General features: G+C 71.4%; 39 protein-coding genes and 2 pseudogenes (1 of these 41 running past the window's edge). 36 read left to right on the top strand and 5 right to left on the bottom strand.

Annotation, left to right across the window (positions count from 1 at the left end):
• From I4Q55_RS38675 to I4Q55_RS38585, 19 genes are all read left to right on the top strand, one after another.
• A protein-coding gene (locus I4Q55_RS38675) for a ferredoxin (protein ID WP_206795421.1) crosses the window boundary here: on the top strand, positions 1–100 show its 3' portion. It extends 95 nt beyond the left edge of the window; the window shows 100 of its 195 coding nt (coding positions 96–195); its start codon lies off the left edge, out of view; its stop codon occupies positions 98–100.
• Between the two features lies 1 nt (position 101).
• Positions 102–1,373, top strand: coding sequence for a cytochrome P450 (locus I4Q55_RS38670; protein ID WP_206795420.1), 1,272 nt, complete (start codon positions 102–104; stop codon positions 1,371–1,373).
• 210 nt (positions 1,374–1,583) lie between these two features.
• The gene (locus tag I4Q55_RS38665) at positions 1,584–2,429 is read left to right on the top strand and encodes a response regulator transcription factor (RefSeq protein WP_206795419.1); all 846 of its coding nucleotides are present in this window, start codon (positions 1,584–1,586) and stop codon (positions 2,427–2,429) included.
• A 152-nt stretch (positions 2,430–2,581) separates the two neighbouring features.
• The gene (locus I4Q55_RS38660) at positions 2,582–3,793 is read left to right on the top strand and encodes a hypothetical protein (protein WP_206795418.1); all 1,212 of its coding nucleotides are present in this window, start codon (positions 2,582–2,584) and stop codon (positions 3,791–3,793) included.
• Positions 3,794–4,002: 209 nt separating this feature from the next.
• A complete protein-coding gene (locus I4Q55_RS38655) occupies positions 4,003–4,707 on the top strand; it encodes a helix-turn-helix domain-containing protein (protein WP_206795417.1) in 705 nt (234 codons plus the stop codon).
• A gap of 4 nt (positions 4,708–4,711) precedes the next feature.
• The gene (locus I4Q55_RS38650) at positions 4,712–5,266 is read left to right on the top strand and encodes an adenylyltransferase/cytidyltransferase family protein (protein WP_206795416.1); all 555 of its coding nucleotides are present in this window, start codon (positions 4,712–4,714) and stop codon (positions 5,264–5,266) included.
• A complete protein-coding gene (locus tag I4Q55_RS38645) occupies positions 5,259–6,569 on the top strand; it encodes a CMP-5'-phosphonoformate--3-phosphoglycerate phosphonoformyl transferase (protein WP_206795415.1) in 1,311 nt (436 codons plus the stop codon). Before I4Q55_RS38650 ends, I4Q55_RS38645 begins: the two co-directional genes overlap by 8 nt.
• Positions 6,570–6,597: 28 nt before the next feature.
• Complete coding sequence (gene bcpA / locus I4Q55_RS38640; protein WP_206795413.1) at positions 6,598–7,479, top strand: carboxyvinyl-carboxyphosphonate phosphorylmutase; 882 nt, start codon at positions 6,598–6,600, stop codon at positions 7,477–7,479.
• 6 nt (positions 7,480–7,485) lie between these two features.
• Positions 7,486–8,859: an aldehyde dehydrogenase family protein gene (locus I4Q55_RS38635; protein ID WP_206795411.1), complete on the top strand. Its 1,374-nt coding sequence runs from the start codon at positions 7,486–7,488 to the stop codon at positions 8,857–8,859.
• A gap of 7 nt (positions 8,860–8,866) precedes the next feature.
• Positions 8,867–10,126, top strand: a complete 1,260-nt coding sequence (locus I4Q55_RS38630) for an aminotransferase class I/II-fold pyridoxal phosphate-dependent enzyme (protein ID WP_206795408.1) — start codon at positions 8,867–8,869, stop codon at positions 10,124–10,126.
• Positions 10,127–10,156: 30 nt separating this feature from the next.
• Positions 10,157–11,554 (top strand): hypothetical protein, encoded by a 1,398-nt coding sequence (locus I4Q55_RS38625; RefSeq protein WP_206795406.1) that lies wholly within the window; start codon positions 10,157–10,159, stop codon positions 11,552–11,554.
• Positions 11,551–12,411 (top strand): isocitrate lyase/phosphoenolpyruvate mutase family protein, encoded by an 861-nt coding sequence (locus tag I4Q55_RS38620; RefSeq protein WP_206795403.1) that lies wholly within the window; start codon positions 11,551–11,553, stop codon positions 12,409–12,411. The genes I4Q55_RS38625 and I4Q55_RS38620 overlap by 4 nt, the downstream gene beginning before the upstream one ends.
• Entirely contained in the window at positions 12,389–13,552 is a 1,164-nt protein-coding gene (locus tag I4Q55_RS38615) for a phosphonoacetaldehyde reductase (RefSeq protein ID WP_206795401.1), read from the top strand. The genes I4Q55_RS38620 and I4Q55_RS38615 overlap by 23 nt, the downstream gene beginning before the upstream one ends.
• Positions 13,553–13,576: 24 nt before the next feature.
• Positions 13,577–14,614: a C-terminal binding protein gene (locus I4Q55_RS38610; protein ID WP_206795399.1), complete on the top strand. Its 1,038-nt coding sequence runs from the start codon at positions 13,577–13,579 to the stop codon at positions 14,612–14,614.
• On the top strand, positions 14,611–15,486 hold the full coding sequence (locus tag I4Q55_RS38605; protein ID WP_206795397.1) for an SAM-dependent methyltransferase: 876 nt from the start codon (positions 14,611–14,613) through the stop codon (positions 15,484–15,486). The genes I4Q55_RS38610 and I4Q55_RS38605 overlap by 4 nt, the downstream gene beginning before the upstream one ends.
• Positions 15,479–16,780 (top strand): NAD(P)/FAD-dependent oxidoreductase, encoded by a 1,302-nt coding sequence (locus I4Q55_RS38600; protein ID WP_206795395.1) that lies wholly within the window; start codon positions 15,479–15,481, stop codon positions 16,778–16,780. Before I4Q55_RS38605 ends, I4Q55_RS38600 begins: the two co-directional genes overlap by 8 nt.
• 70 nt (positions 16,781–16,850) lie before the next feature.
• Positions 16,851–18,047, top strand: a complete 1,197-nt coding sequence (locus I4Q55_RS38595; RefSeq protein ID WP_206795393.1) for a YbfB/YjiJ family MFS transporter — start codon at positions 16,851–16,853, stop codon at positions 18,045–18,047.
• Positions 18,044–19,168 carry a thiamine pyrophosphate-dependent enzyme gene (locus I4Q55_RS50785; RefSeq protein WP_206795391.1) on the top strand — a complete coding sequence of 375 codons (1,125 nt, stop codon included), beginning with the start codon at positions 18,044–18,046 and terminating at the stop codon, positions 19,166–19,168. The genes I4Q55_RS38595 and I4Q55_RS50785 overlap by 4 nt, the downstream gene beginning before the upstream one ends.
• Positions 19,155–20,366 carry an MFS transporter gene (locus tag I4Q55_RS38585; RefSeq protein ID WP_206795389.1) on the top strand — a complete coding sequence of 404 codons (1,212 nt, stop codon included), beginning with the start codon at positions 19,155–19,157 and terminating at the stop codon, positions 20,364–20,366. Before I4Q55_RS50785 ends, I4Q55_RS38585 begins: the two co-directional genes overlap by 14 nt.
• Positions 20,367–20,439: 73 nt before the next feature.
• Here I4Q55_RS38585 and I4Q55_RS51110 read toward each other — a convergent pair.
• A pseudogene (locus I4Q55_RS51110) lies at positions 20,440–21,369 on the bottom strand (NAD(P)-dependent oxidoreductase); the annotation flags it as partial.
• Positions 21,370–21,662: 293 nt separating this feature from the next.
• On the opposite strand from I4Q55_RS51110, the gene I4Q55_RS50395 reads away from it, so the two are divergent.
• The 13 genes from I4Q55_RS50395 (at position 21,663) to I4Q55_RS38520 (ending at position 42,673) form a co-directional block, all read left to right on the top strand.
• The gene (locus I4Q55_RS50395; protein ID WP_277992058.1) at positions 21,663–21,794 is read left to right on the top strand and encodes a hypothetical protein; all 132 of its coding nucleotides are present in this window, start codon (positions 21,663–21,665) and stop codon (positions 21,792–21,794) included.
• A 95-nt stretch (positions 21,795–21,889) separates the two neighbouring features.
• Positions 21,890–24,040 (top strand): YcaO-like family protein, encoded by a 2,151-nt coding sequence (locus I4Q55_RS50780; protein WP_206795387.1) that lies wholly within the window; start codon positions 21,890–21,892, stop codon positions 24,038–24,040.
• Positions 24,041–24,074: 34 nt separating this feature from the next.
• Positions 24,075–25,103 carry an LLM class flavin-dependent oxidoreductase gene (locus I4Q55_RS38570; protein ID WP_206795384.1) on the top strand — a complete coding sequence of 343 codons (1,029 nt, stop codon included), beginning with the start codon at positions 24,075–24,077 and terminating at the stop codon, positions 25,101–25,103.
• A 25-nt stretch (positions 25,104–25,128) separates the two neighbouring features.
• A complete protein-coding gene (gene pepN, locus I4Q55_RS38565; protein WP_206795382.1) occupies positions 25,129–27,702 on the top strand; it encodes an aminopeptidase N in 2,574 nt (857 codons plus the stop codon).
• Positions 27,699–29,054, top strand: a complete 1,356-nt coding sequence (locus tag I4Q55_RS38560) for an MATE family efflux transporter (protein WP_307793429.1) — start codon at positions 27,699–27,701, stop codon at positions 29,052–29,054. The genes pepN and I4Q55_RS38560 overlap by 4 nt, the downstream gene beginning before the upstream one ends.
• A complete protein-coding gene (locus I4Q55_RS38555) occupies positions 29,051–30,088 on the top strand; it encodes a peptidase (RefSeq protein WP_206795377.1) in 1,038 nt (345 codons plus the stop codon). Before I4Q55_RS38560 ends, I4Q55_RS38555 begins: the two co-directional genes overlap by 4 nt.
• Positions 30,089–30,394: 306 nt before the next feature.
• Entirely contained in the window at positions 30,395–32,644 is a 2,250-nt protein-coding gene (locus tag I4Q55_RS38550) for a hypothetical protein (protein WP_206795375.1), read from the top strand.
• 11 nt (positions 32,645–32,655) lie between these two features.
• Positions 32,656–33,231: a flagellar hook-length control protein FliK gene (locus I4Q55_RS38545; RefSeq protein ID WP_242547514.1), complete on the top strand. Its 576-nt coding sequence runs from the start codon at positions 32,656–32,658 to the stop codon at positions 33,229–33,231.
• A gap of 7 nt (positions 33,232–33,238) precedes the next feature.
• Positions 33,239–34,180 carry an ABC transporter substrate-binding protein gene (locus I4Q55_RS38540; protein WP_242547513.1) on the top strand — a complete coding sequence of 314 codons (942 nt, stop codon included), beginning with the start codon at positions 33,239–33,241 and terminating at the stop codon, positions 34,178–34,180.
• Complete coding sequence (locus tag I4Q55_RS38535) at positions 34,181–35,290, top strand: energy-coupling factor transporter transmembrane component T (RefSeq protein WP_206795371.1); 1,110 nt, start codon at positions 34,181–34,183, stop codon at positions 35,288–35,290.
• The gene (locus I4Q55_RS38530; RefSeq protein WP_206795369.1) at positions 35,287–36,900 is read left to right on the top strand and encodes an ABC transporter ATP-binding protein; all 1,614 of its coding nucleotides are present in this window, start codon (positions 35,287–35,289) and stop codon (positions 36,898–36,900) included. The genes I4Q55_RS38535 and I4Q55_RS38530 overlap by 4 nt, the downstream gene beginning before the upstream one ends.
• 53 nt (positions 36,901–36,953) lie before the next feature.
• Positions 36,954–37,745 carry an ECF transporter S component gene (locus I4Q55_RS38525; protein ID WP_374194518.1) on the top strand — a complete coding sequence of 264 codons (792 nt, stop codon included), beginning with the start codon at positions 36,954–36,956 and terminating at the stop codon, positions 37,743–37,745.
• A gap of 107 nt (positions 37,746–37,852) precedes the next feature.
• On the top strand, positions 37,853–42,673 hold the full coding sequence (locus I4Q55_RS38520; RefSeq protein ID WP_206795366.1) for a non-ribosomal peptide synthetase: 4,821 nt from the start codon (positions 37,853–37,855) through the stop codon (positions 42,671–42,673).
• A gap of 68 nt (positions 42,674–42,741) precedes the next feature.
• Here the strand turns inward: I4Q55_RS38520 and I4Q55_RS38515 are convergent, their stop codons facing one another.
• The 4 genes and pseudogenes from I4Q55_RS38515 to I4Q55_RS38500 form a co-directional block, all read right to left on the bottom strand.
• On the bottom strand, positions 42,742–43,506 hold the full coding sequence (locus tag I4Q55_RS38515) for a thioesterase II family protein (protein ID WP_206795364.1): 765 nt from the start codon (positions 43,504–43,506) through the stop codon (positions 42,742–42,744).
• Positions 43,507–43,527: 21 nt separating this feature from the next.
• On the bottom strand, positions 43,528–43,836 hold the full coding sequence (locus I4Q55_RS50390; protein WP_277992057.1) for a thioesterase II family protein: 309 nt from the start codon (positions 43,834–43,836) through the stop codon (positions 43,528–43,530).
• 157 nt (positions 43,837–43,993) lie between these two features.
• Positions 43,994–44,323 (bottom strand): annotated as a pseudogene (locus I4Q55_RS51105) (thioesterase II family protein); the annotation flags it as partial.
• Between the two features lie 5 nt (positions 44,324–44,328).
• On the bottom strand, positions 44,329–45,582 hold the full coding sequence (locus tag I4Q55_RS38500; protein ID WP_206795359.1) for an aspartate aminotransferase family protein: 1,254 nt from the start codon (positions 45,580–45,582) through the stop codon (positions 44,329–44,331).
• A gap of 741 nt (positions 45,583–46,323) precedes the next feature.
• Between I4Q55_RS38500 and I4Q55_RS38495 the strand changes: the two genes are divergently transcribed.
• The 4 genes from I4Q55_RS38495 to I4Q55_RS38480 form a co-directional block, all read left to right on the top strand.
• The gene (locus tag I4Q55_RS38495) at positions 46,324–48,084 is read left to right on the top strand and encodes a non-ribosomal peptide synthetase (RefSeq protein ID WP_206795357.1); all 1,761 of its coding nucleotides are present in this window, start codon (positions 46,324–46,326) and stop codon (positions 48,082–48,084) included.
• 111 nt (positions 48,085–48,195) lie between these two features.
• On the top strand, positions 48,196–49,506 hold the full coding sequence (locus tag I4Q55_RS38490) for a PLP-dependent aspartate aminotransferase family protein (protein ID WP_206795355.1): 1,311 nt from the start codon (positions 48,196–48,198) through the stop codon (positions 49,504–49,506).
• Between the two features lie 14 nt (positions 49,507–49,520).
• On the top strand, positions 49,521–51,728 hold the full coding sequence (locus I4Q55_RS38485) for a lysine N(6)-hydroxylase/L-ornithine N(5)-oxygenase family protein (protein ID WP_242547512.1): 2,208 nt from the start codon (positions 49,521–49,523) through the stop codon (positions 51,726–51,728).
• Positions 51,729–51,868: 140 nt separating this feature from the next.
• On the top strand, positions 51,869–57,671 hold a 5,803-nt coding region (locus I4Q55_RS38480), incomplete at its 3' end, for a non-ribosomal peptide synthetase (protein WP_206795353.1).

The raw sequence follows: 57,671 nt of genomic DNA, 5'->3' as shown, positions 1-57,671 counted from the left end.
CGTGGTGCTCGGTGAGGCAGACGTCTCGGCCGTGGAGCCCGCGCGACTGGCTCGCCTGAACTGTCCCGAGCGGGCGATCAGCCTGCACGAGGACCGCTGACGTGACGAGCCACGAGCGATTCGCCGAAATCCGGTCGGGGCACCGCGAGCGATTGGTCGGCGCTCGCAACGAGGTCGTCGCGGGCCCGGTGGCCGACTGGGCGGCGGACTTTTCGCACCTGGAGCCGGAGTGGGCCGCGGACCCTTATTCGATCCAGGCGGACCTGCGGCGACGCTGCCCGATCGCGCACACCCACCGCTTCGGCGGAGCGTGGCTGCCGACCCGCTATGAGGACGTCGCGGCGATCGCCTACGACACCGACCGGTTCTCCTCCCGGGCCATCCTGGTCGGCAACGTCCGGCCGCCGCCGGAGCTGGCACCGGTCGGGGTCTCGCCGCCCATCTCGTCCGATCCGCCGTTCCACCACGGCGCGCGCAAGCTGCTGCTTCCGGCGTTCACGGCGAAGGCCGTGAGCTGCCTCGAGGAACGGACGCGCGCCCGCTGCCATGCCCTGATCGACGCCCTGGAAGACCGGGAGCAGGTCGATGCCGTCGTCGAGTACGCCCAGCGGATTCCGACGCACGTGATGGCGGGCATGCTCGGATTTCCGGAGGAGGACGAGCGACTCTTGCTGGAATTCGCAACCAGCTCGCTCGAACGCGCCAATGTCTCGGCCGACGAGCGGAGCGCGCGGACGCAACGGCGCTTGGACTACCTGCTCGCGCAGATCCACGACCACGTCGACAACCCGCGCGACGACCTCACCACGCGGCTGATCGAGGCGGATCTCGACGGGCGCAAGCTGGATCCGTTGCACATTTCGGGAACGCTTTCGTCCTTGATGATCGCGGGCATCGACACGACGTGGAGCGCGATCGGCGTGTCGCTGTGGCATCTGGCGCGCACACCGGCCGATCGGGTGCGGCTGGTGTCCGCTCCGGGCCTGCTGGTGACGGCGCTGGAGGAGTTCCTGCGGGCATACGCGCCGGTCATGACCGGGCGGCTGGTGAAGCGCGATATGCGGTGGCGGGGGGTGGACATGAAGGCCGAAGACTGGGTGCTGATGGCGTTCCCGGCGGCCAATCGCGACCCCCGGCAGTTCGACCGCGCCGATGAGATCGTGCTCGACCGGGCAGTCAACCGGCACATCGCGTTCGGTCTCGGCATCCACCGCTGCATCGGCTCCCACTTGGCGCGGATGGAATTGCGCGTGGCACTCGAGGTGTGGCTCGGCCGCATCCCCGAGTTCACTTTGCCTGATCTCCCGGCGGTCGCCTGGACCGCAGGTCAGGTGCGTGGGCCGAAGACGCTGCCAGTCCGGATCGGGCCGTGACCGCGAATACCGCGAGGCGGCGGAAAAGTGCGCCTGGCGCCCAATTCTGTCCGGGGACAGAAATGTCACCGGCGACATCTTGGCACGGCGAGTATGCAGTTGATCACGGTGTGCATTTGGCTGGGGAATGGTGACAGGAAGTGAACTCGGGCGGTTCGCCCGGTTAGCCCTGTGCGGCGGCTTAGCCGACTTGTAATCTGAGCGGTCCCGGTGGAATTGACGCTGGCCTTGGGGGAATGGGCGGTCCGTGACCGGTTGGCGCGCCTCGATACCTCGACGCCCAAGGGGGGCGATCTTCAGGGGGAGATGGTGATGACGCAGGACGTCCGTGGGCCGGCGAAGGGGGTCGGCAAGAGCCTCGTCATGACCAGAGTGCTCCTGTACGCCGAGCAGGATCTCGTCCGCGCGGGGCTCGCTGCCCTCCTCGGCGGTGAACGGGACATCACCGTGGTCAGCCAGGTCCGGGACGCCCCGGCGGTGATGTCCGAAGTCGACAGGTTGCGCCCGGACGTGATCATCATGGACGTCGAGCCGTTCGACGAGCACTGCGTGCGCCTCCTCCGTGCGCTCGCCGACGATTCGCCCGGCCCGGTGATCCCGATCATCGCGCTCACCGGATCGGGTGATATCGATGTCTCGACCATGTTTTCCGTGCTTTCGCTCGGGGCTCGCGGACTGGTCCGCGCGGACGACGGCAAGAACCGGATCGTCGACGCGGTGCGGGCGGTCGCCGGCGGGCTGGCCTTCATGACGCCGGCGGTCACCGCGCCGCTGTTCGACGAGCTGTCGCGGCGCTCGCCGCCGCCGGCCGGATACGGCGAGGAACTCTCGGGGCTGACGGATCGGGAACTGTCGGTGCTGCGGCTGCTCGCCGCGGGACGCACCACCGCCGAAATGGCGCGGGACCTCCACGTCACCAAGGCGACGGTGAAGTCGCACATCTCGCACCTCCTCCTGAAGCTCGATCTCGAAGAACGGGTGCAGGCCGTGGTCGTCGCCTACCAGAGCGGCCTGGTCGATCCGGCGAGGCTGGTGCGTCCGCGCCGGCGGTCCTAGCGACGAAGAGCGGTCCCGGGTCCGGACCGCGCTGTCCCGGAAAGCGGCAGTCCGTGCGGTGCCGCGGGGAGGAGTTTCGCCGGTAACTTCACGTCACCAGCAGACTCCGGCCACCGGATCGGCTGGAGCCGAAGCGGACGGGGGTTGCCGAGATGGCGGAGTACGTGGACAGCGTGGTGTTGCGCGGGATCTTCGACTCGCGCAGGAACCTGACCGTGGAAGCCGAAATCCGGTTCGACGACGGGGCAACCGGTGTCGCGTCGGCGCCCGTCGCGATCGCGCCCGGGCGCCGGGAACGCGCTCGGGTGGACGTGACGGCGCTCGGCGCGCTCGACGACCTGCCGGTGTACGCGGGCGTGCGGGACCGGCTCACCGGTGCGCCGGCGAGTTCCCAGAAGAGGTTCGACGAGATCCTCGATGGGATTGCCGGAGCCGGCGTCAACGTTCAAGTGGCGCTGTCGATGGCCTTCGCGCGCGCACGCTGCGCGTCGGAAGGCGTGCCGTTGAGCACGTACATCTCCGGCATCGGCGCGACGCGCCCGAAAGTGCCCAGCCCGTTGGTGAACGTCTTCAGCGGGGGGATCCACAGCGGTGACCCGCAGATGCCGTTCCAGGAGATCATGGTCGCCCCGGCGGCGGCTTCCCTGCCCGACAACCTGCGGCTGGCGCTGGCCGTGTACGAGGACATCGAGTCCCTCGTGCGGGCGCGGTACGCCGACTGCGGTTACTCGTCCGCGGGGGGATTGCGCATGCGCGGACTGGTCTTCGGGCAGGCGCTGGAACACCTCAGTTCGGTGATCGAACGACGGTTCCCCGGCGAAGACGTGGGGATCGGGGTGGATGTCGCTGCCGAGCACCTGCGGCGAGGGGGTGTGAGCAGCGCGCGTTACGCGGTCGGTGACCGGCTCCTGCGAGGGGAAGAACTGAGCGAGTTGCTGGCGGGGCTGAGTGCGCGTCATCCGATTCGCTACCTCGAGGATCCGTTCGATCCGGCCGACGTGGTGTCGTGGAAGGAATTCTCCCGGCAACTGCCCGAAGGGCAATACCTGTGCGGCGACGACCTCTTCGCCACCGACGAGCGCCGCATGTCGGGTGAGCTGGCGACCTGCGCGGTGATCAAACTGACCCAATGCGGCACGCTCACCCGCGGTATCCGTGCGGCCAGGGCCGCGCGCCGGATGGGCATGGCCCTGTGCGTGTCGCATCGCAGCGGGGAAACCGAGGATTGCGGGGTCTGCGACCTCGCCGTGGGACTGGCCGCCGAGTTCATCAAGGTGGGCGGTCCCAGTGCGGACCGGATGGCGAAGTACAACCAGCTGGTCCGGCTGGAAATCCAGCTCCGCGAGGGTCTCCCGGTGGCCTGACCGCCTCCACTCCGGACGTGCCCGGTACTCGCCGATGATCGTGGTCCGGTGCGGGCACTCCACGAACGAAGTGAACGACATTGGTCGCCTGGGTGAAGACAAGGTGTACTGGAAGCAACGATAGTGGGGAGATCGATTACTCAGCCGGGGGAATGGGGCACCACATGCTGGCCACGGAGCGGGAACGTCCTGAGCTGACAAGCGGTTTCGTGGGAAGCGATTTCACCGCGGGGACGCCGACGGTGCTGATCGTGGGCCCCGACATCGGCCGGTGCGCGGCCGTCGGCGCGCTGCTGGGTGACTTCGCGGAAGTGCGGATCACCGGCACCGGAGACGTCGCGGCCCGGCACATCGTCGAACGCCGGCCGGACGTGCTGCTCGTCGATGGCAGGGCCGCGAGCGCGGACAGCGATCTGCATCTTGCGGTGACCGGTGATCACGCCCGGCGCGGTCGTCCCGTCGTGCTCGACGCGGGCGCCCCCGAACAGCTGTCGCACCACTTCCGGGGAATCCCCTGGTGTGAAACGGCTTTCCGGCGCGACGTGGTCGGGCTCGCCGAGACGGTCGCGAACCTGATTCCCGCGCAGCCGTCGTCCGGTCTTCGCAACGGCCACGTCCGGCGCGTGATCGACTTCGTCGCACGCCGGTACCGCGATCGGCTGACCGTCGGCACCATCGCGGCGGAGACGGGGCTGTCGAGCACCTACCTGTCGCACCTTTTCAAGCTGCGCACGGGGATGACCGTCCGGGACTACGTCACGCGTGTGCACGTCGAGGTCGCGAAGTGCCTGCTGCGCGACCGGGACGACACGCTGGAGATCGTCGCCGGCAAAGCCGGGTTCGCCGACGCGTCCCACCTGAGCCGGGTGCTGCGACGGCGGACCGGGCACACGCCCGCCCGCTACCGGAATTGAGGGGATGGCCGTGTATCCGATCGCCGTGGTGCACGGCCGGTTCCAGCCGCTGCACGTCGGGCACCTCGAATACCTGCTCGCGGGCAAGGCGGCTTGTGCCGAACTGATCGTCGGCATCACCAACCCCGACAGCGACGCCGTGGTCGAGGAGCCGACGCAGCCCGGCCGGCACCGGCCGGAAGCGAATCCCTTCACCTTCTACGAGCGCCAGCTGATGGTCGACGCGGCGCTCGTGGGGGCGGGGGTGCCCAGGAGCCGGTTCCGCATCGTGCCCTTCCCGCACAGCACACCGCGGCTGCTCCGGTTCTACGTGCCGCCGGACGCGGTACACCTGATCACGATCTACGACGCCTGGGGTGAAGAAAAGCTCCGGCGGCTCACCGCCGAGGGGTTGCGGTGTGAAGTTCTCTGGAGGCGGAGGAAGAAAGTGACGTCGGGAACGGAGATCCGCCGCCGGATGGCGGGCGGGGAAGACTGGCAGGACCTCGTGCCGGCCGGTGTCGCTGCTGTCCTAAAAGGACTATCGACCACGCGGAACCTGCGGAGCACCCATGTCTGAACCGGCCGGCGGGAAGACCTACGTCGTGGCGCTGTGCGGAGGAGCGGACCGCCCCATGGCGGAGTTCGGCGGCCGCACGGCGTTCGAGGCCGCCGCGACGCCGGAGCTGGACGGCTTGGCTGCTGCGGGCACCACCGGGCTGGTCACCGTCATCGACGCCGGGATCACCCCGGAATCGGACTCCGGCGCGATGGCACTGCTGGGATTCGACCCCCGGCGGTACTACACCGGACGGGGCCCGCTGGAGGGATACGGCTCGGACTTCTGGGACTCGGAGGGCTCCAGCGTGGCCTTCCGGGTGAACTTCGCGAGCCAGGATCCGGAAACCGGGCGCCTGGACCGGCGAACCTCGCGTGACCTGACCGACGAAGAACTGCAGACGCTCGCCGGTGAGCTGAGAGCGGGCGTGCACCTGCCGGGCGACTTCCGGTTCGGCCTCAAAGCGTACGGCAGGCACCGGGGCATCGTCGCGGTGACGAGCCGGTCCGCCGGCCTGTCCGGGCTGGTGTGCAACACAGATCCCGGGTTCGTCCGGAAAGGACCGTTCGGCGTTCCGGACGCCAGGGCGGCCGGCGCACCGCTGCGCTGCCGGGCGCTGGTCGCGGATCCGGCTGCCGAGCTGACCGCGGAACTGGTGAACGACCTGGTCGGCCAGACGGCCCGGATCCTGCGGGCGAGCGCGGTGAACCGCCGCCGGAGCGCTGCCGGTCGCCGTCCGGCCAACTTGCTGCTGTTCCGGGACGGCGGCGACACGTTGCCCGTGCTGCCGGGGCTGCCCGACGGGATGCGGCTCGGCTTCTTCGGCCAGATCCCCGCCGAGCGCGCGCTCGCCCGCCTGCTCGGAGCCCGGTTCACGCACACGGCCCCTGGACCGGACGAGGACCTCTCCCGCTACTACCCGAAGCTGGCCGCGGACCTCGCCGCGGCGGCGGAGAACGTCGTCTTCGTCCACGTCAAGGGTCCCGACGAACCGGGGCACGACGGCCGGCCCGGCGACAAGGTCGCGGCGATCGAGGCCATCGACCGGCACCTGATCGGTCCACTGGCCGGTTTCCTCGCCCCGGACGACACGGTGGTGGTGACGTGTGACCACGCGACCCCCTGTGACCTCGGCATCCACAGTGACGACCGGGTGCCGGTGCTGGCCTGCGGCCGCGGTGTCCCGCGGGACTCGACGGACCGGTTCGACGAGGTCGCCGCGGCCGGCGGGGGACTGCCCGTCGAACGGGCGGACCAGCTGCTGCCCTGGCTGGCGCGCTGCCGCCGCTCGGTCGCTTCCCGTGAAGGTGCCCACCAAGTCTGAACGCCCGGCCACGAAGAAAAGGAGCATCATGTCACGTGCGCGACGGTTCAGGGAAATGCTGAACGCACCGGAGATCTTGGTCGTGCCGAGCGCGTACGACGCGCTGTCCGCCCGGGTGATCGACCAGGCCGGCTTCGACGCGATCCACATGACCGGATCCGGCAGTTCGGCCAGCATCCTGGGCTTCCCGGACCTCGGCTTCACCCAGATCCCGGAAATGGCACAGCACGCGAAGAACATCGTGCTGTGCACCGGCCTGCCGGTGATCTGCGACGCGGACGCCGGCTACGGGAACGCGATGAACACCTGGCGTACCATGCGCGAGTTCGAGCGCGCCGGCATCGTCGGCTTCCACCTGGAGGACCAGGTCAATCCGAAGCGGTGCGGGCACCTGGAAGGCAAGCGCCTGATCTCGGTCGAAGAAATGACCGGCAAGATCGAGGCCTGCGTCGCGGCGCGAGAGGATCCCGACTTCACCCTCATCGCCCGGACCGACGCCCGCGAGGCGCTCGGCATGGACGAGGCGATCCGCCGGGCGAAGGTCTACCTCTCCGCCGGCGCCGACTGCGTCTTCCTGGAGGCCCCGCTCAGCGTCGACGAGCTGAAGCGGGTCCGGGACGAGATCGACGCGCCGCTGCTGGCGAACATGGTCGAGGGCGGCAAGACGCCGTGGCTGACCTCCCAGGAGCTCGAGGCAATCGGCTACAACGTGGTGATCTATCCCCTGTCCGGCTGGATGGCCGCCGCCTCGGTGCTGCGCCAGGTCATGGCCGAACTCAAGACGAAGGGAACGACCCAGGACTACTGGAAGCGGATGGGGCTGTCGATGACGTTCGAGGAGCTGTTCGAGGTCTTCGACTACAGCCGCTTCGCGCAGCTCGAAGAGCGTTTCGTTCGCGGGGACCGGTAACCGGCGATGGGGACCGTCATCCGGAATCCCTACACCGGGGAACGGCTGGCCACCATCGCGGAATACCGCGCGGACCAGGTTGCCGACGAGATCGCCGCCCTGACCGCAGAGCCGCCGAGCCCCCGTGACCGGGCGGCGGTCCTCTCCGTGGCCGCGGGGATGGTGCGCCGCCGCCGTACCGAGTTCTCGGACCTGATCACGGCCGAGTCCGGCGTCTGCCGGAAGGAGACGCTCCGGGAGGTCGACCGGGCCGCCGGCAACCTGGAGGTGGCGGCCGCGGAGGCGGAACGGCTGACCGGGGAGGCGATACCCCTGTCGGGCGCCGTCGGCAAGCTGGCTGTCACCATCGCGGAACCGGCCGGGGTGGTCGGCGCGATCACGCCCTTCAACCGGCCGCTCAATCAGGTGGTCGTGAAGCTCGCCCCGGCATTGGCGGCCGGTAACCGGGTGATCCTCAAACCGTCCGAGAAGACCCCGCTGACCGCACTGCTGTTCGTCCGGCTCCTCGAGGAGGCCGGGCTGCCGGACGGCACGGTCGCGGTGGTCACCGGCGAACCCGAGACGGTCGGCGGCGCCATCGCGGCGAGCCCGCTGGTGGACATGGTGACGTTCACCGGAGGGCCGCGAGCGGGACGGGCGGTGGCCCTCGCCGCCGCGGGCAAGCCGGTGCTCCTCGAGCTGGGCGGCAACGACCCTCTCGTGGTCTTCGCCGACGCGGATCCCGCGACCGCCGCGGCCCTCGCGGTGGACGGGGCGTTCGCCACGGCGGGGCAGTCGTGCCGCGGGGTCAAGCGGGTGCTCGCGCAGGCCGGCATCGCGGACGAGCTGGTCGCCAGGATAGTCGAGCGCGCGAAAACCAAGCGGTTCGGTGACCCCGGTGACCCGGAGACCGACGTCGGGCCGGTGATCAGCGAAGAGGCGGCGGCCCGGGTGACGCGCCGGGTCGAAGACGCGGTGGGGAAGGGCGCGAAACTGCTGCACGGCGGGGGGAGGCAGGGGACGCTGGTGGAGCCGACGGTGCTCGACGACGTCCCGGCGGACGCGGAGCTCGTGGTCGAGGAGACTTTCGGGCCCGTCGCGCCGGTCATCCGCTTCGACGATCCGGACGAGGCGATCGCGCTCGCGAATTCGACCGGCTACGGACTCCAGGCCGGGGTCCTCACCCACGACGTCGACCTGTTCCTGCGGGTGGCACGACAGCTGCGGGTCGGCACGGTCAACCTCGCCGACGGACCGCACTTCGACTCCCCGCACATCCCGTTCGGCGGGGTGAAGGGCAGCGGGATCGGACGCGAAGGCATCCGGTTCGCCATGAGGGCGATGACCGTCACCAAGACACTCACGATGCCGTACCGGTTCGGCGCGGCGGGGAAGGGATGACAAGGGGATGGACCTCTTCGAGAAGGCCGTGAGCCGCAACGAGGGACTCAGCGCGCTTTCCGGGCGCACGCACGGGATCGCCACCTTCCCGAAGCTGCGGGGCGACATCGGCAGCCGGATGGACTTCGGTGGGGTGACCCGGTTGGTCTGGAGCCTCAACAACTACCTGGGGCTGGCCAACCACCCGGAAGTCCGGCGTGCGGACGCGGAAGCGGCGCTGAAGTACGGTCTCGCCGCGCCGATGGGGTCGCGCATGATGTCCGGTGAAACCGATGACCTGGAGGCACTCGAAACCGAGCTGGCCGGCTTCGTCCGCAAGCCCGCGGCGTTCTTCCTGAACTTCGGCTACCAGGGCATGGTGTCGCTGGTGGACATCCTGGTGGGGCGCCACGACTGGGTGGTCTACGACGCCCACTGCCATTCCTGCATCATCGACGGGATCCGGCTGAGTGGTGCCCACGCGCGTTCGTTCCCGCACAACGACATCGGCCGCTTGGAAAAGGTGCTCGAGCAGGTCGAGCGGCGCCGGTCGCAGGCCGAGGGCGTGCTGGTGATCACCGAGGGCGTGTTCGGCATGTCGGGTGATCAGGGCCGGTTGCGGGACATCGTGGCACTGAAGGAGCGGTTCGGCTTCCGGTTCCTGGTCGACGACGCGCACGGGTTCGGGATCATGGGACCCGACGGGCGCGGCACCCCGGAGGCTCAGGGCGTCGAAGACGAGGTCGACCTCCACTTCGCCACGTTCGCGAAGGCGGGCGCCAGCATCGGCGCGTTCGTGGCCGGTCCCGCCGACCTGATCTGGTACCTGCGCTACACCATGCGGTCGCAGGTGTTCTCGAAAGGGCTCCCCGCGCCGATCGTGGCGGGGAACCGCACGCGGCTGCGGGTCATCGAGTCCGGTGGGGCGCTGCGTGCCCGGTGCTGGTCGATCGCCGGGGCGCTGCAGAACGGGTTGCGGGCCGAAGGGCTGGACATCGGCGAGACCGCCAGCCCGGTGACACCGGTGTTCCTGCGGATGACACCGGAACAGGCACTGGCCTATCTCGAGCTGCTGCGCGAAGAGTTCGGGATCTTCTGCTCGGCGGTGACCTACCCGGTGGTGCCGCCGGGGGTGGTGCAGCTCCGGCTCATCCCCACCGCCGAGCACACGCCCGACGACGTCGAGCGCACGATCGAGGCCCTCCCGGCCGCCTACGCGAAAATCACCGCAGAATCGTCCAGTGTGTGCGCCGGAAGCGCCATGGACGCGCTCACCAAGTCGCCCTAGTCTCGGAAAGATGCGCAAAGGACATTCGTCGTGAACGAATCGACTTATCTCACCCGGTCGAGTGTGCTTTTCCGCTCGGTGCTCAATGATCTGAAACGGGATCCGGCATCGGCGGCGCGGGAACTCGGCATCCCACTGCCTGCGGTTGAGGAAGTCCTGCGCGGACGCCGGGCACTCTCGCCGGAAGAGCTGGCGCGCGCGGTCCGGACCTGGCCGGTCAACGAGCGGGACTTCTTCCCCGTGCACGACGACGCTCCGGCCGGTGTCCGCGTGATGCGCGCGGCCGAGTCGGCGGCGACCAGCCGTGTCCTGCGTCGCGGCGGACGGGATTACTACGAATACCGTGACACCGCGATGAGCCGGGTCTCGATGTTCCGCCCGGAATGGATCCGGATGATCCAGCCCGTCGGCGACAACGACCCGGAAAACCCGGACGTCGAATGGAACAACGGTCATTTCCTCAACCAGTTCACCTACTTCGTGGGATCGGTCAATTACTACTACGAATGGGAAGGCGTCCGGCACTGCGTTCCGATGGAGACCGGCGACTCGGTCTCCGGGCTGCCCTACGCACCCCACAGTTTCGCGGCCCGCAACGGAGAGCCCGCGCTCATCCTCGCGCTGACGTACGGGGGCAGGCTGCTCGGTGACGCCCAGCACGAACTGTCGGCGCTGGGGCCGGACCTGGCCGCGGAGTACGCGCTGGACAGCGCGGACTTCCCGCACGCCGCCGCCGCTCTGCTGCGGACTCACCTGGACAACGCTTGCGTTCCACCCGCCGAGCTGGCGCGCCGCAGCGGGCTCACGGCCGAGCGCCTGGACGAACTGCTGTCCGGCGATGCCGAGGCGTCAGAGGCCGAACTCGCCGTGCTGGCCGGCGCGCTGCGGGTCAACGTCCGCGACCTCCTGCCGGTCGTGCCGGACGAGACCGACGGTGTCCGGATCGTCCGCGCGGCCGACGCCCGCGCCTGGTCGTATCCGGACGACCGGCGGCCGGACTACCGGGTGACCGAGCTCGCCGGGACGCTGGTGTGCCCGAACTCCCGCGGACTGCGGATCGAAGTGCTCGGTGACGGCGAGACGGCGTTGCGTGCCGGGCTGCACACGTACCTGTACAACCTGGGGCCCGAACCGGTGCGGTTCAGCTGGGACCACGGCGGCCGGACGGACCGCACCGAGCTCGCGGCCGGCGATTCCGCGTACCTCAAACCGTTCGTGCCGCACCGGTTCGGCGTCGTGACACCGGGACGGCCGGGGACCGTCCTGGTGCTGAGGATCGGCGGCAAGGTCTGCGGTGACGCCCTGCTGGAGGCCTCCGCGGTCGGTGCGGAAGCGGTGCGGCGGCTGGTGACCGACGACGAGCAATGGTACGACCCCCGCGGCCGGAACCCGGCGCGGGCAGCGACATCCGCTGGAGGAGCAGGATGATCCCGAACAAAGCGAGAAAGCTGCGTGACGAGCTCAAGGCGGGAAGGACGGTCGTGGCCGCGGGCGCGCATGACGGCCTGAGTGCCCGGCTGGTCGAAGCAGCGGGGTTCGACGCGGTCTGGGCATCGAGTTTCGAGATCTCGACCAGCCACGCCGTTCCGGACGCCAGCATCGTCACGATGTCGGAGTACCTCGAAGCCGCCCGTGCGATGAACTACTCGGTGCGGATCCCGATCATCGCGGACTGCGACAACGGCTTCGGCAACAGCACCAACGTGTCGTACATGGTCCGCCGGTACGAGCTCGAGGGCATCGCGGCCGTCTGCATCGAGGACAAGCGGTTCCCGAAACTGAACAGCTTCATCGGCGAAGGTCAAGCGCTGGAGAGCGTCGAGGAGTTCTGCGAGAAGATCAAGGCAGGCAAGGGCAGCCAGCAGACCGAGGAGTTCCTGCTCATCGCGCGGACAGAGGCACTGATCTCCGGGCGCGGCGTCGACGAGGCGCTGCGGCGTGCCGAAGCGTACGCCGACGCGGGCGCGGACGCCGTCCTGGTGCACTCCAAGGCCCGGACGGCCGACGAGGTCTTGGCCATGCTCGGGAAATGGGACGGCCGGGCACCGATCGTCGTGGTGCCCACGACGTACTACGAATCCACTGTGGAGGAACTGGCCGCGGCGGGCGTGCAGATGGTGATCTACGCCAACCACGCCATCAGGGCCGCCGTGCGGGCGATGTCCACCACGCTGGCGGAGGTACGCGAGCGGGGAACGACCGCTTCGGTCGAGTCCCGCATCGCCCCGCTGGGAGAGCTGTTCGAACTGCAGGGCATGGGCGATGTCGGCCGGATTTCGATCTAGTGTGCTCGCCTCGGCCGAGGTGTGGTTCGGCGCCGGGGAACTGGACCGGCTCGGGAACTTCCTCACCCGGCACTCGGTGCGGTCCTGCCTGCTGCTGACCGGTGCCGGTTCGTACCGGCGGTCAGGTGCGGCGGACCGGCTGCGGAAGGCGCTCACCGGGATCCGGGTGTGGCACTGGCGGCCCGTGCCGCCCAACCCGCCCGCCGGATTCGTCGCGGCCGCCGCGTCGGCGCTGCGGGGGTCCGGGACCGACGCGGTTCTCGCCGTGGGCGGCGGCAGTGTGCTCGATGCCGGCAAGCTGGTCGCGGCCCTCGCTGGGCAGCCCGGCCCGCCGGAGGAGTACCTGGATGGGACACGGCCGCTCGCGGACGTGCACCGTCCGTTGCTCGTCCTGGTTCCGACCACGGGCGGCAGCGGCAGCGAGGCGACGTCGATCGCCGTGACGACGGTCGACGGACGGAGGTCTTCACTCCGGCATCGCCTTCTCGGCGCCGATCTCGCCGTCGTCGATCCGGAGCTGACCTGGAGCGCGCCGGCCGCCTTGACCGCGAGTTGCGGGATGGACGTGCTGTGCCACGCCGTCGAGTCGTATTGGAGCGTCGCGTCCACACCGCAGTCGCGAGCCCACGCGGCCGCCGCGATTCCCCTGGTCGTCGACCACCTCGTGCCGGCCTGCACCAGGCCGTCGGCGAGAGAGGCGCTGTGCCGTGCGGCGCTGTCGGCCGGGCGCGCCATCGAGATCACGCAGACGACCGCAGCGCACGCACTCTCGTATGCCCTGACCACGGACTTCGGGGTGGCTCACGGGCACGCCTGCGGAGTGTTCCTCGGTGCGGTCTTCGAACACAACGCGGCCGTGACACCGGGTGACACGAACGATGCGCGGGGGGCGGCCTTCGTCCGGGCCCGGATCGGGGAACTGCAGGAGCTCCTGGGCGTGCGGACGCCGCGCGAAGCGCGTGTCCGGCTGGACGGCCTCGTCGCCGCGACCGGCCTGCGCACCCGCCTCGCCGACCTCGGCGTCAGGGCCGCAGACCTGCCACGGCTGGTGGATGCGGCAACGCATTCGCCGAGGCTCGCCGGAAATCCCCGTCGCCTCGGCCGCGCGGCACTGCTCGACCTGGTGACGCGCCTCCGGTAACCCGACGAAACCGAGGAGGACGCGATGGCTGCTCCCGTCGTGCTCTACACCGATCCGCCCTGGGCGCTGGTGGACGGGCGCGCCGAACCGGATACGGCGGCGATCGAACACGCCGTGTACGGGTCGGCCGTCCGGCTGGAACTGGGGGACACCTCGGGTGGCCGCTACGTGACGTCCGGTGCCGCGCTCGCCGAGGCGGTCCACGGGGTCGCGGCGCTCGCGGTCTACCGCTGCCGGGTCACGGCCGAGCTGCTCGACGCGGCGGGGCCGGCGCTCCGCGTGGTCGCGCGGCAGGGCGTCGGCACCGACAACCTCGACCTCGAAGCCTTGCGGGACCGGGGCGTCCACTCCTTCCACGTCCCGGACTACTGCGTGGATGAAGTGGCGACTCACGCGATGGCGCTGTTGCTCGCGCTCGAACGCGGAATCGTTGCTCAGCACAACGGCCTCGCGGGCGGCCGGTTCGACATCTACGCGGGTAACGTGCCGCGGCGGCTGCGCCGGCGGCGGGCGGGCGTGATCGGCTTCGGCCGGATCGGGAAGGCGGTCGCCCAGCGCCTGCGTCCGTTCTACGGCGAGGTCCTCGCCCACGATCCTTACCTGCATCCCGACCTCGTCGAGGGTTACGGCGTCCGCGCCGCCGGGTTCGCGGAGCTGCTCGCCGAATCGGACGTCGTGACGCTCCACTGCCCCCTGACGGACGAGACACGGCACCTGATCGACCGCGAGGCCCTGGCGGGAATGCGCCCGGACGCCCTGCTCGTCAACGCCGCCCGCGGCGCACTGATCGAGCCGGAAGCGCTGCACGGCGCCTTGTCGTCGGGGCGGCTCGGCGGGGCCGGGCTCGATGTGTTCGCCCCGGAGAACCCGCACGACGACCCCTGGTTCGCCAAGGTCGTCGCGCTCCCGAACGTCGTCGTCACCTCCCACCGCGCGTTCCTCTCCGCCGAGTCGGAGGCGAGTTCGCGGCGCCGGGTCGCCGAAGGCGTCCGGTACGTCCTCGAGACCGGCCGTCCCGCCCCGTTCGGCCGGCTCACCGGAGAGGAAGGACTGAAGGCATGATCCCAGGAAAGCCGAGCCGGACCGCTGAAGTGGCCGCGGCCGTGCGGGCCGCGGAGGCCGCACGACCCGCGTCCCAGAGCCTGCTCGACGACGGGTACGCCCGGTGCTTCGTCACCAGCCCGCACTGGCGTGCCCTGTCGAGGTTCCCGTTCGTGGCGACCCGGGCCCTCGACTGGTACGACAAACGGTTCCCGGGCGTGATCAGCTGGGTGATCCTGCGGCAGGTCTTCGTCGAGGAGGTCATTGAGCGCGAGGCAGGCCGGGGCCTCGAGCAGATCGTCTTCGTGGGGGCCGGCTACGACACCACCGCGCTGCGGCTGGACCTGCGTGACCGGGTGCGGGTGTTCGAGGTCGACCACCCGGCTACCCAGCGGATGAAGAAGTCCGTTCTGGAGCGCCACGGCATGGACGCCTCGGGCATCACCTTCGTGCCGTGCGATCTGAGCCGGGACGACATGGCGGCGGGGCTGCGGGAGACGGGCTACGACGCGGCGCGCAGGTCCTTGTTCGTCTGGCTGGCGGTCGCGATGTTCCTCGACGAAGGCGCGGCCGCCGCGACCATCGGCAGGATGTCGGACCTGCTGTCCGAAGGCGGGTTGCTCGTGCACGACTACATCGCCCGCAACACCGGCGACTACCCCGGCGGGGCGGCCGCGACTTCGTGGACGGCCGCGCGCGGCGAACCGTACCACTCGAGGTGGGACGCTCCGGAAGTCGAAGACCTCCTGGGCTCGCGAGGGCTGAAAGTCGTCGAGCACCTGACGATGCCCGAGCTGGGGCGCCGCTACGGCAGCGCCAAACCGGCGGCGAAGCGGGCCGAGGAATGGATTTCCGTGGTGCTCGCGGAGAAGGCGGGCGGCGGAAGTGCCTGAGGACATGCCGGTCGGCGTCGTCGGCGCCGGCCCGTCCGGCATCGCGGCCGCCGCCGCACTGCGCGGCGCCGGGTACCGGGTCGAGGTACTCGAGCGGCATTCGGCCGTCGGCGGCATCTGGGACATCGCGAACCCCGGCACGCCGATGTACGAAACCGCGCACTACATCTCCTCGCGCACGGTGTCCGGATTCCCCGGCTTCCCGATGCCGGCGGACTACCCGGACTACCCCCGCCACGACCGGATCCTGTCCTACATCCGGTCCTATGCGGACTACACGGGTGTCACTCCGCTGGTGCGGACCGGGCACGAGGTGGTCAAGGGCGAGCTGCGCGCGAACGGACGGTGGCACGTGTCGGTGCGGACCGCCGCGGGTGAGGCGGAACGCCGCTACCGGGCGCTTGTCCTGGCGACCGGTCACCAATGGGAGCCGCGCATGCCGTCCTGGCCCGGCACCTTCGACGGCGAGCTCATGCACGCCAAGGAGTACACCGGTCCCGGACAGCTGCGGGGGAAACGCGTCCTCGTGATCGGTGGCGGGAACTCGGGGGTCGACATCGTGAGCGACGCGGCGCGGGACGCGCGCAGCGCGACGATCAGCCTGCGCCGCGGCTATTGGTTCATCCCGAAGCACATGTTCGGGAAACCGGTCGACGTGATCGCCGAGAGCGGTCCGCGGTTGCCGAAGCGACTGGAACAGCTCGTGTTCCAGGCCCTGTTGCGAACCGTGGTCGGTGACCTCCGCCGGTTCGGGCTGCCGCGCCCGGATCACCGGGTCCTCGACAGTCACCCGATCGTGAACAGCACGCTGCTCCAGCTGCTCGCCCACGGCGACGTGACGGTCGCGCCCGACGTCCGCGCGTTCGCGGGAGACCGCGTCGAGTTCACGGACGGGCGGTGCCTGCCGTTCGACACGGTGATCGCGGCGACCGGGTACCGGGTGTCCTTCCCGTTCCTCGATCCGGCGTTGTTCCGGTGGCACGGCGAACGCCCGGACCTCTGGCTCAATGTCGTGCACCCCGGGCTGTCCGGGTTGTTCGTGATCGGGATGCTGGAGGCGAACGCGGCGGCCGCGCCGCTGCTGGCGGGTCAGGCGGCACTGGCCGCCGCGGTGCTCCGTGCGCAGGACCGGCAGGATCCGCGGCTCGACAGCCTGGTCCGGGAACGGCCCCCGCTCAGCGGGGGATTGCGGTACGTCGGGTCCGCACGCCACGCGCTGGCCGTCGACGCAGGTGTCTACCGGCGGCACCTCGGCCGTGCCGTCCGCACGCTCGGCGGCGACGGTGCCGGGTGACGGTGCGGCGGGGCACCCGATCGGTTCGCGCCGCTTCCTGCCCGCAGGCCCCGCTGCTAAGGTCGATCCGATGTCCCGCCCGCTGGCCGTGGCGTTCGGCCTGTCCGCAGGCCCGGTCGTGGCGCTGGGCTTCGCACGGTTCGCCTATGGCCTCGTCCTTCCGGCGATGAGGGACGACCTGCAGTGGTCGTTCGGGACCGCGGGGCAGCTGAACACGGCGAACGCGGTGGGCTACCTGGCCGGTGCGCTGATCGCGGCGCCGCTCGCCCGCCGGACCGGCGAGAGCGGCGCGTTCCTCGGCGGCATCGCGGTGACGGCGGTGGCCTTGCTCGCCTCGGCCGCGACCTCGGAACTTCCGGCGCTGCTTCTGCTGCGTGCCCTGTCCGGGGGCACGGGAGCGGTGTGCTTCGTCGTCGGCGGCGCACTCACATCACGGGCCGGGCTGGGCCGCTCCGACCGATTCGCCACGCTGCTGCTGGGGATCTACTTCGCCGGGAGCGGACTGGGCATGGTGATCTCCGGTGCCGTTGTCCCCGTGGTGCTGGCGGCATGGGGCTGGCGCGCGGCCTGGCTGGTGCTGGGCGGCCTCGCCTCGGCCGTGCTCGTCGTGGCGGTGGTGGCCGTCCGCGCGGCCCGTGACGGCGCCCCCGCGCCCGCCGGTGAAGGCGAGAAGGGGCCACGGCGCTGGCCCGTCCGGCCGGTTGCGGCCTTGCTCCTCGCCTATGGCCTGTTCGGGGTCGGGTACATCGCCTACATGACGTTCGTCGTCGCCTACCTCGTGCAAGCCGGTGCCGGGGTGGGCGAGGTGACGGCGTTCTGGGTCGTCCTGGGCTTGGCAGCGGTGGCAGGCGGCTTCTTCTGGGGCGCCGTGCTGGGCGGGCTGCGTGGGGGCTCCGGGGCGGCATTGGTGCTGGCGGTCCTCGCGATCGGCGCGGGACTGCCGCTGGTGTGGCACGGTGCGGAGGCCGCGTTCGTTTCGGCGGTGTTGTTCGGCCTGGCGTTCCTGAACGTCATGACGGCGGTGTCTTCGGCTGCCCGGCGCCTGCTCCCGCCGTGGCAGTGGACGTCGGCCATCGCCGGTCTGACCGTCGGGTTCGCGCTGGGGCAGGGGATCGGGCCGGTGGTGGCGGGGTTCGTGTCGGACGGGCCCGGCGGGATCGGCGCGGGGCTCGGTGTCGGTTTCGGGCTGCTGGTTTTCGCCGGTCTTGCGGCGCTCGCCCAGCCGCGTGAACCGGCGTCCATCGAAAAGGGGAGAGGGGAACGGTGAGCGAGAACAAGCTTTCCGCGGCGGAATTCGCAGCGGCCATGCGAGACTACGGCGTCCGCAGGGTGACGGGTGTGCCGTGCGGCCAGCTGGCCGGACCCTGGGCGCTGTTCGACGGGCTCGGCCGGCTGACCCCGGCGGTCAACGAGGGCGCGGCGCTGGCCCTCGCGGCGGGGTGGGAGCTCGGCGGTACGCCCGCCGCGGTGCTCTGCCAGAACTCCGGTCTGGGCAATCTGGTCAATCCGCTGGCGTCGCTGCTCCTGCCCTGCCGGATACCGGTGTTCGTGGCGATGACGTTGCGGGGCTGGCCGGACCCGGCCTCGGACGAACCGCAACACGCCGCGATGGGCGGCGGATCGCTGCCGATCCTGGACGCGCTGGGTGTGCCGCACGCCGTGGTGCGCCGTGAACCCGATGGCTTGGCGGAGCTGTTCGAGCAGGCGCGGCGAGCTCGGCGTGCCGGACTCCCGTTCTTCGCGCTGGTTCCCCGAGGCACGTTCGCCGCGGCCGGGCGGGTGCCGTCCGCCGAGCGCCCGGACGACGCGCTGACGAGACCGCTCGTGGTGGCTGCTTTGATGGCCGAGCTCGGCGACGAGCTGCTGGTCACCACGACGGGGTACCTGTCCCGCCAGGCCAACCACGAGCGGGACCGGGCCCGGACGTTCTACATGCAGGGCTCGATGGGACACGCCGCGGCGATCGGGCTCGGGCTCGCGATCGCGCACCCGCACCTTCGCACGGTCGTGCTCGACGGCGACGGTGCGCTGCTGATGCACCTCGGGACGGGGGCGACGGTGCCGGCCGCCGGCGCGCGGAATCTGGTGCACGTCGTGGTGGACAACGGATGCTACGAATCGACCGGGTGCCAGGGCAGCATCTCGTCCACTGTGGACTGGACTGCGCTCGGGGCGGGGCTCGGCTACGATTCGGTGATCACCTGCGGTACCAGGGAGGACCTGACGAAGACGATGCGCTGGGCCTTGCGGGCACCGGGACCGGTGCTCTGCGTGCTGGACGTGGTCCCGACGCCGGAGGAGGTGCACCCGCGGGCGAGCGCTTCGGCCGGGCTCGCCGAGCTGACGGACCGGTTCCGGACGGCCGTGGCGGCCGGTGCCCGCCGTTAGGGGCGCGACGACGACACCGGCCTGGTGGCGGCTCGCCGGCGGCCTGGGTGTCTCCGCGATCATCTCCTACGGGACGTCGCAGTACCTGTTCGGCGTGCTGATCGCGCCCTGGCAGCGGGACCTGGGTGCCGGACCGGGGACCTTGGCCGCGGTCTACTCGGCCGGGATGCTGATGAGCGGCTTGTTCGGCCTCCTCGCGGGCCGGTTGCTCGACCGGTTCGGCCCGCGGGGGCCGATGGTGGCGGGCTCGGCCGCATCGGGGGCGGCCCTGCTCGCCATGAGCACCGTCCACGATGCCTGGTGGCTCTTTCCGTTGTGGTCGGGACTGCACGCGCTGGGCATGGGGCTGACCTACTACCCGGTGACCTTCGCCGTTCTCGGCCGGTGGTTCCCCGAACACCGTGCATCCGCGCTGGGCGTGCTGTCGTTCGTCGGCGGGACGTCGTCGCTGGTGTTCGTCCCGCTGGCCGGCTGGCTGGCGGACGCGACGGGCTGGCGAGCGACGCTGGTGGTGATGGGACTCGTCCAGCTGCTGGTCGCGCTGCCGTTGCACGCCCTGCTCCTCCGGCACGGGCGGCCGTGGCAGCGCGAGGACGGGCCTGCGCCGGCCGGATCGCGGCGCGAGGTGTCGCGCGTCGTGCGCAGCGGCTGGTTCTGGGGCCTCACCCTCGGCGGTGCACTGATCATGCTCGCTGCGCACGTCGTTTTCGTCTACCTCGTGCCGTACCTGGCCTCGCGCGGCCTCACCCCGGTCGCCGCGGCGGCCATCGGCGGACTGATCGGCGTGTCGAGCCCGCCGAGCCGGCTGGCGCTGGCCGTGCTCACCCGGATCGTGCGGGCCGCCCGGCTCCTCGTCGCGGTCGTGGTGTTCGCCGCGCTCGGGGTCGCGCTCGTGGTGCTGGCCGCGGGACCGGTGGCATTCGGCGCGGGCGTGATCATGTTCGGAGCGGGGTACGGCGCGCAGGGTCCCCTGCGCGCGCTGGTGCTGTCCCACGAGGCCGATCCGGACGCCTACGGGACGCTGAACGGCCTGCAGAACCTGCCCGCCGCCGCGTTCGGTGCCGGCGGCCCGCTCCTCGCCGGCGGGATGCTGGCGGGTGGCTGGGGCTACGACGCCGTGTTCGCCGGCGTGATCGCGGTGCTTGTGCTGGGGGCCGTGAGTTCCGCTTCGGCTTGGCGCCGGAAGTCAGCCCGGTGAGCCGTCGTGGCCGGTTGACCGCGTGGTCGGGTGCTCCGCCGTCGAGCACCTGCTTGACCTGCCGGGCGGCCTCGAGTGACATGTCTCTGCGCACGGCGTCGACCGCCGATCCGAGATGGGGCGTGAAGAGTGTCCGCGGATGCGCGAGCAGCGCCTGGGGAATGCGTGTGGGCCGGCCCGGCGTGGCCCAGTCCTCGAATGCGAAGACGTCGGCGGCATACCCCGCCAGCCTGCCTGATTCCAGGGCGGCGGCCACGGCCTGCTCGTCGACCACCGAGCCCCGCCCGATGTTGACGAGGTGACTCCCCCTGCGCATCGAATCGAGCGCCGGAGTGTCGATCAGCTGCCGGGTTTCCGCCGTCAGGGGCAGGCACAGGACGACGAGGTCGCTGCCGGACAGCAGGGTCTTCCAGCCGGCACTCCGGACGCCCAGCGCGTCTTCCTCGGCCCGGGAGAGCGGGTGGCGGTCGTGGCAGAGGATGTGCTCGGGCCCGAACGCCGCGAACAGTCGTGCCACGGCCCGGCCGAGCCGTCCCATGCCGGCGATCCCGATCCGGGATCCGCGCAGCCCGGTGCCGTAGAACTCGGGGCGCCAGCCGGCGAACGCTCCCGAACGGACGAGCCGGTCACCGCGGCCGACGTTGCGCATCAGGCCGATCGACAGACCTACGGCGAGTTCCGCGGCCGGCGCCGTCAGCATGTCGGGCAGGATCGCCAGCCACACCCCCCGCCGCGTGCACGCGGCGACGTCGAAGTTGTCGAACCCCTTGAGCGTGGCGCTGACGATCTCGAGCTCCGGGCAGGCCGCGAGCAGCGCGTCGTCCACCCGGTCCGCCATGGACGCGATGAGCGCGTGCGCCCGACCGGCGTATCGGGTGACGTCGGAGCGGGACCAGACGCGGCCGGGTTCGGAGGGCAGCACCACCGTGCTGAACTCGCGGAGGTATTCCGTGACTTCCGGGTGTACCCAATGGGTCACGGCCACTACGGGGCGGTCGGTCATGGCGGCGGTTTCAGGCGCTGCCGGCCGGTTCCGGTTCCGCGCTCGGCATGATTTCCCCTCGGTCGACCGGATCGGGTCTTCGTGACCATCATTCCAGGAATCGGCCGCGGCCGCTGGGAATTTCGGCAAGCGGATCCCGCCGCGATCACGGTGCGCCGCAGCGGAATCCGGGGGAACCCGGTTCGCTGAACCCTGTTCGATGGTGGAGCGCCCGCACGCTTGACGGTGTCGAGCGGGGATGCATATGGTGGATTGCGGAGCCGCGCAATCAACCCATTTAGGGGGTAGGGAAAATGGCGGATCACGGCTACGAGTACGAAGAAATCGACGAGACCGCGCCGCGCAGGCGCCTCGCCGCGCACACGCCGGCGGTGGAAGACTCCTTCAGCTGGATCACCGCGGATGGTGACGAGGAGAGCGAGTAAGCACTGAGGACGAACCGGCGGCCGGCGGTGTCGGAAAACCACCGTCGGCTGCCGGTTCTTCATCGGGGACGGCCACTGGGGGGATCGTGCCATTCGTGTTCGGACGCGACCTGTCGGCGCGTGGTTTTTTTCTCTACCCGGTGTCGGACGGCGATTGGCGATGCGTCACCCCGGACGGCATCCTGATCCGCTTGCGGGTCGAAGACCAAGTGGCCCGGCAAGCGCAGGCCGCTCTGGCCGGTGCGGCCGGTGAGCCGACCGGTACCGCCCGTGAACTGCTTGCCGGGCTTGCCCGGCGTGCCGGGCAACGGACCACCGCGTCCGGAATCGCCACCCGCACGGTGTTCGTGGAAACGGCCGGGCCGGGCAATCCCGTGGCGACGGCCTTGACGACGATCCTGGATTCGCATGTGAAGATCGTCCACGGAACGCCGGAAAGCCCTCTCCCGTCCGAAGCCGGCTTGGTCGTTTCCTGCGCCGGCTGGTTGCCCGACGCCCATTGGCGGGAACTCGACGACCGGTGCGCCGCGGAAGGTGTCGCCTGGCACCGATGTCACGTGGAAGGCGGCCGGATCCGGCTGGGCCCGATGACCGTTCCGGGCGGACTGCGCTACGCCGATGTTCGTGCCCGGCGGCTGGCCGCGAGCGCGGCGGCCGACGAGCTTCGCCTGCTGTGGGCGACCCTCGACGCGGAGCCGTCCCTGCCGGAGCCACGGTGGCCCGGCCCGGGCTCCGTCACGATCGCCGCCGGGCTGCTCGCCGCTGATGTGCTCGCCTACCTCGAGGGCAGGCCGGTCCCCGGTGCCGCGCAAGAACAAGAGGTCGACGGAGTCGAGATCAGCCGGCATCCGGTGCTGCCCCTGCCGGCCTCGCCCGCATCGGTGCCCGCCGGCGGAGTGGAGCGGTTGCTCGATTGCCGGTTCGGCATCGTCACGAGGGTCCGGCGAGTGCCGCCGATGGCGGGGCTGCCCCGGGCGTTCACCGGGTACACCGCGGAAATCGCGGACACGCGGGAATTCGCGTCCTGGCAGGCGGACCGCGAGACCAGTGGCGCGGCGTTGGGTGACGCGGAGCGAGCACGGCGGGCGGCCATCGGGGAAGCGGTCGAACGGTACTGCGGCAACGCGGTGCCGCCGGACCTCGTCACCGGTTCGGCGGCCGCGCTGGCCGCCCGGGGCCGGGAAGTCCTGGACCCGGCCGAGTTCGCCCTCTATTCGCCGGCGCAGTACGCGAGCGCGGGATTCCCGTTCGTCCCCTTCACCCGGCACCTCGAGACCTCCTGGACGACGGGACGAGACCTGCTGACCGGCAGTGACGTCCTGGTCCCGGCCGCATTGACCTACTTGAACGGACCCGGCAACCGGCCGGGAGAACACCCGGCCATCGCGAACCACGCGTTCGCCGGCATCGCCGCGGGAGCGTCCGCCGAGGCCGCCGAGCAGGCGGCTCTCGAAGAGGTGATCGAGCGCGACGCCGTGACGATCTGGTGGTACAGCGGCGCGCCGGCCTCGGCGTTGCGCATGGCGCCGGGAGATCTCCCGGATTCCGTGCCGGGAGATCTCGAATCGGCCGGTCTCACCGCGGGTTTCCTGCGGATTCCGTGTGCGTTCGAGGTGCCCGTCGTCGGGGTCTTCCTCGAAGACCGGGCTCGTGGTCTCGTGGCGTTCGGCTCCGCGTGCCGGGCGACGCCGCAAGCGGCCGCGGAGAAGGCGCTTTGCGAGGCCTTGGTCACCTACGCGGTGGGCCGGGCGCTCGCCGACCCCGATGGCGATTTCTGGCCGGAGGTCCGCGCGGGCCGGGCTTCACCGTCGCCGTACCGGCCATGGCGAGCCGACCGGGGGTACCGCGCTTCGTTCCGCCGGGACTGGCGCGACCTCACGACACTCGACCCGAACGTCCAGCTCTACCTGGATCCCGTCATGCAGGGCGAGCCGATCCGGCGGCTGCGGGAACCCGCCGGATCCACCGAGCTCGCCGCGGTGGCGGGGCCGCCGCGCGCGGCGTACCTGCGCGCGCTCGGCACCCAGGGTCTGCGGGCGGTTTCGGTCGACGTCACGACACCCGACGTCGCATCCGCCGGCCTGCACGTCGCGCGAGTCGTGGTGCCGGGCACCTACCAGCTCGCGCCGGCGGCCTTCCCCGTGCTCGGGGGGACCCGGCTGTACACCGTGCCCGTCGCACGGGGATGGGTGCCCGGCCCGGCCACCGAACGGGACGTCGTGCTTCATCCCCTCCCGTTCGCCTGAACCACCGATGAGCAAAGAAAGAGGAGTCCCGAGCATGCGACTGGGTTTGGCGCTGGGATACACCGGCGAGCCGATGAACGAGGTGCTGCCCGCGGTGCGCGCCGCCGAGGACTCGGGTTACGAGTCGGTCTGGAGCCTCGAAGAGTTCGGCACCGACGGCGTCACGGTGCTGGGCTACCTGGCCGCCAAGACCGAGCGGATCAAGCTCGGCACCGGCATCCTGCAGATCGCCCCGCGCACTCCGACGCTCACGGCACAGACCGCCACCGCGCTCGACGCCCTGTCGGACGGCCGCACGCTGCTGGGCCTCGGTCTGTCGCAGCCGTGGCTGGTCGAACGGTGGCACGGCCGGCCGTTCGGCAGCCCGGTCGAGGTGCTCCGCGAGTACGTGACGATCGTCCGCGAGGCCATTGCCCGGGAAGCCCCGCTCGAATTCGACGGCCGCCACTACCAGATCCCCTATCGCGGCCCGGACGCGCGAAGCGAACCCAAGGGCATCAAGCTGCTCTACCCGCCGCCGCGGCCGCACATCCCGATCTACCTCGGGACGACCGGACCGCGGACGGTCTCCCTCACCGGGGAGATTGCCGACGGCTGGCTGGCCGGCGGCCTGTACACGCCGGAACACGAAGACGTCGTGCTCCGGCCACTCGACGAAGGTATCCGCCGCGCCGGGCGGCCGGCCTCGGACGTGGAGATCGCGAGGATCGTCGACGTCCTGCTCGACGACGACCTCGACGCTGCCCGGGGCGAAGTGCGGCAGGTCCTGGCGTCCTACCTCGGCCCGAAGGGAGCCGGCGTCACGAACGTGCACTTCGACCAGGCCTGCGAAATGGGGTTCGAGTCGGAGGCGCAGAAGATCCGTGAACTGTTCGTCGCCGGAAAGCGGCGGGAGGCGGCGGCCGCCGTCCCGGACGCCCTGGTCGACGCCTACGCCCTGATCGGCCCGCTGCCGCGGATCGTCGACCGGCTCGCCGCCTGGAAGGAGTCGCGGGTCGGCACGCTCGTCCTGCTGACCCGCGACGTCGAGGTGATCGAAGCCGCTGCGCAAGCCCTGCGGTGAGCCGGGCCGAGCAGGTGTCCCCATCGTGAGCGGAAGCGGCTCCCCGCTCGCGGGAGGTGGTGGGCCCGGCACCGTCCGGTCCCACCACCGCGCGCCCGCGTTGACGCGTGCGGAAGCCGCTGCGCGATCGGCGATCGTCCACGACCCGGTGTACGAGGTCGAGCTCGACCTGCGCGCGCCGACGGAGTTCGCCACCCGGACGACGGTGCGGTTCGGTGCCGTGGCAGGCACCGCCACGTTCATCGACTTCGCGGCGGACGAAGTCGAGCACGCCAGCTTCAACGGCCGCCCGATCGCCGCTTCGGAGCACCGGATCCGCTTGCCGGACTTGCAGCCCGGCAACGAACTCGTCGTGCACGCGCGGAGCGGATACTCCCGCACCGGTCTCGGATTGCACCGATTCCAGGACCCGGCCGACGGCGAGACCTGCGTTTACACGCAATGCCAGCCGTTCGAAGCGCACCGCATCTACCCGTGCTTCGACCAGCCCGATCTGAAGGCCCGCATCGGTTTCCGTGTGCTCGCTCCGGAAGACTGGCTCGTGGTGAGCAACGGCTCGGCCGAGAGTACCGGGCCGAGCTGGCGGTTCACGTCGGTGCCCCGGATCCCCACGTACGTCGGCGCGGTCGCGGCGGGTCCCTTCCATCATGTGCGCGACACTCACCACGGCTTGCCGCTCAACCTCTACTGCCGACGCTCCCTGGCACCGCACCTGGACGCCGCCGAGATCTTCCGCCTGACGAAGGAAGGCCTCGACTTCTGCACCGGATTCTTCGGCCATCCCTACCCGTTTGCCTCCTACGACCAGGTGTTCGTCCCCGAGTTCCCGATGGGCGGCATGGAGAACGCGGCCTGCGTGCTGCTCGACGAGCGGTTCGTGTTCCCTTCGCCGCCCGGCGAAGCACGGCACCTCACGCGGGCCACCGTGGTGTTCCACGAGATGGTCCACATGTGGTTCGGGAACCTCGTGACCATGCGGTGGTGGGATGACCTGTGGTTGAACGAATCCTTCGCCACCTACCTGGCGTCGCGGGGCGTCGCCGAGGCCACCCGGTTCGGTGAGCGGGCGTGGGTCGAGTTCTCCCTCCGCCGGAAGGCCCGGGCGTACGAGGACGACCAGGGGCAGGCGGCGCGTCCCGTGCTGGCCGAGGTGGCCACGACGGACGGTCTGCTGAGCCGGTTCGACAGCGTCGTCTACGGCAAGGGGGCGGCGCTGCTCAGGCAGCTCGAGCACTGGGTCGGCCAGGCCGGGTTCCAGGCCGCGGTAAGGGAGTTCATTCGCGTCAACGCCTTCGGAGTCGCCGATCGCACCGATTTCTTCGCCGCATTGGACCACGCTTCCGGGCGGGTGGTGGACGACTGGGTCCGGCACTGGCTCCGGACCACCGGCGTGCCGACGCTGCGAGCCGAGACGGTGGTGGGCGACGACGGACGCTACCGCTTCTTCGGGATCCGCCAGCTGCCCGCCGAGCCCGGATCGGCACCGCGTGGGCACCGAGTGGCGATCGGGCTTTACCGCGACGAGGCCGGGGCCCTCACGCGTACTGAACTGTCCGAAGTGGACGTCGATGACGAGTGCACGGCGGTCCCGGCGCTCGTCGGGGCGCCCGCGGCGGATCTGGTGCTGCTCAACGACGACGACCTGGCTTACGCGCGAACGTCGTTCGACGCCATCTCCCTGGAGACGCTCATCGGGCGGCTGAGCGATATCCCGGACACCCTGCCCCGCGTGCTGTGCTGGAATGCGTTGTGGGACATGACGCGCAGCGCGTCGCTGCCCACCCGCGACTGGGTCGAGGTGGTGATCCGGCACGCGGTGGCCGAGCGCGAGCCGGCCGTGCTCCGGGGAATTCTGCGGCAGACCACCTACGCGGTCCACCACTTCTGCGCGGCCGGCCGGGTGCCCGGTGTGCACCGGTCCCTGGCCGAGGCCGCGCGCGCCGCCCTGGCGGGCGCCGGACCCGGCAGTACCCACCAGAAGATCTGGTGCCGGTACGTGATCACGCACGATCCGGACCCGGCGTTCGCCCGGGGACTCCTGTCGGGCGAGGTGACGGTCGACGGCCTGACCGTCGACCGCGGGCTGCGGTGGCACGTCGTCATCCGGCTGGCGGCATCGGGCGTCATCGGCGAAGACGTCATCGCCGCCGAACGCGACGGGGATCCCGCTGATCGGCGGGCGTGGCTGGCCTGGGCCGGCCGTCCGGAGCCGGCGGCCAAAGCGGAGGCCTTCGCCGCCGCGCTCGACGGCGTCCGCGACGGGCGGTCGCTGTCACTGGCCACGCGGGACGCGATTCTCACGGGGTTCTGGCGACCGGGACAGGAAGAAGTACTGGCGGCCTACGCCGAAGGCGCGTGGGTCGACGCGATCCGGCGCCTGTGGGCGGAACCCCGGACCGAAGAGGAACGGCTGACCCTGACCGAAGCGCTGTACCCGGCCTGCCGGGCGAGCCCGGAGGTGCTTGCCTCCGCCGATCGGGCGCTGAGAGGTACTCTCCCGGCCGCAGCTCGTGGCATTGTGAAGGCGGGCAGGGAGGAAACACTGGTCGCTCTCCGCGCTCAAGACGCGGATGGCGACGCACGAATGGGGGAACGGTGATCAAGGCGCTGCTCCGGCTTGCTTGGCCGTTGACGCTCAGTGGCTTGGTGACCGTCGTCATCTCGGGCAACGACACCGTGTTCCTCGGCCGGATCGGCGCCGGCGCCGTGGCTGCCGGCGCCACGGCCGTCGGCGTCTACGCGGTGGCAACGGCCCTGCTGAACGGCTTCGCCTTGCCCGCGCAGGTGCTCACCGCGCGGCACCGGGGCGCGGGTGCCCCCGTCGAGGCGGCCCGCAGCGCGGAACACACCGCGTCCCTCGCCTTCTGGGGCAGCGTCCCCCTGGTGATCGTGCTCATGCTGCTCGCCGAACCCCTGATCCACCTGATCGCGGGCTCGGCGGTCGACGTGACGACCGCGGCGGCCTACCTGCGGATCCTGGCCGGAGGCCTGCCGCTGTTCGCCGTCGGCGTCGTGCTGGGCGGCTTCGCGACCGGAGTCGGCAGGTCGCGGGTGGTGCTGGTCGGCACCCTCTGTTCCGCGGCGATCGACATCGGCGGGACGTCGCTGCTCTTCACTTTCGGCGGGGGCACTCTCGGCGTCGCCGTGGGAACACTCGCGGGCTCGGTTGCGCCGGCCGTTGTCGCGTTGGCGTGGTTGCGGTCGTTGAAGCGCGAGGGTATTGCCGTACCCGCCGTGCGGGAGATGCTGCGGCGGCCGGACTTCCGGCACGAGGCCTGGGCCCTCGGCTGGCCGGGTGCGTTGCTCGGGGCGACCGGAGTGGGTTCGTCGGTCGTGGTCACCGTGCTGCTGGCACCGAGCGGGACGGTGGTGCTGGCGACCGTCCGCGCGCTCGATGTCGTCGAGCGGCCGGTGTGGACGCTGATCTACAGCCTCGCCACTGCGGGGACCACGCTGCTCGCCGTCCGCGTCGGCGCCGGCGACCGGGAGGGACACGACCGCGTGGTACGGACACTTGCCGCCGCCGCGGCGGTGATCGCCGTGTGCTGCGTGGTCTCCCTGCCACCGGTGACCCCGGCGATGCTGCGCGTGGTCGTAGAGGACCCGCAGGTGGCCGCGGCGGCCGGGCCGATTGTCTGGATCTATTGGGCCCAGGTGCTGTGGATGGCGGCGACGGCGACGACCAACGCGGTGCTGCGGGCCCACGGTGACACCCGGACCCCCTTGCGGGCCAGCTTGATCGGCGAGTACGCGGTGTTCCTGCCGGTCGGCTGGCTGCTCTGCCGGTGGCTCGGGCTCGGGCTGTCCGGCGTCTACGTCGCGCACCATGTCTTCTGGGCGGCGTTCCTCGTGGTCGGCCTGATCGCGGCCCGGCGGCGGGTCGCCGGTGGCCTGCCGCACCGTTCTCTGGACGAACACGAGTCCAGTCCTTCTGGGAAAGGCACGGAATGAAACTGAGACAGATCGTACTGACGGTACTGTGCGTGTCGGTCACCGCCCTTTTCGCGCCGGCGGCTTCGGCCACCTCCGGCACGACCGGACGCGCGGAAGCCGCGGCGGGCTGGCTGGCGCGTCAGCTGGTCGACGGCAACCATTTCGAGGTCGAATTCGATGGCCAGAAGTTTCCCGACGCGGGGCTGACCATCGACGGCATCTTCGCCTTCGCCGCAGCCAAGGTCGCGGACACCGCGGGCGGCAACGCCATCGCCTGGCTGGCACGACCGGATGTCCTGTCCGGTTACGCCGGCGACGGCACAGCCGAGTCCTACGCCGGCGCCACGGCCAAAGCTTCGCTCGCCGCACAGGTCCGCGGGCTCGACCCGGCCGCCTTCGGGGGCGTCGACCTGCTTGCGCGATTGCGTGCCCTGCTCACGCCGTCCGGCCGCTTCTCCGATCACTCCGCCTTCGGCGATTTCAGCAACTCCTTCAGCCAGGCCCTGGCGATCATCACGCTGGCTCGTACGCCGGGCGGGGCGCCGGCCGCGGCGGTCGACTTCGAAGCGGGAACCCAGTGCCCTGACGGCAGCTTCCCGCCGAGTTTCGATGCCGGACCGTGTGTCGGAGACACCGATGCCACCGCCGTCGTGATCCAGGCGATGCTCGCCGCCGGGCGTCCGGCCGTGGCGCAGCGGGCGCTGACCTGGCTTGTCGGCAAGCAGCAGGCGAACGGGGGGCTGTCGACGGCTCACGGTGACCCGGGGAGCGCGCCGAACGCCAACACCACCGGCGTGGCCGGGCAGGCGTTCCGCGCCGGTGGGCGGATCCACGCCGCCCAGAAGGCAAAGGCATTCGTGGTCAGCCTGCAGGTCGGCTGCGAAGGCGCACCCGCGGACCGCGGCGCCATCGCCTTCGACGCGAGCGGGGTCAATCCGAACAACGTCGTGCGAGCGACCGCACAAGGCGTGCTCGGGCTCGGCGCCCCGAGCTTGGCCAAACTGACGGCTGCGGGATCGAAGCCGTCGGCGCCGGAGTTGGTCTGTCCGTAGTGAAGTGCCCCGCAGGGCTGGGGATCCCGGTCCTGCGGGGTGTACAGTCCTTTTACTGTGCGGGTTTCGGGTCGGCAGGTTTTCGGGTCGGCAACGGGGGACAGGTCGGGCATGGGGGTTCGGTTGGTTTCCGGCACGGCCACGATCGTGGCCGCGGCGGCCCTTTGCCTTGCCGTGGCCCCCGCGGCATCCGCGGTACCGGACTGGCCTGCCGCCAAATCCGTTTCACAGTGGCTCGCCGGCCGGCTCGGGCGCGACGGCGTCCTGCCGAACCCCGATGGGGGCAGTTTGCCCGACCACGCGCTGATGATCGATGTGCTGTTCGCCCTGCAGGCAAGCGGTGACGGCGAGCTCGCGGAACCGATCGCCGATTACCTCGGCAAGCACGCCAAGGAGTACTTCACCTGGGAGGGTCTGCTGCCCGGCCAGGGGTATGACGCGGTCATCGTCGGTGGTGCCGCGGCGAAAGTGCTCGTCGCCGCGGAAGCGGCCGGCCGGGACCCGCGGAAGTTCGGTGGCTACGACATGGTCGCCGAGACCGAAGCGGCGATCATGCGCTCGGGTCCGGACCGGGGCCGGGTGAGTGACTATGCGAAGAACCCCGAGCTCGCGGGTGCCGTGAGCAACGACTCCAACGTCTTCGGCCAGGCGCTCGGCGTCCTCGGGCTGGCCGGGGTGGCGCGGAACGACCGGCTCGCGATCGACCGCCTGGTGAGCCAGCAGTGCACCGAGGGCTACTTCCGGGTGAACTTCGGCTACATCCCGACCTCGGAGACCGGGGACCACGTCACACCCAACGGGTACAAGCTGTCCTCGTGCAACGAGGGCAAACCTTTCGCCCAATCGGCGCCCGATGGGGACACCACCGGTATCGGCCTGTCGGCGCTGCTCGCCGCTCGCTCCGCCGGCGCGGCCGGGCTCGACGGCGCCATCGGCCGCGCGGTGGCCTGGCTGGCGGCGAACCAGGACCCCGGTGGCGGCTGGGGCGGCGGAGTCGGGACCGAGGCCCCCAACACCAACAGCTCCGGGCTCATCGTGCAGGCACTTGCCGACGCCGGGGGAGCGGACGCGCAGGTGCGCAAGGGAACCGCCTACCTCAAGGCGGCTCAGGTGACCACGGCCGACTCCGGCAACCGTCTGGCCGGCCAGACCGGCGCGATCGCGTACACCCCGCAGTCCTATGTGGACGCTCGGAGGACCGGGATCACCGCGGCGGATCCGTGGATCCGGGCCAGTGCGCAGGCGGCGCTCGGGTTGTCGCAGATCGGCTTCCGCGACCTCGTCCACGGCAAGCACCTGCTCCCGCCGCCACCGGATGAGCCACCCGCCGCGGGTGCCGGCGCACCGGCCGGGACGTCTGGGGCGGGCAGGTATCCCGGAACGAAGACACCGCCGCGGGAATCGCCGGTCACCGCAGCCGTGGCGGCGGACGCCGGGTCGCCGCCTTCCCCCGGCACCCCCGCCGGACGGCTCGGTGCGTACCTGGCGCGAAGCCTGGTCGGCGGCGACCACGTCGAGATCACGCAGGACAGCCGGACGTACGTCGACTACGACGCCACGGCCGATCTCGTGCTCGCCCTGCGCACCCTCGGACAACAGCCGGAAGCCGTCGGTCGGGCGACGCGTTTCCTCCTGGAGCCCGGCTCGATCGAGGCCTACGCCCACGGTGCGCCCTACGAGACCGGACCCGCGAACTATGCCGAGCCGCTGGCGAAACTGGCCGTCGTCGCAGCGTTCGCGGGTGCGGACGGCAGCCGGCTGCGGGCGGATCTGGCGCAGTTGCGCAAGGACGACGGCCGGTTTGCCGATACCGGTGCGTTCGCCGACAACGACGGTTCCGTCCGGCGGCACGCGTGGGCGACGATCGCCACGATCATGACCGACCGGCGCGCCGCCGAGCCGGTGGTGAACCGGCTGCTGGCGAGCCAGTGTGCCGACGGCACGTTCCCGGAGGAGCTGACCGCCGGGAAGTGCGAGACCGGCGACCTCGCGGCGACCGCACTGGCGGTGACGGCGCTCGGCAGCGCGCCGGCGAACCACCGGGGCGACGGCATGTCCGGCGCTCGGGCCCGTTCGCTCGACCGGGCGGTCGCGGCGCTCGACGGGGCGCTGGGGCCCGGCGGGGTGATCAGGACCGGCGGCAAGGAGAACGGCCCGGTCGACGTCGCGCTCAGCGCGACCGTGGCGGGCGGACGGCAGGCCGCGGGCCGGGACGCGAGTGCCGCCGCGCAGACGCTGGGAGGCCTTCTGCTCGCCGACGGCGGTGTCTCGAAACCGGGCGGGGAGAGCAGTGATTTCCCGGCGAGCCTGGCCGCCGCGCCGGGCGTCGCCGGCCGGTCCTGGCTCGGCGCGGCCGATGCGCCCGTGGTCCCGGCTCCGCGGGCGAGCACGGCCGGCGAACTGCCGGTCCGCGCCGCGGTCCCGGAGGTCGCCGGGTGGCCGGGGTGGCTCGTGCCCGGGCTGGCCGGGCTCGGCTGCCTGCTGGCCGCCGTGTTCGGCTTCGGGATCCGGCATTTCGTCAGGAGGAACACCGACAAGAAGGGGGCACCCGCATGAGGAAACGGTTCATGACCATTGCAGCCGGAGTGGCGCTGCTGGGCGGAACGGCCATCGCGGCCGCCGGGCCGGCCGGAGCCGTGGACCCGACGAAGGGCTACGCCGGGATCTGCACCGGATCGGACGCGCTGACCGGCGTCACGATCGTCGTCGACTTCCAGGAACTCGACGGCAACGGCGGGGTCGCCGCACCGACGATCACCCGGTGTTCGCCGAACGCCAGCCCGGGCACCGCGCGGACCGGCATCAAGGCCCTCCAGGACGCCGGCATCTCCATCGTCGGCACGATCCGGTGGGGGTTCCAGGCCGTGTGCCGGATCGAGGGCCGCCCGACGGCGACCGAGGACATCCCGCGCAACTCCAACCCGACCTACCACGAAGCGTGCGTGAACACCCCGCCCGGGGAAGCGTACTGGGGTTATTGGTACGCCGACGGATCCGGCACCACCTGGACCTACAGCAACTCCGGCGCCACGGCCCGCAACGTGATCCCCGGTGGGTTCGAGGGCTGGTCGTTCTCCCTGAACCACACCCCGACGACCAACCCGCCGCCCGAGGTGACTCCGCGCAACCCGGCGATCGGCTGACCGCCGGATGAGGAGGACCAGCACCCGGCTGGCCATTGCCGTGGCGGCCGCCACGGCAATGGCCGGCTTCACCCCGATGCTGCCCACCGCCGCGGCGATCGACCGGACCAAGGGACGTCCCGGGTTCTGCCCGGACGACACCGGAGTGACCGTCGTCGTGGACTTCCAGCAACTGGGCGGCACGACGATCGTGCGCTGCGATCCGCGGACCGCGCCCGGCACCGGGCTGGACGCGCTCAAGGGCGCGGGTTTCCAGATCGCCGGCCTGCAGCGCTGGGGCGAGGCGTTCGTCTGCCGGATCGAAAACCGGCCGTCGGCGACCGAGGAACTGCCGCTCCAGGGGCGTGCGGGATACCGGGAGTCCTGTTTGGACACTCCACCGCCCGCCGGCTACTGGTCGTACTGGCACGCGGGCAACAACTGCCAGTGGGAGTACAGCCAATGGGGAGCGAAGAACCGTGAGTTCGTCCCCGGTGGTTTCGAGGGCTGGTCGTTCTCCCTGAACGCGCCCGCCGGCGCCAACCCGAAACCGCGCGTGGCCGCGGTCCGGCCGGGCACGTCCGGCCGGCCGTGCCAATCTCCGGACGAACCTCCGCCGGCGGCGAACGACCCGAACGTGCGGCAGGAGCCCGGGGCGGCGGGGGCGCAGCCGGGGCCCGTGGCCGAACCCGGACGATCCGGTTCCGTGCCGACGACCGGTCCCGCCCCCGCCGGCGGCACCGCCCTGCCGCCACCCAAGCCGAGACCCGGTGCGAAGCCGACCGCGGACGACCCGGCGGGCAACGCCGCGTTCACCGGCGCGGAGAACGCCCAGGACGTCGCCGAAACGGCCCGGGAAGAGTCCGGGGCCGGTGCCTACGCACCGTGGGCGGCAGGCGGCGTGCTGATCCTGCTGAGCTCGGCGATCTGGCTGACCGCGCGCCGCCGGAACCGGGCCGGGAAAACCTAGATGCCCGCCGGTTACTTCCTGCCCCGCGATCTGCACCCGGCGGCCTGGTGGGTCTGGACGCTGGGACTCGCGGTGGCGGCGAGCCGCACCACGAACCCGTGGATCCTGCTGACGATCCTGGCCGTAGCCTGCCTCGTCGTCGTGGCCCGGCGTACCGACGCGCCCTGGGCGCTCGCCTTCCGGATCTACGTCTACCTGGGCATGGTGATCATCGGTGTCCGGGTGTTCTTCCGCATCGTCTTCGGCGGCGGCGAAGGCACGACGATCATCCTGCCGCTGCCGGAGATCACGTTGCCCGCGTGGGCCGCGGGCATTCACCTGTTCGGTGACGTCTCGGCCGAATCGCTGCTCGCGGGGTGCTACGACGGCCTCCGGCTGGCGACGATGGTGATCTGCCTCGGCGCGGCCAACGCGCTCGCGAACCCCAAGCGGCTGCTGAAGGCGATGCCGTCCGCGCTGTACGAAATCGGCACGGCGCTGGTCGTGGCGCTGTCGGTGTTCCCCCAGCTGGCCGAGAGCACGTTGCGGGTCCGGCGGGCACGCAAGCTGCGGGGCGAGAGCGGGAAACGGTTCCACGCCCTGCGGACCGTCATCATCCCGGTGCTGGAGGACGCCCTCGACCGGTCGCTGCAGCTCGCCGCGTCGATGGACTCGCGCGGGTACGGCCGCGCGGGCGAAGTCGCGGCGAGGGCTCGGGTGGTCACCGGCACGCTGATGATCGCCGGTCTGCTCGGGGTGTGCGTCGGGGTCTACGCCGGCCTCGACGGCACGATGCCCCGGTTCCTGGCGGTGCCGGTCCTCGTCGCGGGGCTGGTCGTGGCGATGACCGGGTTCCGCTTCGCCGGGCGCCGCGTGCGCCGAACGCGGTACCGCCCGGATCGCTGGCACCTGGCCGAGCTGCTCGTCGCCGGGAGCGGGCTGGCGGTCGCCGCCGTCCTGTTCCTGACCTCCGCCGTGGACCCGGGCGGCCTCGAACCGGCGGCGTCCGTGCTGACGTGGCCGGCGCTCTCCTGGCTGCCGCTCGGGGGCGTCCTGCTGGGCGCCCTGCCCGCCGTGCTCACCCCGGTCCCCGCCCCGCTCACCGCCGTCACGGAGAAAGTGCCCGCATGATCGAGCTGGACCACCTCACCTTCCGGTACGACGGGCACGGCGAGCCGGTGCTCGCGGACGTGACCTTGACCATCGGCGAAGGCGAGCTCGTGCTCGTCGCCGGCCGGACCGGCAGCGGGAAGTCGACGCTGCTGGGCACGATCAACGGGCTCGTCCCGCACTTCACCGGCGGGCACCTGGACGGCGTCGTGTCGGTGGACGGGGTGGCCACCCACGCCCGCCCGCCGCGCGAGTTCGCCCACCTCGTCGGCGTGGTCGGGCAGGATCCGCTCGCGGGGTTCGTCACCGACACGGTGGAGGACGAGCTCGCCTACGGCATGGAACAGCTCGGCATCGCTCCGCAGGTGATGCGCCGGCGCGTCGAGGAAACCCTGGATCTGCTGGGCATCGCCGACCTGCGCCGTCGCGCGTTGCGGTCCCTGTCCGGCGGGCAGCAGCAACGCGTGGCGATCGGCTCCGTGCTGACGATGCACCCGAAGGTGCTGGTGCTGGACGAGCCCACGTCCGCGCTCGACCCGATCGCCGCCGAGGAGGTGCTCGCCACGCTCGCCCGGCTCGTGCAGGACCTCGGCACGACCGTCCTGATGGCCGAGCACCGCATGGAACGGGTCGTCCCGTTCGCGGACCGGATGATCTACGTGCCGGGCGACGGCACGGTGCTCGACGGGACCCCCGGTGAAGTCCTGCGCCGCACCCCGATCGCGCCGCCCATCGTGCAGCTGGGCCGCCTCGCGGGCTGGGACCCGCTGCCCATGTCGGTCCGTGACGCACGCCGGGCGTCGGCGCCGCTGAAGGCCGGGCTCGAGCCGGCGCCGCCGCCGCGCCGGGCCTCGGCGGGCACGGCCGGCGAGCCGCTCCTGACCAGCTCGGGCGTGGTCGTCCGGTACGGTACCGCGGTCGCGGTGCGCGGGGTCGGTCTCGACCTGCACGCGGGCAAGGTGCTCGCCGTCATGGGCCGCAACGGGTCCGGCAAGTCATCCCTGCTGTGGGCGCTGCAGGGTTCCGGGCCGCGCCAAGGCGGCGTCGTGCGCACCGGCGGCACGGACCCGAAGGACCTGCCCGGTGCGAAGGCGCGGAGCCTGGTCGGCCTGGTCCCGCAGACCGCGGGCGACCTGCTCTACCTGACCACGGTGGCCGGCGAGTGCGCGGCGGCGGACCGGGAGTCCGGTGCCGCCCCGGGCACGTGCGAGACCCTGCTGGCGAAGCTCGCGCCGGGCATTCCGCGCGACCGCCATCCCCGCGACCTGTCCGAAGGGCAGCGCCTGGCGCTCGTGCTGGCGGTCCAGCTGTCCGCCGCGCCCCGGGTCATGCTGCTCGACGAGCCCACCCGCGGCCTCGACTACACGGCGAAGGCGGCGCTCGCGGGGATGATCGCCATGCTGGCGGGGGAGGGCCGCGCGGTCGTCGTCGCCACGCACGACGTCGAGTTCGTCGCAAGCGTCGCTGACCGCGTCGTGGTGATGGCCGAAGGCGAGGTCGTCTCCGACGGCCCCACCGCCGAGGTGCTGGGCGGCTCGCCCGCCTTCGCCACCCAGGTGGCCAAGATCCTCGGGGGCCACTGGCTCACGGTCGAGGACGTCGCAGCCGCTCTGACGCCGGCGGTCCCGTGAGCCGGCCCGGACGCGTGGCTCAGGCGGTGCGGGTCGGTTCCCGATCGGCCGTCGTGCTGACGCTGGCATCGCTGGCCGGACTGATGATGTTCGCCTGGCCACTGCTCGTGCGGGTCGAACCGGGGAGCACGCAGCACGGTACCGACGCTCCGTTCGTGTTCGTCGGGATCCTGCCGATCCTGATCATCGTCGTGCTGGCCGAACTGTCCGAAGGCGGGATGGACGCGAAAGCCCTGGCGATGCTCGGCGTGCTGTCGGCCGTGAACGCAGCGCTCCGGCCGCTCGGCGCGGGTACCGCGGGCATCGAGACGGTGTTCTTCGTCCTGGTGCTCGCCGGCCGCGTGTTCGGTCCGGGCTTCGGGTTCGTGCTCGGCTGTACGTCGATGTTCGCTTCGGCGTTGCTCACCGCCGGGATCGGCCCCTGGCTGCCGTTCCAGATGCTCGGCTCCGCCTGGATCGGCATGGGCGCCGGGCTCCTGCCGCGCCGGGTGACCGGCAAGGCCGAGCTCGCCATGCTCGCCGCGTACGGCGTCGTCGTGGCGTACCTGTTCGGCTTCCTGATGAACCTGTGGTTCTGGCCGTTCATCACCGGTGCCGAGGTTTCCTATTACCCGGGGCAAATCTCGTACGTCCCGGGCGCGCCGATCTGGGACAACCTCCACCGCTTCGTCGTCTTCACCGTGCTGACCTCCACGGCAGGCTGGGACACCGGCCGCGCGATCACCAATCTGGTCGCGATCCTCGTGGTCGGTCCCGCGGTGCTCGCGACGCTGCGCCGGGCGTCCCGCAAAGCCTCCTACGGGTTGCCGCGTCCGCCGGTGCCGCAGAATCGTCCCGCCGAATGAACGGCAAAATCGAATCCGGGAAATGGGGGAACGGCCGTTGACGCCGACCGGTACCGTAAATAGGGTGATTTTCGTCTGTATGCTGACGTTAACCATGGGGGGTCGGCGTGACCAGCTTCGCGCAGAATTTTCCAGGCTTGCCGGGGGACCGCCGCGGTGAAACTCCGTCCGGACCGGGGCCGGCCGTCCGGCGTTACCCGCTCTCCTACGCGCAGCGGCGGCTCTGGTTCCTCGCTCAGCTCGAAGGACCGAGCGACACCTACAACGTCCCGATCCCGATGCGCCTGCACGGCCGGCTCGACGTGGAAAGCCTGCGCCGGGCACTCGCCGACGTGGCCGAGCGGCACGAGCCGCTGCGGTCGGTCTTCCCCGCCGCCGAGGACGAGCCCTACCAGGAGGTGCTGACCGGTGTGCGGCCGCCGCTGGAGGTGCGGGAGACCGCCTCCGGCGAGCTGGACGCCGCGGTCCGCGCGGCCGCCGCCACGCCGTTCGACCTCGCCGCCGAGCCGCCCGTGCGGGCGTTCCTCTTCCCGGTGGGGGCGGCCGAGCACGTGCTGCTGGTGCTGCTGCACCACATCGCCTACGACGGTGTGTCGCTGGGCCCGCTGCTCGACGATCTCGCCGCCGCCTACCGGGCCCGCGCCGCGGGCACGGCGCCTTCGTGGTCGCCGCTGCCGCTGACCTACGGGCAGTACGCGGAACGGCAGATCGCCACGCTGGGCCGCCTCGACGATCCGGGCAGCCGGATGTCCGCGGAGCTCGCGCACTGGCGGGCCACCCTGGACGGCCTCCCGCCCGAGCTGACGCCGCCGGCCGACCGGTCCCGGCCCGAGGAAGCCAGCTACCACGGCGGCCTCGTCACGCTGGAGCTGCCCGCGGCGGCGCACGCCCGCGTCGCCGAACTCGCCCGCCGCCGGCGCGTGTCGATGTTCATGCTGGTCCATGCCGCCCTGGCGGCGCTGCTCACCCGGCTCGGCGCGGGCACCGACGTCGTCATCGGCACGCCGTCAGCGGGCCGGTTCGGCCGTGAGCTCGACGGGGTCGTCGGTTTCTTCGTCAACACGCTGGTGCTGCGCACCGATACGGACGGCAACCCCGCCTTCACCGAGCTGCTCGACCGGGTCCGCGAGGCCGACCTGACCGCGTACGCCCACCAGGACCTCCCGTTCGAGGTGCTGGTCGAGGCACTGAACCCGCCGCGCTGCCCGGGCCGGCACCCACTCGTCCAGGTGATGCTGCAGGTCGGCGACGGCGAGGCGGCCACGTTGCCCCCGCTCGGCGACGTGCGCGCCGAGCCGGAGCCGATCGACCTGCACGTGGCCAAGTTCGACCTGGTCATCGGGGCCGGGCCGGACCCGGCGACCGGCGGCATGCTGCTGTCCGCGGAGTACGCGACCGACCTCTTCGACCGCGAGACGGCGTACGCCCTGCTGGAACACCTCGCCGCGGTGCTGTCCACCGTCGGCGCGGACCCGGACGTGCGGCTGCACGACGTCGGGCTGGTCACCGGGGAGCAGCTGGCCGCGCAGTCCGGTCCGGTGCGCCCGCTCACCGAGGACACGCTGCCGGACCTCTTCGAACGGCAGGCCGCGCGCACGCCCGGCCGGGTCGCGGTGATCGCCGGGGGGCGCGAGCTGACCTACGCCGAGCTGGAGCGGGACGCGAACCGGCTGGCCCGGCACCTGGTCTCCGTCGGGGTGCGCGGCGGTGACGTGGTGGCGGTGCTCGTTCCTCGCGGTGCCGGCCTGATCGTCGCCCTGCACGGCATCCACAAGGCCGGCGCGGCCTACCTGCCGATCGACGACGAGCTGCCGCCGGAACGCGCCGCCCTCATGATCGGCGGCTCCGGAGCCACGCACGTGCTGGCCGTCGCGGGCGTGTCCGTGCCGGACTGCGCCGTGCCGGTGACCGTGCTCGACGACCCGGCCGTCGCGGGCCGGCTGGCCCGGCTGCCCGCGGACCGCCCGCCCCGCGCGCTCTTCCCGCACAGCCCCGCCTACCTCATCTACACCTCCGGGACCACCGGCGAGCCCAAGGGCGTGCTCGTGCCGCACCGGGCGATCGTCAACCGCCTGCGCTGGATGCAGGAGTTCTACCCGCTCGGCGAGGACGACCGGGTGCTGCACAAGACGCCGTCCGGCTTCGACGTCTCGGTGTGGGAGCTGTTCTGGCCCCTGCAGACCGGCGCCACGCAGGTCATCGCCGAGCCGGGCGGGCACCGCGACCCGCGCTACCTCGCCGGCCTGATCCGCGAGGCCGGGGTGACCGTCGCGCACTTCGTCCCGTCGATGCTGCGGGTGTTCCTGGACGAGCCCGCGGCACGCCGGTGCACCGGGCTGAGCCGCGTGTTCTGCAGCGGCGAGGCCCTGCCGCCCGAGGTGCGCGACCGGTTCCTGGAGCTGTTCGACGCCGGTCTGCACAACCTCTACGGGCCGACCGAGGCGGCGGTCGACGTGACCGCCTGGGCGTGCGTGCCCGCCGCACCGGGCGAGCGCGTGCCGATCGGGGGTCCGGTCCCCAACACCGCGCTCCCCGTGCTCGACCCGTGGCTCCGGCCGGTGCCGGTGGGCGCGGTGGGCGAGCTCTACATCGCGGGTGTCCAGCTGGCGACCGGCTACCACGGCAAGCCCGCGGAGACCGCGGCGCGGTTCGTCGCCTGCCCGTTCGGCGAGCCGGGGTCCCGCATGTACCGCACCGGTGACCTCGCCCGGTGGCGGCGCGACGGCACCCTCGACTACCTCGGCCGGGTCGATCACCAGGTCAAGATCCGCGGCATGCGGATCGAACCGGGCGAGATCGAGAACGTCCTCGTCCGGCACCCGGCGATCACCGCGGCCGTCGTCGTCCCGCGTGACGACGAGCTGGTCGGTTACGTCACGGTGGACCACGACACCGCGCCGGTGCTGCACAACCTCGCGCGGGCCCGGCACGCCGGCCGGATCCGCCCGGAGTGGGAGCAGACGCTGGAGAACGGGCTGACCGTGGCGGCCCCGAACGACCGCGAAGCCGCCTTCCTCCACCGGGAGCTGTTCGCCGACCGGCAGGCGCCGGAGCCGGCGCTGCCCGCCGCGCCGGTCGTCTTCGACGTGGGTGCGCACGTGGGGCTCTTCTCGCTGGCCGTGCACCGGGCCTATCCGGGTGCGACGATCCACGCCGTGGAGCCGGTGCCCGAGCTGGCCGACATGTTGCAGGTCAATGTCGATCTGCACGAGATGCCGGTGCGGGTGCACCGCGCCGGGCTGGCCGACAAGGCGGGCGAGGCGACCTTCACCTACTACCCGCAGCTGTCCATCATGTCCGGCCGGTTCGCCGACCGGGAACAGGAGGAACGGTTGCTGCGGGCGTACGTCGGGGAGCTGCCGGGCGCGGAGGCCGACCTGGCCGAGCTGCTCGGTGACCGGCTGCGGGCCGAGCACGTCACCGCGCCGCTGCGCACCCTCTCCGGCCTGATCGACGAGACCGGGGTGGGCCGGATCGACCTGCTCAAGGTCGACGTGGAGAAGAGCGAGCTGGACGTGCTGCTGGGCGTGCGCACCGAGCACTGGGCGATGATCGGGCAGGTGCTGCTGGAGGTCCACGACCAGGACGACCGGACGGCCAGGGTGCGCGAGCTGCTCACGGCCCAGGGCTTCGAGGTGACCGAGACCGTGCACCCGATGCTCGCCGGGACCGGGTTGATCAGCGTGCACGCCACCCGGCCGGGCGTGGCCGGGACCGTCGCGCCCGCCGCGCTGCCGCCGGCCTGGGGTGATCCCGCGGAGCTCGAGGGCGAGCTGCGCGAGGCCGCGGCCCGGGCCCTGCCGCCTTACGCGGTGCCGCGCGCGATCGTGCTGATGGATCGCTTCCCGGTGTCGCGCAACGGCAAGCTGGACCGGGCCGCCCTGCCCCGCCCGCCGCGCCCGCGGTCGTCTTCACGCGGCCCCGCGTCGCCGGAGGAGGAGCAGATGTGCGCGCTGTTCGCCGAGGTGCTCGGGACCACCGGTGTCGGGCCCGACGACGGCTTCTTCGACCTGGGCGGGCATTCCCTGCTCGCGGTGCAGCTGGTCGGCCGGATCCGGGCGGAGACCGGCGCGGAGCTGGGAGTGCGTGACGTGCTCGCCGCCCCGACCCCGGCCGGGCTGCTGGCCCGGCGGGAGGGAGCGGGGCACGACGCGCTCGGCACCCTGCTGCCGCTGCGCGCCGCCGGCGACCGGGAGCCGCTGTTCTGCGTCGCCCCGATGTCCGCGCTGAGCTGGTCCTACGCGGGGCTCGCCGGCCACGTGCCGACCGGTCGCCCGGTCTACGGGCTGCAGTCTCGGCTGCTCCGCGAGGCCTCGGCCGGAGCGTTCCCGGGCGTCGCGGACCAGGCTCGCGAGCTGGCCGCGGAGATCCGGGCGGTGCAGCCGCACGGGCCGTACCACCTGGTGGGCTGGTCGTTCGGGGGGCTGCTCGCGCACGCTGTGGCGACCGAGCTGCGTGCCTCGGGCGAAGAGGTCGCGCTGCTCGCGGTGCTCGACGCCTACCCCGTCCCGGAAGGCGCGGTGACCGAACCGCCCACCCCGGCCGAGACGTTCGCCATGCTCGTCGGGCGGCCGGTCGAGGACGCGCGTCCGATGGCCGCGCTGCCGGCCCTGCCCGAGCTCGCCCGCGCTCTCCGCGCCGCGACGCCCGCGCTCGCCACGCTCGACGACGAGGAGATCGAGGCGGTGGTGCGGGTGTCGCTCGGCAACATCGAGGCGATGGGCCGGCACGTACCCGATCGGTTCGACGGTCCGATGGTGGTCTTCATGGCCTCCGACAAGCCCGCCGACGTGCCGGCCCCGGAAGTCTGGAAGCCGTACGCCGACCGCGTGGAAAGCCACGAGGTCCGCGCGGACCACTGGTCGATGATCGGTCCGGCGGCGCTCGCCGAGGTGGGCGCGGTCCTGCGGGAGCGGCTGGCGTCCTGAGCGCCGGACGCTTCTCCCGGCGAGCCGGCGGCATCCGCCGGCTCGCCGGGGGGAGCACATCCGGGCGATCAGGCCGGACGGTCGATCTCCGCGTCGGTTTTCAGGTCGCGGGCGATTTCGGCCAGCAAGGCCTCAGGCGCGGAAAGAAAAGAAAAATGCCCGCCGTCGAGCAGCACCGACCGGCAGTCCGCCGTCACCTCGTGCCAGCCGCCCATGAGGGAAAACGGGATCTCCTGATCCTCGCGCCAGCCGATCGCGGTGATTCCGCACGGGATGTCCGGCGGCGCCGGCACGATGTAGCGCTTGTTCGCCTCGACGTCCCGGATCAGCAGGTCCAGACCGAAGTCGAGCAGGGCGTCGCTGGGCGTTCCGCCCATGGTGGTGATCAGTTCGGCCAGCGTTTTCCGAAGCCCGTCGCGGTCCTGCTCGAGGAGCCCGCCGTACGGGCCGTCGTGCGGGGCGACCTGCGCGGAGACGAACAGACGCCGCGGCAGCGGCAGCCCGGCCGCGGCGAGCTGCCGGGTGACCTCCACTCCCGGCAGGGCACCACTGCAGTGGCCGAAGAACGCGAACGGCCGGTCCAGGTACGGCACCAGGAACTCGATCAGCTCCGCCGCGAGGCGCTCGTAGGTCTCGTAGTGCGGTTCCCGGATCCTGTTCTGCCGCCCGGGGGGCTGGACCAGGCAGATCTCGGCGTCGCCGAGCCGCCGCGGCCACCGCTCGTACATCGTGGCCCCGGATCCCGAGTACGGAAAGCAGAAAAGGCGCGCGCCGGCGTCCGGGTCGGGCCGGCGCAGCAGCCAGTTCGGCTTCTTGGTCGTAGGATTCCCCATGGCCGGAGGACCACCTCTGTTTCACGTCTCGGACTGTCGCATGTGGACTATCGCACTGGTTGCCACGGCGGGCGCCGCTTCGTTCCGCAGCACGCGGGCGATTTCGGCGTGCACGGACGTGGCCCGGTCGAAGACGGCGAAATGACCACCGTCGAGCACGTGCAGCCGGAACCCGGCGCCGGTCTGGGACCGCCAGGGCTCCACCAGCTCCGGCCCGGCCACGGGATCGGTGCGGCCGGCGAACGCGGTGATCGGGATGTCCAGCGGAGTCTCCGGCCGGAACTCGTAGCACTCGTTGACCGCGAGATCGGCGACCAGGATCGGCCGCATCCACTGCAGCACACGGTGATCCGCCAGCGCCGCCTCCGGGGTGCCCGTCCAGCTCGCGCAGGAACGCCGCCAGCTCCGCCACCGGCAGGTCGGCCACCTCGTGCCGGTCGGGCGGCAGCTGGGGTGCCGGGCGGCCGGAGACGAACAGGTGCACCGGCAGCGGGCCACCGGTGCGCCGCAGCTCGCGAACCACTTCGTAGGCACACAGTGCCCCGGTGCTGTGTCCGAGCACCGCGTACGGCACGTTCACCGAGGCCGTGATCCGCTCGGCCAGCTCCCGCACGAGGGGGCTGACCCGGGTGAACGGAGCTTCCCCGTACCGCCCCTCCCGTCCCGGCGGTTGCACCGGGCAGACGGCGACCCCTTCGGGCATCCCGCGCGCCCACGCCCGGAAAACGGCCGCGCCGGCGCCGGCGTGCGGGAGCGTGAGCAACCGGATCGGCGCCTCCGGCGCCGTTCCGAAGGGGAACCAGGGGTGCTTCGCCATCGCGCTCACTCGCCTCCGAGCGCCACCCGGACGGAGTCCCGCAGGATGGTCAGGCCCTGTTCCAGCTCGTCATCGGCGATCGTCAGCGCCGGCAACAGTTTCACGACGTTGTCGTGCGCGCCGGAGGTCTCCATGAGCAAGTGCCGCTCGAACGCCACGGACTGCGCGCGCCGGGCCTGCGCGGGGTCGGCGAACCCGAGGCCGAGCGCCAGACCGCGACCGCGGACGTCCAGCCCGGCGCCGGGGTGCTCGGCCGCGATGTCCCGCAGCAGCTGCCCGACCAGTTCGCCCCGGGCGCGGGTCGACCGCTCCAGCTTGTCGTCACTCCAATAGGCGCGCAGTGCTTCGGCCCCGGTCACGAACGCCAGGTTGAACCCGCGGAAGGTGCCGTTGTGCTCGCCGGGCCGCCACACGTCCAGCTCCGGGCGGATCAGCAAGAGCGACAGCGGGCACCCGTACCCGCCGATTCCCTTGGACAGGCACACCATGTCCGGCACGAGCCCGGCGTCTTCGAAACTGAAGAACGGCCCGGTCCGCCCGCAGCCCATCTGGATGTCGTCCACGATGAGCAGGACACCGTTCCGCCGGCACGCTGCGGCGAGCGCGCGCAGCCAGGCGCTGCGTGCGGTGTTCATGCCGCCTTCTCCCTGGACCGTCTCCACGATCACCGCGGCGAGGTCGGCCAGCCGGCCGGTGCCCGCCAGCAGCCGGTCGAAGTCCGGCACCTCGCCGGCCGCTCGATCGGGACCGAGGTCGTAGGGCAGCTCGACGGTGTAGCCGAACGGCACGCCGGCGCTCGCCCGGCGCGTCGCGTTGCCGGCCACCGACAGCGCACCGGCGGTCATGCCGTGGTAGCCCATGTCGAAGTAGCCGACGACCTTGCGGCCGCTGGCCTTGCGGGCCAGTTTCAGCGCCGCCTCGACCGCCGTCGCGCCGGCCGGGCCGGGGAAGGCGATCTTGTAGTCCAGGCCGCGGGGCTCCAGGACCAGCGTGCTGAGCGTGTCCACCATGTCCGCGCGGGCGGTGGTGAACATGTCCAGGCCATGGGTCACCCCGTCGCGCTGGAGGTAGTCGATGAGGGCGCCCTTCAGGCGCGGCTCGTTGTGCCCGTAATTGAGTGTTCCTGCTCCGGAAAAGAAATCCAGGTAGGCGTCACCGGTCTTCGTGTAGAGCCAGCTGCCACGGGCGTGGTCGAACGCCGCCGGCCAAACCCGGCTGTAGCTGCGCACCTCGGATTCACGATCTGCCACGACGCTCACTGCTGGTCCCCCTTTTTTCCGTGCCCTGTCGCCTCAGGCCTCGGGTGAGCCGGCCCACGAGTTGCTCCGGCCTCTGCTTCCGGCACCGTCGGAATCCGATCGGTCTCCACCGCCACGGCACACCGACATCGGACGCCATCCGGTGGAAGTCGCGACATCAGGCAATAAAGAGCGGAAGTCCGGTAAGAAGTGAGCCCCCAATAACGGCAGGATGCCATAACCCGCACGGCCACGCCAACCGTGGACGCCCCCGCATTCGACCATCCGGATGAACTGCCGCGGGCCATCCTCTTCGAATCGGTCCACGGGATCTTCGCCCGCGTCCGGCAGCGGGTGCGGGCGCTCCGGAGTGGCGGCAGCCGAACCCGGGCTGCGAATTCCACTGTCGAGGGCGAATTTTTCCCCGGCAACACGAAACAGGCGCCGATCAGGGGAGTGAAATCGTGGTGCTTCGGGTCGGCGGGGGACGCGATGCGGTACTGCGGGCCCGATCGGGGGTGGGCAGGCGCCCGGCGACGTCCGGCGCCGTCGGATGCGTGGGACGATGTTGGGGATCTATTGACAAGAAGGCGCCGGGACGTGAAGCTCGGAATTCTGAGACCTGCGTGTGGTGCTGTCCACGCAGTGCCTACCTGGGGACGATCGAGGGAGCGGAAACGCGTGCTTGGCGATGGGGGAGCAGTGCGGAACTCCGGTGCGGATTGGCGGAACGCGACCATTACCGACCTGTTCGACGAGCAGGTGAAACGCAGGCCTGACGCGGTCGCCCTGCGTTTCGACGGGCAGGACATGACTTACGCGGACCTCGACCGGCGCGCCGGATTGCTCGCCCGTCGCCTGCGCGATCTCGGCGTGCGCGGGGAGGCCGCGGTCGGCATTTTTTTCGAGCGATCGTTCGAAATGGTGATCGCCCTGGTCGGCATCCTCAAGGCCGGTGGTGCTTACGTGCCGCTGCACCAGAACGAGCCCCCCGACCGGTTTCGCTACATGCTGGACCAGGCCGGCTGCCGGGTCGTGCTGACCCACGACGCCCTGGCCGGCCGGATTCCCGACGTCGACGCGACGGTGGTGAACCTCGACCACGAACCGGAGACGCCGCCCGGCGCCGAACCGGCCGAGCCGGCCGTGAGCCCCGACAACCTCGCCTACATCTGCTACACGTCCGGCTCCACGGGCATGCCCAAGGGCGTGGCCGTGCGGCACCGGGGTGTCGTGCGGCTGGTCCAGGACGGCGACTACGCCTCGCTGACGGAGAACGAGACCTTCCTGCAGCTGTGCTCGTTGCGGTTCGACCCCTCGGCGTTCGAGATCTGGGGTTCGCTGCTCAACGGGGCCCGGCTGGTCATCTACCAGCCCGGCACGCCGGCGCTGCACGAGCTGGCGGACTGCCTCGAGGCCGAGCGGGTCACGACCCTGTGGATGACCACCGGCCTGATGCACCGCATGATCGACGGGCACCTGGACCGGCTGGGCGGGCTGCGGCACTTCCTCGGCGGCGGCGAGGCGTTGTCGCCCGTGCTCATCAACCGGCTCCACCGCACCTACCCGGATCTGGTGGTGGTCAACGGTTACGGCCCCACCGAGGACACCTGCTTCACCTCGTGCCACGTGGTGACGGAGGAGGTCGGCGACACCGTCCCGATCGGGCGGGCGGTCACCGACACCCGCCTCTACGTCCTGGACGGAGAACTGCGGCCGGTCCCGGACGGCGAGTGGGGTCTGCTCTACACCAGCGGAAGCGGGCTGGCTCGCGGGTACGTGGGACGCCCGGCGCTGACCGCCGAACGGTTCGTGGCCGACCCGTTCGTGCCCGGCGAGCGGATGTATGCCATCGGCGACCTCGTCCGGCGCGTCGAGGGCGGCGTGCTGGAGTTCCGCGGCCGGCTCGACGACCAGGTCAAGGTGGACGGGTACCGCATCGAACTCGGCGAGATCCAGGCCGTGCTGGCCGGGCAGCCGGAGGTGAACGAGGCGGTCGTGGTCGCGCGGGAGGGGCTCACGCCCGGCCGTAAGATCCTGGTCGCCTTCGTGGTGCCGGTCGGCGGGACCGAGCGGCTCGTGCCGAAGCTGCGGGTGGCGCTGCACCGCAAGCTGCCGAGGTACATGCACCCGGCGGCGATCATCGAGCTGGAGTCGTTCCCCGAGACCCTCGGCAACAAGATCGACCGGAAATCGCTGCCCGCCCTCGAGCAGCTTCCCCGGGATGTGGACGCGGACTACGAGGCGCCGCGCACACCGCTGGAGGCGCTGCTGACCGACCTGCTGACGGACGCGCTCGCCGTGCCGGACATCGGCGTCTTCGACGAATTCTTCGAGCTCGGCGGCAGTTCGCTGGTCGCCATGGATCTACTGGCCCACATCCGGGACGTGTTCGACGTGGAGGTGCCCGCGGCCGAGTTCTTCGGCAATCCCACGGTCGCCGGACTGGCCGAGCTGATCGGCAAGTACGCACCGGACGCGGACGCGGTGACAGCCCAGTCCTGGCTGTCCGCCGCGAATTGACGCATCCCGCACCAGCGGAATGGATGACAGCACAGCAGAGGGGGGACGACTCGTGCCTGCGTGCCGAGCCGGGGCGAACAGCGGGTTCCCGCGGTGAAGGGCGCCCGTTTCGTGACTTTGGCCGTGCGTGGTTCCTACGACCACGAAGAAGCGGCGCGCCACCTCGGTTCGCTCAGCGAGCCGGCGTACCTCGCGACCGCGCAGCACTTCGGCTCGGCGGAGACGATGCGCGCCACCGCCGCGGGCGAGCGGGAAGGCTGGGTGTACGCCCGGCGCGGCAACCCGACGGTCGGCTACCTCGAGGACACCGTCGCCGCGCTGGAGGGCTACCAGGTCGACGCCGAGGTGAGCGCCGCGGTCACCACGACCGGGATGGCCGCGATCACCCTGGCCACCATGCCGTTCCTCAGCTCGGCGGTCGGTGCCCGGCCCAACATCGTCGCCTCACCCGCGTGCTACGGGTCGACCGTCATGGTCTTCGACAAGCGGTACGGCGAGGAACGCGGTGTCGGCGTCCGGTGGGTCGAGGACCCGCTGTCGGTGGCTGACTGGGAGCGGCGGATCGACGAGGACACCCGGTTCCTCTACGCGGAATCGCCGTCCAACCCGACGGTCCAGCTCGTCGACATCCCCCCGCTGGCCGCGCTCGCCCGCCGGGCGCGGATCCCGCTGATCATCGACGCGACCCTGGCCACGCCCGCGTTGATGCGCCCGCTCGCCCTCGGTGCCGACATCGTCGTCCACTCGCTCACCAAGGCCGCCGGAGCCAGCGGCCGGAGCATGGGTGGTGCGGTGATCGCCCGGCACGACCTCGATCTCCGCCGCCAGCCCGCGGAGCTGGCCGCGGACTTCGCCGGGTACCTCCGCCGCGGCCCGATGCGCGACATGGGCAGTGTGCTCAGTCCGTTCAACGCCTGGACGTTGCTGGCCGACATCCGCGAACTGCGCTCGCGGGTGGACGCGATGTCCGCGAGTGCGCTGCGCGTGGCCGAGCACCTGGCCGGCCGCGGCGACGTCGTCGAGGTCTTCTACCCGGGCCTGCCGAGCCACCGCACCCACCACCTCGCCCGGCGCGACATGTGGCTGGTCGACAGCGACGGCCCCGGGCGCGAAGCGGTCAACCGGTTCGGTTTCCTGCTCGGGTTCCGGCCGGCCGGTGGCGTGCCCGCCGCGCACGGGGTGCTGGACCGGCTGCGGCTCTTCTGGCGGGCGAACAACCTCGGGCAGGTGAAGAGCACCGCGACCATCCCCGCGATCGGCACGCACCAGCAGATCGCGGGGGACGACCCCGTACCGCCCGACATGATCCGGTTGAGCGTCGGCCTCGAGCACGCCGACGACCTCATCGAGGACCTGGACCAGGCGCTGACCGGGAGCGGCGTGCCCGGCCCGGCCGAACCCGCCGCCGACCGAGCCGAGTAAGGGAGCCGTACAGCATGGATACCGACCTGGTCGAGGCGTACCGGCACCGGCTGGTGCTCATCTCACCGCCCCGGACCGGCTCGACGGTGGTGGCGCGGTTGCTGTGGCAGCACGAGCTGATCACCCACCACTGCCACGAACCGTTCGAGGCGTGCTACTGGGGCGGCCAGGGCGCCGAATCGGTCGCCGCCTGCCTGGGCAACCCGATGGAGGTGGCCACGGGGGATCGTGTCCGGCTGGCCGACGTGCCCCGCGGCAGCGGCCTGCTCGTCAAGGAGATGAGCTTCCAGCTGGCCACCGATCAGTTCGACGAGCTGGCCGGAACGGCCACCGCGCCGCTGATCTTCGTGATGTCCGATCCCCGGCTGTCCACCACCTCGCGGCTGCGCATCGTGCGCGAGCTGTCGGAGGCGTCGACGTTCCCGCCCTTCGAGAGCGGGTGGCCGTCGTTGGCCGAGCAGGTGGCGCGGTGCCGCGAGCGGGGCATCCCGTACGTGCTGCTCGACTCCGATGACCTGCGGGCCGACCCCGCCGGCCTGACCGCCGCGCTGATGGCGGCGGTCGGGCTCCCGGAGCAGGCGGGTCTGGAGAGCTGGTCGCCCCGGCCCGGGCTGCAGCTGTGTTCGCCCGAGGTGGGCGCGTTGATGAGCGACGTGCGACGGGCCGACGACCCGTTCTACCGCAAGGTGCTGGGCAGCACCGGGATCCAGCCCCGCGCGCACGTGGACTGGGACCGGGAGGAGGCGTTGATCTCGGCCGCGGGCCTGGCCGGCGCGGTCGAAACCTGGCTGGGCAGCTACCGGGAGCTGCAGGCGGATCCGGGCCGGCTCGGCGTGCCCGGGCACACCCCGGCGCCGGCGCCGCGGGATCGGGCGGGCCGCGGTGACGAACAGCCGCGCGGTCCGGAACGCGCGGCGCCGGCCTCGCGCGCGGCCGGGGGATCGGCGTCCGGCTGCGTCGACGTGATCGGCGTCGGGTTCGGGCCGGCGAACCTGTCGCTGGCCATCGCGCTGCAGGAGGAATCGCCGCAGACGTCGGCGGTGTTCCTGGAAGCCGAGACGGACCCGGTGTGGCAGGGCGCCATGCTGCTGGACGGCTCCAACATGCAGAACCACCCCAGCCGCGACCTGGTCACGCTGCGCAACCCCCGTAGCCACTACAGCTTCGTCAATTACCTGTTCGAGCAAGGCCGGTTGGTCGAGCACCTGAACCTGCCCATGGAATTCCCGTTGCGCAAGGAATACGCGCACTACATCCGGTGGGCGGCGGACCAGTTCCGCGACCAGGTCGAGCTGGGTGTGCGGGTGACCGGCATCGCGATCGCCGAGGTGGACGGCGCGCCGGCGTACGCGGTGACCGGATCGGACGGTGTCCGCCGGTACGGCCGGTCGCTGGTGCTGGGTACCGGCCGGACGCCGTTCGTCCCCAAGCCGTTCGACACGATCGACTCGCCCCGGGTCGTGCACCTGACCCGGTACCTGCCGGCCGTCCGGGCGCTGGCCGAGCGCCCGCCCCGGTCGATCGCCGTCATCGGCGGCAGCCAGAGCGCGGTCGAAATCGTCCTCGACCTGGCGGTCCGGTTCCCGCAGGCCCGGATCGTCGACTACGTCCGCGGTTTCGGGCTGCCGCTCAAGGACACCAGCCCGTTCAGCGAGGAAGGGTTCTTCCCCGGCTTCACCGACTACTACTACCGGTCGAGCCGGCCGAGCAAGGACATCCTCGACGCGTACATGCGGCGGACCAACTACTCCTCGGTCGACGCCGACGTCCTGCACGAGCTGTACGTGCTGATCTACGAGCAACGTCTCGACGGCGACCAGCGCGTCTTCGTGCTCGGCAACCGCGAAGTCCGCGCCGCGCAGGTCGAAGGCACGAGTGTGCGGCTCGAGGTGGAGGAAGTGCACAACCACGAGGTGGTCACCGACCGGGCCGACCTGGTCGTGCTGGCGACCGGATTCCGCGACCTCGGACCGCATCCGGACCAGGAACCGTCTCCCGCGGTGCTCGACGGCGTGGCCGGCCGGTTCCAGTTCGACGCCGACGGTTACCTCGTCGTCGAGCCGGACTACCGGCTGCGGCCGCTGGCGGAGAGCACACCGCCGCTGTTCCTCAACGGCTTGTGCGAGTCGAGCCACGGGATCGGGGACGCCGGGTCCTTCAGCCTGCTCTCGCTGCGGGCCGCGACCATCATCGACGGGCTGCGCAAGGAGGGGATCACGTGAAGGTGCGGATACCCGCCCCGCCAGGTGCCCCTCCCGGTCAGCTGAGACCAGCACGGTGTCCGAACTTCAAGCGTATTCGATGACGGGAATTGCCGCCCGCCACGCGTCACTCCCCGGTTGGTTGATTGGAGCTTTCGACCATGTCTCATGCTCTTGAGACCCGGCAGTCCCTCGTGCACCTCGGCCACGGCGACGACCTCTCCGCGCGGCGGACGATCCCCGAGTTGTTCGCCCTCGTCGTCGAATCCCAGCCGGACGCGGTGGCGCTCGTCGGCCCGGCCGGCCGGCTCACCTACGCCGAGGTGGACCGGCTTGCCGGTCGCCTCGCCGACAGCCTGGTGGCGCGCGGCATCGGACCCGAGAGCCTGGTCGCGATCAAGCTGCGGGACCGGGTGCACAGTGTCCTCACCATGCTCGCCGTGATGCGGGCCGGCGGTGGCTACCTCCCGGTCGACCCCACCTACCCGCCGGACCGCCTGAAGGCCGTCCTCGAGGGCGCGGCGCCCCGGCTCGTCGTCAGCGACAGCGCCGACCTGGGCGTGGAATCGACCGACGCCCCTCCGGTGTTCGAGTTCGACCCGGACGCGGCGGGGCGCGAACCCGGAGCCGGTCACGCCGGGCTTCGGCAGGCGGAAAAGAGCCTTTCCGCGGACAACCTGGCCTACGTCGTCTACACATCCGGGTCGAGCGGGGCGCCCAAGGGCGTGGCAGTGTCGCACGCCGGGATCGAAACGCTGGTCCGCGAGCAGTCCGCCCGCTTCGATCTCGCACCGGGTGATCGGGTCCTGCAGTTCGCCTCACTGGGCTTCGACGCCTCGGTCTCCGAAATCTGGGTGACCCTGCTGGCCGGGGCCACACTGGTCTGCTCCGACGGCGAGCGCATCCTCCCCGGTGAAGAGCTCGTCCGCGTGATCGGGGAGTTCGGCGTCACGCACGTCACGCTGCCCCCTTCGGCGCTGCTGGCGATGGCGCCCGAGGACCTGCCCGGCACGACGATCGTCGTGGCGGGCGAGGAATGCCCGGCTCACCTGGCCGCGCAATGGGGCCGGAACCGTCGCCTCATCAACGCCTACGGCCCGACCGAGACGACCGTGTGCGCCACGATGAGCGACCCGCTCGGCTCCGCGGCGGTGTCCCTCGGCCGTCCGTTGGCGGGGCGTGGTGTGTATGTGCTGGATGGGGTGTTGCGGCGGGTGCCGGTGGGTGTGGTGGGGGAGTTGTATGTGTCGGGGGTGGGGTTGGCGCGGGGTTATGTGGGGCGTGGGGGGTTGACTGCGGAGCGGTTTGTGGCTGATCCGTTCGGTGGTGGTGGGGGGCGGATGTATCGCACGGGTGATTTGGTGCGGTGGGGTGCTGGTGGGGTGCTGGAGTTCGTGGGGCGGGCGGATGCTCAGGTGAAGATCCGCGGGTTCCGCGTCGAACCCGGTGAGGTCGAGGTGGCACTGCGCGGTCTCCCGGGCGTGGCGCAGGCCGTGGTGGTGGCCGAAGGTGAGGTGGGGGCCCGGCGGTTGCTGGGCTATGTGACCGCGGAGCCCGGTGCGGTCGTCGACGGCGACGGGCTGCGACGGGCGTTGTCGGCGGGACTGCCGGAGTACCTGGTGCCCGCGGTGATCACGGTGCTCGACCGGTTTCCGTTGACGGCCAACGGGAAGGTCGATCGTGGTGCCTTGCCGGTGCCGGGTGCCGCCGTCGTGGCGGGACGTGCTCCGCGTACGCGCCATGAGCGGGTGTTGTGCGCGGCGTACGCCGACGCGCTGGGATTGGAGTCGGTGGGCATCGACGCCGACTTCTTCGACCTCGGCGGCGACAGCATCCTGGCCATCAAGCTGATTTCCGCCGCGCGGCAGGCCGGTCTCGCGATCAAGCCGCGGGACATCTTCCGGCAGCGCACGGTCGTCCGCTTGGCGGCGGTCGCCGGCCAGGCGAAAGACGTGACCGCCCGGGAAGGGACGGACAACCTCGGCGTCGTCCCGCGTACACCGATCATGAACTGGCTCGCGGAACGCACTGACGACCTGCGCGAGTTCTACCAATCCATCGTCATCCAGGTCCCGGCCGGCGTGTCGGCCGAGACGCTGGCCGGCGCCCTGCAAGCGGTGATCGACCACCACGACGCCCTGCGGCTGCAGGTCATCCGAAATGACGCGGACAAGACCTGGAGCGCCGTGGTCCAAGCACCCGGCAACATCGACGCCGCGGCTTGCCTCGTCCACGCCGAGACAAGGCACCAAACCCCGCGTGCCCAGTCCGCGGCTTTCGAGGCGGCCCTCGCCGCGGCTCGGACCCGCCTCGATCCCGAGGCGGGGGTCGTGGTGCAGGCGGTGTGGTTCGACAGCGGGGAAACCCCCGGCAGGCTCCTGCTGGTCGTGCACCACTTGGCGATCGACGGCGTGTCGTGGCGGATTCTGCTGCCGGATCTCCGAGCCGCGTACGAAGCCGTCGTCGCCGGCCGGAAACCCGGCCTCCCACCGGTCGGCACTTCCTTGCGCCACTGGGCACGCCAGGTGCAGGAGGAGGCGGCCAACGAGGCGAGGACGGCCGAAGCGGCCTACTGGCAGGCCCTCACCGCGGTGCCCCAGCCCGAGATCGGCCGACGGCCGCTGGACCCCGCGGTCGACACCGCCGCCACGGCGGAAACCCTCACCACGGAGGTGACCGCAGACGTCACCGCGGCCGTCCTCGGCCAAGCGCCGGCCTCCATCCACGGGCACGTCAACGACGTTCTGCTCGGGGCACTGACCCTCGCTGCCGGCCGCTGGCTCGCCGAACGCGGCGCGCACGGCCCGCTGCTGGTCGATGTGGAGGGTCACGGACGGGAGGACATCTTCCCGGACACGGATCTTTCCCGCACCGTGGGCTGGTTCACGACCCTTTATCCCGTCCTGCTCGACACCGCGAACGTCGAGGGTGATCCCACGACGACCGGCGGGCCGGACGTGGGCAAAGCGTTGAACCGGATGAAAGAACACCTCGGCGAAATCCCCGACCACGGGATCGGGTACAGCATCCTGCGGTATCTGGCGGGGCCGGCCCAGGAGACTTTGCGCTCCGGCGGACGACCCCAGATCGCGTTCAACTACCTCGGCCGGTTCCCCGAACCGGCGCAGGTGGACTGGCAACCCGCCGGCGAGGCCAACGGCGTGCTCCAGGGTGACTTCGGGCCGGACCAGCCGCTGGCCCACACGCTGGAAATCGGCTGCGTGGCGCTGGAATCCGCCGACGGCCCGCGGCTCGTCACGACCTGGACGTGGCCCGCCGCGGTGCTCGACCGGGACGACGTGACCGGGCTCGCCGGGCACTGGGCGCGGGCGCTGGCGGACATCGCTCGCCACGTCTCCGGTGGGCACCGGCCGTCGGATTTTCCGCTGGCGAACCTCACCCAGGAAGAAGTAGCCGTCGTCGAGTCGCGCTTCCCGGCTCTGGAGAACGTCTTCCCGCTCACGCCCCTCCAGGCCGGGATGTTGTTCCACTCCGTCTACGACGAGCGCGGTGAGGATGTCTACATCGTCCAGCTCGGTGTCCGGCTCCGCGGTGCTCTCGACCCGGAGCGGATGCGAACCGCGGTGCGGGCGCTGACGGTGCGGCACCCTGCTCTCCGGGCCCGGTTCGTCCGGGACGGGCTCCGCGAACCGGTGCAGGTGATCGCCGCGGCGGAGCCGGTGCCGTGGGAGGTCCGCGACCTGCGGTCGGTGCCCGCGGCGAACCTGGAGGCCGAGTACGCGGCTCTTTGCCTCGCCGAGCGGAGCCGCCGCTTCCGGCTCGACGCCGACCTCTTGCTGCGCGTCGTCCTGGTGCGCACCGACGACGAGTACCGGCTGCTGCTGACCAGCCACCACCTGACTTTCGACGGCTGGTCTTCCCAGCTGATGGTCCGTGATCTGCTGGCGCTGTACGAGGCCGGGGACGGGGAATGTGCGCTGCCGGCGGCCAGGCCCTACGAGGATTACCTGGCGTGGTTGTCCGGACAGGACCAGGAAGCCGCCCTCGACGATTGGGGCGAGGCACTGGCGGGGCTGGCGGAACCCACCGTGGTGGCAGGCAGCGGCCACGCCGGCGAGAAGGCCATGAGGCACCTCGAGACGACGCTGACGGAGGACGAGACCACCGCCCTCGCCGGAACGGCCAGATCGGCGGGCGTGACGGTGAATTCGCTCTTCCAAGGCGCCTGGGCCCTCCTCCTCGGTCACCTCACCGGTCTGCACGACGTCGTCTTCGGCACCACGGTGGCCGGCCGGCCGGCCGACTTGCCGGGCATCGAGGAGACGGTCGGCCTGTTCATCAACACGCTGCCGGTGCGCGTCGACGTCCACCCGGCCCGCAGCGTCGGCGACGTGCTCGCGAGCGTGCAGGACGAACAAGCCCGCCTCATGGAGTTCCCCTACGTCAGCTTGAGCCGGCTTCAGGAGCTGTCCGGCCATCGGACGTTGTTCGACACGATGCTGGCCTACCAGAGCTTTCCCGCCGATCGGCAGGACGACGGCACCGGCGGAGCACCGTCACTGGACCTCGTGGGCATCGAAGGGCACGACGCGACCAGTTACCCCGTCGAACTGGTGGTTTCTCCGGGACCGCAGACCGAACTGCGCCTGAACTACCGGCAGGGGGTGATCGCCGACGGGCTCGCGGAGCAGGTGCTCTCCCTGTTCCGGCTGGTCCTCGCCCAAATCGCGGGCAAGATCTCCGAACCGGTCGGCCGGCTGGCGCTGCCGGGGCCGGAGCAGGCCGCCGCCCTGCTGGCACTCGGCACGGGACCCCGGCCGCGGGCACCGCAGCGGGCCGGCGGGGTGGGTGCGGCGATCAGCCTGATCGCCGGGCAGAAGCCGGATGCCGTTGCCGTGCGATCCGACGGCAAGGCCCTCACCTACGCCGAGCTCGACACGTCGGCCGGCGGGCTGGCGAAGCACCCGGCCTTCGCCCGGGTGCGGAGCGAGAGCCCGGTCCTGGTGGTGCAGGAACGCTCGCCGCAGCTCGTCGTGTCCCTGCTCGCCGTGGTGAAGTCCGGCGGGGCGTACCTGTCCCTGCCGCCCGAGACGTCCCCGGAACACCTCCGTGCCGTCCTCGAGGAGTTCGCGCCGCCGGTCGTCCTGACCGACAGCGCCTCAGCGCGGCACGACGTCTTCCGGCCGTTCGTGGATCGCGGCGTCACGACCGTCGTGGTCGTGGACGAGATCGACAGCCTCGTACCGCAGGGTGACCCCAACGGTTTCCCGGCGGTCCATCCGGAGCAGCTGGCCGGGATCGGCTTCGCGCCCGGGACGATCGGGAGCGCCGAAGCCGTCGGCACGACCCACGCGGACCTGCTTCGGCTGGCGGCGGACCCGTGCTGGTCCGACGGCGAACCCACGGTGCTCGTGCACTCGCCGCACGCATCGGAGACACTGGCGTTCGAGGTGTGGGTCCCGCTGCTGCAGGCGGGCGAGATCGTGCTGGCCCCGGCCGGGGAGTCGGATCCTCTCCGGCTCGGCGGGCTGGTCCGGCACCACGGAGTGACCCGCCTGTGGGCCACGGCCGGTCAGTTCGGGCTCTGGGCTCGCGATCGCCCGCAGGACTTCGCCGGCCTCGCCGAACTGTGGGTCGGCGCGGAGGCGGTGCCGGAGGAGGCCGCCCGGAGCTTCCGGGCCGCGGCACCGCAGGTCGGCCTCGTCACCGGCTACGGAGCCGGTGACGCCGCGGTGTTCACCACCCGGCACCGGATGTCGGACGGCGATCCCGGCTTCCCCGTTCCCCTCGGCCGTCCGTTGGCGGGGCGTGGTGTGTATGTGCTGGATGGGGTGTTGCGGCGGGTGCCGGTGGGTGTGGTGGGGGAGTTGTATGTGTCGGGGGTGGGGTTGGCGCGGGGTTATGTGGGGCGTGGGGGGTTGACTGCGGAGCGGTTTGTGGCTGATCCGTTCGGTGGTGGTGGGGGGCGGATGTATCGCACGGGTGATTTGGTGCGGTGGGGTG

Source organism: Amycolatopsis sp. MtRt-6 (assembly GCF_017308975.1).
Classification (GTDB): domain Bacteria; phylum Actinomycetota; class Actinomycetes; order Mycobacteriales; family Pseudonocardiaceae; genus Amycolatopsis.
This window is presented reverse-complemented; position numbering and strand designations above follow the sequence as displayed.

Bases quoted from the DNA above. Each gene is read 5' to 3' on its own strand.
- I4Q55_RS38615 (WP_206795401.1), top strand. From the start codon at position 12,389: ATGTCGGCCGGATTTCGATCTAGTGTGCTCGCCTCGGCCGAGGTGTGG.
- I4Q55_RS38535 (WP_206795371.1), top strand. From the start codon at position 34,181: ATGCCCGCCGGTTACTTCCTGCCCCGCGATCTGCACCCGGCGGCCTGG.
- I4Q55_RS50395 (WP_277992058.1), top strand. From the start codon at position 21,663: ATGGCGGATCACGGCTACGAGTACGAAGAAATCGACGAGACCGCGCCG.
- bcpA (WP_206795413.1), top strand. From the start codon at position 6,598: ATGTCACGTGCGCGACGGTTCAGGGAAATGCTGAACGCACCGGAGATC.
- I4Q55_RS38650 (WP_206795416.1), top strand. From the start codon at position 4,712: ATGGCCGTGTATCCGATCGCCGTGGTGCACGGCCGGTTCCAGCCGCTG.
- I4Q55_RS38570 (WP_206795384.1), top strand. From the start codon at position 24,075: ATGCGACTGGGTTTGGCGCTGGGATACACCGGCGAGCCGATGAACGAG.
- I4Q55_RS38605 (WP_206795397.1), top strand. From the start codon at position 14,611: ATGATCCCAGGAAAGCCGAGCCGGACCGCTGAAGTGGCCGCGGCCGTG.
- I4Q55_RS38645 (WP_206795415.1), top strand. From the start codon at position 5,259: ATGTCTGAACCGGCCGGCGGGAAGACCTACGTCGTGGCGCTGTGCGGA.
- I4Q55_RS38515 (WP_206795364.1), bottom strand. From the start codon at position 43,506: ATGGGGAATCCTACGACCAAGAAGCCGAACTGGCTGCTGCGCCGGCCC.
- I4Q55_RS38540 (WP_242547513.1), top strand. From the start codon at position 33,239: ATGAGGAGGACCAGCACCCGGCTGGCCATTGCCGTGGCGGCCGCCACG.
- I4Q55_RS38620 (WP_206795403.1), top strand. From the start codon at position 11,551: ATGATCCCGAACAAAGCGAGAAAGCTGCGTGACGAGCTCAAGGCGGGA.
- I4Q55_RS38550 (WP_206795375.1), top strand. From the start codon at position 30,395: ATGATCGATGTGCTGTTCGCCCTGCAGGCAAGCGGTGACGGCGAGCTC.
- I4Q55_RS38595 (WP_206795393.1), top strand. From the start codon at position 16,851: ATGTCCCGCCCGCTGGCCGTGGCGTTCGGCCTGTCCGCAGGCCCGGTC.
- I4Q55_RS38530 (WP_206795369.1), top strand. From the start codon at position 35,287: ATGATCGAGCTGGACCACCTCACCTTCCGGTACGACGGGCACGGCGAG.
- I4Q55_RS38545 (WP_242547514.1), top strand. From the start codon at position 32,656: ATGACCATTGCAGCCGGAGTGGCGCTGCTGGGCGGAACGGCCATCGCG.
- I4Q55_RS38555 (WP_206795377.1), top strand. From the start codon at position 29,051: ATGAAACTGAGACAGATCGTACTGACGGTACTGTGCGTGTCGGTCACC.
- I4Q55_RS50390 (WP_277992057.1), bottom strand. From the start codon at position 43,836: ATGCGGCCGATCCTGGTCGCCGATCTCGCGGTCAACGAGTGCTACGAG.
- I4Q55_RS38660 (WP_206795418.1), top strand. From the start codon at position 2,582: ATGGCGGAGTACGTGGACAGCGTGGTGTTGCGCGGGATCTTCGACTCG.
- I4Q55_RS38610 (WP_206795399.1), top strand. From the start codon at position 13,577: ATGGCTGCTCCCGTCGTGCTCTACACCGATCCGCCCTGGGCGCTGGTG.
- I4Q55_RS38630 (WP_206795408.1), top strand. From the start codon at position 8,867: ATGGACCTCTTCGAGAAGGCCGTGAGCCGCAACGAGGGACTCAGCGCG.
- I4Q55_RS38635 (WP_206795411.1), top strand. From the start codon at position 7,486: ATGGGGACCGTCATCCGGAATCCCTACACCGGGGAACGGCTGGCCACC.
- I4Q55_RS38485 (WP_242547512.1), top strand. From the start codon at position 49,521: ATGGATACCGACCTGGTCGAGGCGTACCGGCACCGGCTGGTGCTCATC.